The following is a 57,671-nucleotide window of genomic DNA, read 5'->3' on the forward strand; positions in this document are numbered from 1 at the left end:
CGGTCCTAGTGGCCGGGAGCAAACTCTTTGATGAATTTATGATATGATTTTACTAATATGTTAACTTTTACAGTTGAAATATACTGCAACGATTTAAGGTGATTATCGCAATGGGGCTCACCTCTTACCATTCCGAACAGAGAAGTTAAGCCCATTAGCGCCGATGGTACTGCCACAGGTGGGAGAGTAGGTCGTTGCCTTTCTTTTAAACCTCAATCTTTTAGTAGATTGAGGTTTTTTTTTGCTCTATATTTTAATGAAAATTATTTTTTGTTGATGAGTGATTACTATATGACGATTTTTGAAAATGGTAATACACGTAAATTAAAGATAACTATGGAAACAAATCGAAGAAATCAACAACTAAATTTTTTTACTTAAAAATAAAACATGTATGATTTTTATCATTAATTAAACTGTATTTTACCAAGATATTTGCACACATAAAAGATCCATTAAAATGTCAGAAAAATTAAAAATTGTTACTGCTAAAGAGGCTGTAGCAATTGTAAAATCAAATAATAAAGTTTTTTTTCAAGGAGCAGCAATGACTCCTAATTTATTAATTGATAGCTTGTGCAATAGATATGAAGAGTTAGATAATGTAGAAATTATTCAAATCCACACACATGGTAAGGCAAAGTATTTAGAAGAACCATATTGTAAATCCTTTAAACTAGTTAGCTGTTTTGTAGGTGACAATGTAAGAAAAGGAGTAAATACTAATAATGGAGATTATATTCCTATTTTTTTAAGTGAAATTCATTGGTTATTTCGTCGAAATATTTATTCATTGGATGTAGCTTTTATTCAAGTTTCTCCGCCAGATAAACATGGCTATTGTTCATTGGGCACATCAGTTGATATTACATTACCTGCTATTCAAACAGCAAAAACAGTAATAGCTCAAATTAACCATAATGTACCTAGAACTCATGGAGATGGAATTATCCATATGAGTAATATAGATTATGCTGTAGAGGTCGATGTTCCAATTCATACCTCAATAACAGGAACACCTTCAGAAATAGAAACTAAAATAGGAAAAAATGTAGCAGGATTAATTGAAGATGGAGCAACACTACAAATGGGAATAGGGAATATTCCTAATGCTGTATTACATAACTTAACAAATCATCAACGATTAGGAATTCATACAGAAATGTTTTCTGATGGGGTACTACCATTGATAGAAGGAGGTGTAATTACTGGTGAAGAAAAAGAGATTAAAACAGGAAAGATAGTTACTTGTTTTGCTGTAGGTTCACAAAAGTTATACGATTTTATAGATGATAACCCTCTAGTACATTTTAAAGAGGCTGGTTATACAAATGATACTTCTATCATTAAGAAAAATCCTAAAGTAACTGCTATAAACAGCGCTATTGAAATAGATTTAACAGGACAAGTTTGCGCTGATACAATTGGTCAATACCAATATTCTGGAGTTGGTGGTCAAATGGATTTTATTAGAGGAGCTTCTTTATCAAAAGGAGGAAAAGCTATTATAGCAATGCCTTCTATTACTACTAAAGGAATTTCTAAGATTACACCATTTTTAAAAGAAGGAGCAAGTGTAACTACAACCAGAGCTCATGTACATTATGTTGCTACAGAATATGGAGTAGTTAATTTATTTGGAAAAAGTTTGAAAGAAAGAGCAAAAGCATTAATTTCTATAGCTCACCCTAATTTTAGAGAAGAGTTAGAAAAAGAAGCTTTTAATCGATTTAAAAAGCTATAAAAAAAGGGAGTGCTTGAGCACTCCCTTTTTTTTATAATAATTTGGTTCTTTTTTCTAATTCTAGTGCTTTTCTATGTAGTATATTGTGTTCTAAATGTATATGATGATATAAATCTTGTTCAAACTCTTCAAGTTTAATGTAAAGATCTTTATACGTATTAGAGATACTTTCTGGAATAGAGTAGTTATCTGTTAGTTTCGCTATTTCTCTGAAAAGATTATTAATTTCTTCATGTTCATGTTCTAACATTTTTATAGGAGTATGTATCGTAACGAATGAAGGAACACTTATTTTTTTATACTCTTTATCAGCAGCTATTAGTTGTTTTATATAAGGAAAAAGTATTTGTTCTTCTTTTTGAAGGTGAGATATAATTTCAGAAGAAGCTTTTCTAAACAGTTTATTAATTTTTAATAATTCAGGGTGTATATTACCATAATTTTTTATTGTTTCATTCATATACTGAGAAATTATTGGCAAACTTTCTTTTACATAAGAGTGATGTACATTTTCAATATAAAGAATTAAAAAATTTAAACTCCACGTATTATAATTCTGAAGTACATCACTAATACTTTCAACATTTTCTAATTCATTTTTTAATGTACTTAAATCTATTTTATTCTTTTTGCAGGCCTTATTTATTGTTATATTGCCTTTACAGCAAAAATTAATTCCATATTTCTTAAAAATAGGAGCTGTTTTTATATTCTCAATTACATAATCAGCGACTGTTCTATTTTCTAAGATGTTCATTGTTTTTTTATTTTAGTAAATACTGAAATAAGCTAATAATTTGTGGTTATTTTAACTCAAATTATGCTATAAGTAAGGGGAATTATGGTTTTTTTTACAAATTAATAGATAAGATGTGATTTAAAATATGATATAAATCATTCTTGAAAAAATAGTTAAAATTTTCTTTTAAATCTAATCTATATGAAAGCTTTAGAGAGAATCGTAGCTTTGTAAGTAACAAAGAAAAGAAACTACTAATAAGTTAAATAAAACGAAAGAGCAGGATGAACGACAAAATTTTAACTTGGAAAGACGTAATTAATTTTGCAGTTAATGGTAATCCAACACCTGATAAAAGAGTGGAAAAAACAGCAGCAGAATGGCAAGAACTTTTAACCCCAGAACAGTTTAGAGTTACTAGGCAAAAGGGAACAGAAAGACCAAATTCAGGAGCATTGTGTAGTGTGTATGATGCTGGTAAATATAAGTGTGTATGTTGTGGCACACCTTTGTTCGATTCAACTATTAAATTTAGTTCAGGTACTGGTTGGCCTAGTTTTACACAACCTATAAAAGAAAATGCTATTCAATATGAAAAAGACACTACTTTCGGTATGGTACGCGTGGAAGTACTATGCAATGCTTGTGATGCTCATTTAGGACATGTTTTTCCTGACGGACCAAAACCTAGTGGACTACGTTATTGCATTAACTCGGCTTCAATGATTTTAGATACAGAATAAAGAAAGGAGAGAAATGACAAATAATAAATTAGAAGTAATAACCGTTGGTGGCGGTTGCTTTTGGTGTGTAGAAGCTGTTTTAAATCAAATAAAAGGAGTAGAAGAAGTAGTATCTGGTTACATGGGCGGTACTGTACCAGGAACACCAACCTATAGAGAAATTTGTTCAGGTTTAACAGGACATGCAGAAGTAGTACAAGCAATGTTTAATCCTCAAATTATAAGCTATGAAGAGTTATTGGTAATGTTTATGACAAGTCACGACCCAACAACGTTAAACAGGCAAGGAGCAGATGTAGGAACCCAATACCGTTCTGTAATTTTTTATCATACTCAAGAACAACAACAAATTGCTGAAAAAGTAGTAGAAAAGTTGGCTCCCTATTATGAAGATGAAATTGTAACAGAAATTAGTTCTGCATCAACATTTCATGCAGCAGAAGGGTACCATCAGAATTATTATGAAAATAACAAGGAACAAATGTATTGTGCGGCTGTAATATCGCCTAAATTGGCAAAATTAAAAAAACTGTACGCAAGCAAACTAAAAGAACAATAGAACGTGTTGAAATTCAATATACAAAATGCCTTTACTCAAGAATTACCTGCTGACCCAATTCAAGAAAATATTCGAAGGCAGGTTACAGAAGCTTGCTTTTCGTATGTAACACCTAAAAAAACGTCCAATCCAAAAATAATTCATGTTTCAGATGAAATGGTACAAACGTTGGGGCTTTCAGAAACAGCAGTAACTTCAGAAGAATTCAAGAACATTTTTACAGGGAATGATGTATATAAAAATACACAACCGTATGCGATGTGCTATGGTGGACATCAATTTGGGCATTGGGCAGGACAATTAGGAGACGGTAGAGCGATTAACTTGTTTGAAGCAGTTCATGGTAACAAAAAATGGGCATTGCAGTTAAAAGGAGCGGGGGAAACTCCATATTCGCGCACCGCAGACGGATTAGCGGTATTGCGTTCTTCCATTCGTGAGTATTTATGTAGCGAAGCTATGTATCATTTAGGAGTACCTACAACAAGAGCACTATCTTTGGCACTATCAGGAGATCAAGTTCTAAGAGATGTAATGTATGACGGAAACGCTGAGTATGAAAAAGGAGCAATCGTATGTAGAACAGCCGAGTCTTTTTTACGTTTTGGTAGTTATCAAATATTTCCTGCCAGAGGAGATGTAAAAACATTAAAAACACTAGTTGATTATACAATTAAACATCATTATCCTCATTTAGGTGAAGCTTCAAAAGAAACGTATGTTTCCTTTTTTAAAGAGGTGGCAGAGCGTAGTTTAGAAATGATAATTCATTGGCAACGTGTTGGTTTTGTACATGGAGTAATGAATACCGATAATATGTCGATTTTAGGGTTAACCATTGATTATGGACCTTACGGGTGGTTAGAGGGTTACGATCACGGATGGACACCAAATACAACTGATAATACCCACAAGCGTTACCGATATGGTTTGCAACCAGAGGTAGTTTTATGGAATTTATATCAGTTGGCAAATGCTCTATATCCTTTAATTGAAGAAGCTGAACCTTTAGAAGCTGTTTTAGAAAATTATCAAGAAAAATTTCCTGAAAAGTACATGCATATGATGCGAGAAAAATTAGGTCTTTTTTCTTCAAAAGAATCAGACGGAACATTGGTTTCAAATCTTGAAGAAGTACTTCAAAAAACAGAAACAGACATGACTATTTTTTTCCGATTGTTGTCAAGCATTTCAAAAGATGATACCATAGAGGAGGCAATCAAAAAAATAGAAAAAGCATTTTATAGGCATTCAGAAGTTGTAAACGAAATAAAAAAATCTTGGGAAAACTGGTTTCAAAATTATATAGGTAGATTACAAAATGAAACTATTTCAGATGAAGAAAGAAAAGCAAAAATGAATGCTGTAAATCCTAAATATGTACTCAGAAATTATATGGCGCAATTAGCCATTGATGATGCAAATAAAAATGATTTTGCATTGTTAAAAGAGTTATATTTACTGCTCAAAAATCCTTACGATGAGCAACCAAAATATGAAAAATGGTTTGCAAAACGACCAGAATGGGCTCGAAATAAAGTAGGATGTTCTATGTTATCTTGTAGTTCTTAAGATAAAAACAAGTATTATATTTTAGTTTAAGTAAATTATCGTAAAACACTGGTTATAAGTTATTTGTTTGTTTGTTTTAAAAATAATTCAAAACACTTTTTTAAATAATAATCAAAATAAATTTGGAAAATCCATTTTTATAATTGAATATTTGTGCTCGTAAAAGTTCAAACACTTATTGACGATGTTATCAAGAAAGGTGGAGGGATTAGACCCTATGAAACCTTAGCAACCCTTTGTGCAAACAAAGAAGGTGCTAAATTCTACCAGAGTGAAAACTCGAGGATAGATAACCCAAAAGAAGTTTCAATAATAACTACTGAAACTTCTTGTATTTTCTTAATAACATTTTTCTAGTAAGCAACATCTAAAAAAGATGTGTTTTGGCTTTTGGTTTAATTTTTTATTAACTCAAAAAACAAGAAAAATGAGTACACAAAAATTCGCAACAAACGCATTGCACGCAGGTCATGATGTAACACAAACAAGTGGAACAAGAGCAGTCCCTATTTACCAAACCACATCGTATGTTTTTAACGATTCAGAGCATGCAGCAAATTTGTTTTCGTTAAAAGAATTAGGATTTATTTACACCCGATTAAACAATCCAACCAATCAAATTTTACAAGATCGTTTAGCAGCTTTAGAAGGCGGTATTGGGGCTGTAGTTTTTGCTTCAGGTACGGCAGCTATTTCAACAGGATTGTTAACCTTGCTAAAAGCAGGAGATCATATTGTAGCTTCGAGTAGTTTGTATGGAGGAACTTACAATTTGCTGAATGTTACCTTACCGAGATTAGGCATTACAACTACGTTTGTAGATGCATCTAACCCAGATAGTTTTGCAGAAGCTGTACAAGAAAATACAAGAGCTTTCTTTATAGAGTCTCTAGGGAATCCGAAGTTAGATGTTTTAGACTTACAAGCGATATCAGCACATGCAAAAAAGGCTGAAGTTCCTTTTATTGTGGATAATACAGTAGCTACGCCAGCTTTATTAAACCCAATAGAACACGGAGCAAATATTGTAATTCACTCGTTAACAAAATATATTGGAGGACAAGGAAACTCGTTAGGAGGAGCTATTATTGATGCTGGAACTTTTAACTGGGCAAATGGTAAGTTCCCAGAGTTTACAGAACCTTCAGCAGGGTATCACGGATTGGTATATCACGAAGCTTTAGGAGCTGCATCGTATACGTTTAAATTAATTTTAGAAGGATTACGTGATTTTGGAGGAGCCTTGAGTCCTACCAATGCTTTTAATATCATTCAAGGATTAGAAACCTTAGAAGTAAGAATTCAAAAACACAGTGAAAATGCCTTGACATTAGCAAAGTGGTTACAAGAGCAAGAAGAAGTAGCTTGGGTAAATTATCCTGGGTTGGAAGGAAACAAGTATAAGGCTTTAGCTGATACTTACTTACCAAAAGGGCAAAGCGGATTGGTAACTTTTGGAGTAAAAGGAGGTTACGAAGCAGCAAAAACTATTGCAGATAATACAAAACTCTTTTCATTACTAGCAAATATTGGAGATACTAAATCTTTAATCATACATCCTGCAAGTACAACACATCAACAATTGAGTGATGAATCACAAGAAAGTACAGGAGTTACCAAAGATTTAATCCGTTTGTCAGTTGGTTTGGAAAATATAGAAGATTTAAAAACCGATTTACAAGAAGCATTTGCTAAAATTTCTAAAGAAGCATTGGTATAAACCAATAACATTTGGAGAATATCTCAAAAATAAGTCGGTAATGAAAAGTGATTTACAACACATCAATATTCTTAGTTATACCACAATAAGCGGTACGCAATTCGATACAATTCCGTTAAGTTATCAAGTTTTCGGAAAAGCATTGGGTACTGCTCCTGTGGTGTTAATTAACCATGCTCTTACAGGAAATAGTAATGTTGCAGGAAATGATGGCTGGTGGCAAGATTTAGTAGGAGAAAACAAGGTTATTGATACCAAGGAATATACTATTTTATGCTTTAACATTCCAGGAAATGGCTATGATAATTTCTTAATAGATGATTACAAAAGTTTCGTAGCACGTGATATTGCAAACATTTTTATACAAGGGCTAGAACAACTCAAAATAACACAATTATTTGCGTTGATAGGAGGATCGTTAGGAGGTGGAATCGCTTGGGAAATGGCAGTGTTGAATCCAAAAATAACAAAACATTTAATCCCTATAGCAACCGATTGGAAATCGACTGATTGGTTAATAGCCAACTGTCAAATACAAGAACAGTTTTTAACCAATTCTAGCAATCCGGTACACGATGCGCGTATGCATGCTATGTTGTGTTATAGAACACCCGAATCGTTTAAAAAACGTTTTCAACGCTCAAAAAATGAAGAATTACAGATTTTTAATGTAGAAAGCTGGTTGTTACATCACGGAAAAAAATTACAAGAGCGCTATCAGTTAGCGTCGTATAAATTGATGAACCAGTTATTAAAAACCATCGATGTTACCAAAGGAAGGGAAGGGTTAGATGTGTTAGAAACCATTGAAGCAGATATTCATATCGTTGGTGTTGATTCCGATTTGTTTTTTACTGCGGAAGAAAACAGGGAAACACACAAACAACTGGCATCTGCCCATGCAAATGTAACCTACAATGAAATTAATTCAGATCATGGGCATGATGCTTTCTTAATAGAATACAAACAATTAGAAAAAATTATTGAACCAATATTCAATCAAAAATCAACCAATAAAAGAATGAAAATTTTAAAGTTTGGCGGAAAATCATTGTCGAATGAAGGCATACCAAATGTAGTATCAATCATAGAACAAAAAATAAATGAAGGAGAGAATATAGCTGTAGTAGTCTCAGCAAGAGGAAATGCTACAGATGAGTTGGAAGAATTATTAGAAAGAGCAGCTAAAAGTGAAGCTTTTAAAGAGCAACTAGAAGCTTTTAAATACGAACAAACAAAATTAACGCCTTTAGTAGATTTTTCTACTGAATTCAATAGGCTAGAAAAACTATTTGAAGGAGTTAGTTTGTTAGGAGACTATAGTCAAAAAATAAAAGACGAAGTGTTGGCACAAGGCGAGTTATTGTCTATAAAAACCGTAACCGATTTGTTACAGCAAAAAGGTATCAATGCCAATGCTACCGATGCTAGAAACTTGTTAAAAACAGATGAAAGCTTAGGAAATGGACAATCGATAGTTGAGATTTCGAAAGAAAATGTAAAAAATCATTTCAAACAACATAACGGAACAACAGTAAACATTGTTACTGGGTTTATAGCATCGAATTTAAACAATGAAACGACGACTTTAGGAAGAAACGGAAGTAATTACACTGCTTCATTATTAGCCAATTATTTAGATGCGGAAGAGTTACAAAACTACACACATGTAGATGGTATTTTTACCGCAAATCCTGATTTGGTAGCAGATGCCAAAAAGATAGAAGAGTTATCTTTCTCTGAAGCTAATGAGTTAGCCAATTTCGGAGCTACTATTTTGCATGCAAAAACCATTATTCCCTTATTAGAGAAGAATATTAACCTTCGCATATTAAATACGTTTAACCCAAATGATAAAGGAACGTTGATTACGGCAAAGTCAACTTCAAAAGGAATCAAATCCTTATCAGTATTAGACAAGGTTGCTTTAATAAACTTCGAAGGAAGGGGCTTGTTGGGAAAAGTAGGAGTGGATGCACGTATTTTTAAAGCTCTGAGTAATCACGGAATTAGCGTGAGCATTATTTCGCAAGGATCTTCAGAACGAGGGATTGGTTTAGTGGTAGATAAAAGTAATGCAGTAGCAGCGGTAAAAGCTTTGGAACAAGAGTTTGAAAATGATTTACAAACAAAAGATGTCAATCAAATTTTCATTCAAGAAGAAGTAGCGGTAATCTCAATCATAGGACAAGATTTAAGTGAATTCCACCATCCATACAATGCTTTAATTAAGAATCAAATAGTTCCTTTATTATTCAACAATACAATTACAGGTAAAAATGTGAGTTTGGTGGTGAAAAAGGAACAATTACATAAGGCGTTGAATGTAATTCATGGTCAAGTATTTGGAGTTGCTAAAAAGATAAACATTGCTGTTTTTGGTAAAGGTTTAGTAGGAGGAACACTGATAGAACAGATACTAGAAAGTTCGAAATCAATCTTAGAGAGACGTAAAATTCAATTAAATATTTTTGCCATTGCTAATTCTAAAAAAGTGTTGTTAACCAAAAATGGAGTAGCAACTAATTGGTCGGATGAACTTGAGAATACAGTAGATAACCAGCATACAGTTGATACAGTAATCGATTACGCTAAAGAACATCATTTAGAAAACCTAGTTGCGGTAGACAATACAGCAAGTGTAGACTTTATAGAAAATTACATTCCGTTAGTCAATGCAGGGTTCGATTTGGTTTCATCTAACAAAATAGCCAATACAGTTTCGTACGATTTTTATAAAAAACTACGTAAAACCTTAGAAGAAAACAATAAGAGTTACTTGTACGAAACCAATGTAGGTGCAGGGTTACCGTTGATTGATACGATTAAACTATTACACGATTCAGGCGAAAATATCACGAGAATTCGTGGTGTATTTTCAGGTTCGTTAAGTTACTTGTTCAATAAATTTTCTGCGGAAGAAGTGCCGTTTTCAAACGTATTACAAGAAGCAATTGACAGCGGATTTACAGAACCAGACCCTCGTGAGGATTTGTGTGGAAATGATGTAGCTAGAAAACTATTGATTTTAGCTCGTGAGCTAGATTTAGAAAATGAATTTGAAGATATTCAGATAGAGAACTTAATACCAGAAGCGTTTAGAGAAGTATCTTCAGAAGAATTTTTATCTAACCTAGATCAATTAAATCCAACGTTTCAACAGCAGAAAGAAGCTCAAAAAGAGAAACACGTGCTTCGATATATTGGAGATTTACATGGAGATTTACAGCAAACAAAAGGAGAGTTGGATGTAAAGCTAGTCTCTGTACCAGAGAGTTCTCCTTTAGGAAGTTTAAAAGGTTCCGATGCTATTTTTGAAATTTATACAGAATCTTACGGAGAACAACCTATTGTAATCCAAGGAGCAGGAGCAGGGTCTAAAGTAACTGCTAGAGGCGTATTTGGAGACATCTTACGATTAGCAAAGAATAATAATTAGTAGAAAGAAACAAGAACCAAGAAAATAGAGCAGAGAAAAAAGATACAAGAACTGAGACCCAAAAATCTAGATTCTTTTATCTGACAACGAAGCGGTCAAATATCTAAAAAACAACATGAGCAAAAATTTTGAAACACAAGCTATACGAACGCAAACAGAACGTTCACAATTTTCAGAACACTCTACACCTTTATACTTAACTTCAAGTTTTGTATTTGATGATGCTGAAGATATGAGAGCGTCGTTTGCTGAAGAAAAGCAACGAAACCTATATAGTCGATTTTCAAACCCGAATACCACAGAATTTGTCGATAAAATAGTGGCTATGGAAGGAGCTGAAGCAGGATATGCATTTGCAACAGGTATGGCAGCCGTGTTTTCAACTTTTGGAGCTCTGTTAAATGCAGGAGATCATATAGTATCGTGCCGCTCTGTTTTTGGTTCAACACATAGTTTGTTTACTAAATATTTACCGAAGTGGAATATAGAAACAAGTTATTTTAAAATTACTGAAACAGATAAAATCGAGAGCTTAATTCAACCGAACACCAAAATTTTATATGCTGAGACACCTACCAATCCGGCAGTAGATATTTTAGATTTGGAATTGTTAGGAAGTATTGCCAAAAAGCACAATTTATTATTAGTGATAGACAATTGCTTCGCAACCCCGTATTTACAAAACCCCATAAAGTTCGGAGCCGATTTGGTGATTCACTCAGCTACAAAACTCATAGATGGTCAAGGTCGTGTTTTAGGAGGCGTAACCGTAGGAAAAGAGGACTTAGTTAGAGAAATCTATTTATTTTCAAGAAATACAGGTCCAGCAATGTCTCCATTCAATGCTTGGGTATTGTCTAAGAGTTTAGAAACGTTGTCGATTAGAGTAGAGAAACATTGTGAAAACGCTTTGAAAGTAGCGCAGTTTTTAGAAGAACATCCAAAGGTGAAATTGGTGAAGTATCCATTTTTAAAATCGCATCCACAATATGAAATAGCTAAAAAACAAATGCGACTAGGAGGAAATATTGTTGCTTTTGAAATCCAAGGAGGTATAGAAGCAGGACGTAAATTCTTGAATAGTATTCAACTATGCTCATTATCAGCAAATTTAGGAGACACAAGAACCATTGTAACACATCCAGCATCTACAACACATAGTAAGTTAAGTGAAGAAGATCGGTTAGAGGTAGGAATTACTGACGGTTTAGTACGATGTTCGGTGGGATTAGAAAACGTAGAGGATGTAATTTATGATTTAAATCAAGCATTAAATAATTAAGAAGTAAAGCATATATTTGTAATATGCTTTCTAAGAAAACAAAATACGGAATTAAAGCGCTTACTTTTATTGCTAGGCAAGAAAAGGGCACTATGGTACAAATAGCTACCATTTCAGAAAAGGAAAATATTTCGCACAAGTTTTTAGAAAGCATATTACTTACCTTACGAAAATCAGGAATTTTAGGAGCTAAAAAAGGAAAAGGTGGAGGCTATTATTTGTTAAAGCCAGCTAGCGAAATTAGAATGACTGATGTTATAAGAACACTAGAAGGACCTATTGCTATGGTACCATGTGTTAGTTTGAATTATTATGAAAAATGTGATGACTGTCCAGATGAAGAAGCTTGCTCAGTACACAAACTTATGATTCAAGTAAGAGATAATACGCTACAAGTACTTCGTAATAACACACTAGCAGATTTAGTGTAGTATTAACAAATTGTAAAATTCAAATATTTTTTTGATTTCTCCTTGGAGAATTAAAAAGCATCTGTATATTTGTCGACTTAAAACCTAGTATTCCGATAGGGTAATGGTATTTTAAAAATGATTGTAGAACAAGTAGTAGAAAATAAAGCAAATTATAAAGAAGATAAGCTTTCTGAAAAACCAATAAGAAGCATTATAAAATCAATAAGTTGGAGAGTTGTTGGTACCATAGATACAATATTAATATCATGGGTAATTACAGGACAAGTAAAAACAGCTTTTTCAATTGGAGCTGTAGAGTTAGTAACAAAAATGCTATTGTATTTTTTTCACGAAAGAGTTTGGAACAGTATTAAATGGGGCAAAAAATGAGTATAGAAACAATGAATTTAGAAGCAGTAAACGCAGAGTTAAAAAACAAATCTCCAAAAGAGATTATTGTTTGGGCATTACTACAAGCAAATAAAGCCGTAGTAACTACAAACTTTCGTCCCTATGAAGGAGCTATTTTACACGCAGTAGCATCAGTAAAAAACAGTATAGATGTTATTTGGTGTGATACAGGATATAATACTCCACAAACTTATAAACATGCCGAAGAGTTAATTGAAAAACTACAGTTAAACATTCAGTTGTATGTACCTAAACAAACAGTAGGACACAGAAACATCACTTTAGGTTTGCCAACAATAGATGATCCAAAACATGCTGTTTTTACTGAACAAGTAAAATTAGAACCTTTTAAAAGAGCAATGAATGAACACAAACCAGATGTTTGGTTTACGAATTTAAGAAAAGGACAAACTGCTTTTAGAGATAGTATTGATATTGTTTCAAGAAGTAAAGACGGAGTATTAAAAGTAAGTCCATTTTACCATTGGTCAGATGAGGAGTTAGATACTTATTTAGAAGAAAACCAGTTGCCAAACGAGTTTAAGTACTTCGATCCCACAAAAGTAGAAAGTAACAGAGAATGTGGTTTACATATTTAAAGAACATGATTATGAATACAGAAACTATACAAGTAGGAGCTTTAGAAAGCGAAGCCATATACATATTAAGAGAAGTAGTCGCGCAATTTGAAAAACCGGTGTTATTGTTTTCGGGGGGCAAAGATAGCATAACACTGGTGCGACTTGCTCAAAAAGCATTTTACCCAGCAAAGATTCCGTTCCCTTTATTGCATATTGATACAGGGCATAATTTTCCTGAAACGATTGAATTTAGAGACCGTTTGGTAAAAGAATTAGGAGTTGAGTTAATAGTACGTCAAGTACAAGACAATATTGATGCAGGTAAAGTAAAAGAAGAAACAGGAAAATACGCTAGCCGAAACATGTTACAAACCGAAACGTTATTAGATGCCATAGAAGAATTTGGTTTCGACGCATGTATCGGTGGAGCGCGTAGAGATGAAGAGAAGGCAAGAGCTAAAGAGCGAATTTTCTCAGTACGAGATGATTTTGGGCAATGGGATGAAAAAAATCAGCGTCCAGAGTTGTTTGATATGTTGAATGGAAGAATCGATCTAGGTCAAAATGTACGTGTTTTCCCAATTTCTAACTGGACAGAATTAGATGTATGGTCGTATATACAACAAGAACAAATTGAAATTCCATCCATTTATTTTGCACATAAAAGAGCCACTTTTATTAGAGATGGACTCATTTGGTCTGCAAATGATGAGGTGGTGTATAGAGAAGAAGAAGAAGAAGTACGTGAACGTATGGTACGATTTAGAACCGTAGGAGACATGAGTTGTACGGCAGCGGTTTTATCAGATGCAATAGATATAGATACTGTAGTAGATGAAATTAGAGAATCAACCATTTCAGAAAGAGGAGCAAGGATTGATGATAAACGATCTGAAGCAGCTATGGAGAAACGTAAACAACAAGGATATTTTTAAAAAAAAGATGTTAGCTATTAGTCTTTGGCTGTTAGCATTATAAAACTTAATAATATAAACTAAGCAAAAGTAGCTAAGAGCTAAAAACCAAAAGCTAATAGCCTATTGCCAACAACATAAAAAATGAACGTAGTAAAAATAGCAACAGCAGGAAGTGTAGATGACGGAAAGAGCACACTAATAGGGCGAATTTTATACGATACAAAATCATTAACCCAAGATAAATTAGAAGCAATAGAAGAAAAAAGTAAGCAACGCGGGTTTGATTACTTAGACTTTTCTTTAGCTACAGATGGGTTGGTAGCAGAACGCGAACAAGGAATTACTATTGATGTAGCTCACATATATTTTTCAACACAAAAAACCAGTTTTATTATAGCTGATACTCCAGGTCATATAGAGTACACTAGAAATATGGTTACAGGAGCTTCAAACTCTCAAGCTTCTATCATTTTAGTAGATGCAAGAAACGGAGTAGTAGAGCAAACCTATCGTCATTTCTTTATCAATAATTTATTGAGAGTAAAAGATGTAATAGTAGCAGTAAATAAAATGGATTTGGTTGACTTTTCAGAAGAAAAATTCAATCAGATTAAAGGTGAGATAGAATATTTAGCTAAGAAGAGCGACTATCAAAATCAAAACATCACATTCATACCTCTTTCAGCTTTGAAAGGAGATAATGTTGTGAAGTCTTCAGAAAACACCCCTTGGTATAAAGGAGAAACTTTATTGAATCACCTTGAAAACTTGGGGGCTGAAGATACACAAGAAGCATCAAAAGCACGTTTTCCAGTACAAACAGTTATTCGCCCAAAAACAGACGAATATCACGATTTTAGAGGATATGCAGGAAAACTGTACGGAGGCGATTTAGTGGTAGGAGATAGCGTAACGGTATTACCATCAGCAACAAAATCTACCATAAAAAGTATTCAGTTTTTTGATAAAGAATATGCAAGAGCAAAAAGAGGGAGTTCTGTAAACATCACTTTAGAAGACGATGTAAATGTAAGTAGAGGAGATATGTTGGTGAAAACAGGAGAAGAACCTTCTGTGGTAAAACAGTTAGAAGCTACCATTTGTTGGATGGATAAAGCACCATTACAAGCTTCTCAGAAATATTACATCAAACATGGAGTAAACGATGTACAAGCAAAAATAACAGAATTAACATCTTTAATTCGTACCGATTTTTCTGGAAAAGAAGAAACACCATCTCAATTATCACTAAACGAAATAGGAGAGGTGAGTTTAAAAGTTAGCAAGCCATTGTTTGTTGACTCATATGAGGAAAACAAAGCAAACGGAGCGTTTATAATCATCAATCCAAAAACCAATACTACATCAGGAGTTGGTTTTATCAAGTAAATAATAAAAAGTTATGGCAATAATCATTACAGATGAGTGCATTAACTGTGGAGCTTGCGAACCTGAATGCCCAAATACAGCCATTTATGAAGGAGCAAGTGACTGGAAGTATAACGAAGGAACCTCACTACAAGGAAATGTAACCTTATTGGATGGAACTTCGGTAAATGCAGACGAGGATAATGAACCAGTATCAGACAAATACTACTTTATAGTACCCGATAAATGTACTGAGTGTAAAGGATTTCATGAAGAACCACAATGTGCTGCAGTATGTCCGGTAGATTGTTGTGTGCCAGATGATGCACATGTAGAAACCGAAGAACAATTGTTAGCAAAACAAGAGTTCTTACATAACTAATATCAACGCTTTTATAAGCAAACAACTAGTAAAACAGATGCAAAGTTTTAGATCAGAAATAGAAAACCCTTTAGTAGAAAAAGATATCCTAGAGTTAGAGCGTAAAATACGTTTGTTTAACGAAGGAAAAATAGATGAAGAACGTTTTAGAAGCTTACGTTTAGCCAGAGGAATTTACGGTCAACGCCAATTTGGTGTACAAATGATTCGTATTAAGTTACCGTATGGTAAAGTTACGAGTGAACAATTACACAGAATTGCAGATGTTTCTGATGAATATTCAAGAGGACGCTTACATATTACCACACGTCAAGATATTCAAATTCACCATGTAAGTTTAGACAGAACGCCTGAGTTATGGGCACAGTTAGAGAAAGACGATATTACGTTGCGTGAAGCTTGTGGTAATGCTGTACGAAATGTTACGGCTTCAGAAACAGCGGGAATCGATCCGAAAGAACCGTTTGATGTAACACCATACGCACATGCTACTTTTCAATTTTTCTTGCGTAATCCAATCTGTCAAGAAATGGGGAGGAAGTTCAAAATGTCTTTTTCTGCTACAGAAGAAGATACCGCATTGAGTTTTATTCATGATTTAGGATTTATCGCTAAAACAAAAATAGTAGAAGGTAAAGAAGTAAAAGGATTTAAGGTATTATTAGCAGGAGGATTAGGTTCACAACCACGTCATGCAGATGTAATTTATGAATTTTTAGAAGCAGACTTATTGATACCAACTATCGAAGGTGTTTTACGTGTGTTCGATCGTTATGGAGAGCGTGCTAAAAGAGCCAAAGCTCGTTTAAAATTCTTGGTAAAAGATTTAGGAGTAGAAGCCTTTTTAGAATTAGTAGCAACAGAAAGAGCAGCATTGGCGTATAAAACGTATCCAATTAATACTACCGACTTTGAGCAAGACCCTGTTTTTGAAACGAGCGAAGTCCCATCTGTAGTTATAGAAGATGAAGAAGCGTATCAAAGTTGGAAATCAACCAATATTTTTAAGCAAAAACAAGAGGGATTGTATGCGATAGGTATTAAAGTACATTTAGGAGATTTTTATACCGATAAAGCACGGTTGTTAGCTGATTTAATAAAGAAGTATGGAGCAAATGAGTTACGCTTTACGCTACGTCAAAATATTTTGATTCGTCACGTAAGAGAAGAGTTTTTACCATTTTTCTATACAGAACTACAAAAATTAGGTTTTGCAGATGCAGGATATAACAGTTTGAATGATATTACTGCATGTCCGGGAACCGATACGTGTAATTTAGGTATTGCTAGCAGTACAGGAATTGCAGCGGAGTTAGAGCGTGTGTTAAAAGCAGAATACCCGCAGTATGTGAATAACAAAGACATTACCATCAAAATTAGTGGATGTATGAATGCTTGTGGGCAACACAATATGGCTCATATTGGTTTTCAAGGAATGTCTATAAAAGTAGGAAAGTTGTTAGCACCAGCCTTACAAGTATTAGTTGGAGGAGGAGTTTTAGGACAAGGAAATGGACGTTTTGCAGATAAGTTGATTAAAATACCAAGTAAAAGAGGACCAGAATCTTTACGAATCTTATTAAACGACTTCGAAAGCCATAAACAAGCAGATGAAGATTTCTTAAACTATTATGATAGACAAGGAAAAACATATTTCTATGAGCTATTAAAAGAATTATCAGACACCACCAATTTAACAGAAGACGATTTTATTGATTGGGGACACGATAAAAATTATGTAAAAGCGATAGGAGTAGGTGAATGTGCTGGAGTGGTAATCGACTTAGTAGCAACTTTACTTTTTGAAAGCGAAGAAAAGTTAGAAAATGCAACACATGCATTAAACAGTCAACAATGGTCAGATAGTATTTACCACGCTTATGCAGCTATGGTTAACACTGCCAAAGCCTTGTTAACAGCAGAAGGAGCAAAAACGAATACACAAGCAGGAATCATTACCAATTTTGATGAACTGTTTGTAGCAACAAATAAAATAGAATTATCAAGTTCATTTGCAGAATTGATTTATCAAATCAATAAAAATGAACCTACGGAAGCTTTTGCAAAAAAGTATTTAGAAGAGGCATCATCATTTTACAAAACAATTGATGCCTACCGAAAAGTAGCCGTAGAAAGTTAAAAAAGGAGAGTCCAATGAAAAATCAACCGAAATTAACCGTAGTAGGAGCAGGACCAGGAGATATTGATTTAATCACCTTAAAAGCCATCAAAGCATTAGAGCAAGCTGATGTGGTGTTATATGATGCGTTGGTAAATAACGAACTGTTAGGATATGTAAATCCGAAAGCAGAATTAATTTTTGTAGGAAAACGAAGAGGATGCTACCGTTATCAACAAGAACAAATCAATGAGTTAATTGTCGCAAGAGGATTTTCACACGGACATGTGGTACGTTTAAAAGGAGGTGACCCTTTCATTTTTGGTAGAGGAGCAGAAGAAATGGAATACGCAGCCAAACACGGATTAGAAGTAGCTGTAGTTCCAGGAATTTCATCATCCTTAGCAGTGCCAGCGTATCAGAACATTCCTTTAACAAAAAGAGGAAGTTCAGAAAGTTTTTGGGTAATTACAGGAACTACCAAACAGCATCAATTATCTAATGATGTTGCCTTGGCTGCAAAATCAAGTGCAACGGTTGTTATTTTAATGGGAATGGGTAAGCTTTCTGAGATCATTCAGCTTTTTAAGCAAGAAGGAAAGAATGAATTACCTGTTGCTATTATTCAAAATGGAACAACTCCTGAAGAAAAAATAGGAATCGGTACTGTAGATACCATCGAAGAAGTCGTAGCTAAAAATAACTTGAGTAATCCAGCTATTATTGTGTTAGGAGACGTAGTAAATCACAGGCAACAATTACATCAAGTACAACAAGAAGCAGTTTTAAAAGAAGTAGTATAATGGAAGAAAGAAATAATCTATATCCTATCTTTTTAAAAACAGCAACCTTGAAAGTCCTTATAGTTGGAGGAGGTTTTGTTGCAGAAGAAAAGCTACGATTTTTATTAAAATCGAGTCCAGATGCTGAGGTAACCATGGTAGCTCCTTTTTTTAGAGAAGAAACCATTGCTATGGCTCAAAAAGGTAAGGTAAATATGGTAACAGACAGCTATAACGATACCTATTTACAAGGAAAACATTTGGTAATTGCGACTACCGATGTTCCAGAGGTAAATATACAAGTATATAAAGACTGTAGAAGTCAGAATATCTTGGTGAATGTGGCAGACAATCCACCATATTGTGATTTTTATATGGGCGGAATTGTAACCAAAGGGAACGTAAAAGTAGCTATTTCAACCAATGGAAAGTCACCAACAACCGCTAAAAGATTGCGTCAGTTTTTTGAAGAAGTAATTCCAGAAGACATCAATCAATTAGTACAAAACCTAAATAGTTATAGAAAAACCATCAAAGGAAACTTTGAACATAAAGTAGAAACATTAAATAAACTGACAGAGAGTTTAGTGAAATAGAGTAGAAATGATACAAACAGATATATTAATTATTGGAGCAGGTCCTACAGGGCTATTCACCGTTTTTGAAGCAGGATTGTTAAAATTACGTTGTCATTTAATTGATGCCTTACCACAACCAGGTGGGCAATGTTCAGAAATTTATCCGAAGAAACCTATTTACGATATTCCAGCATATCCAGAAATTTTAGCAGGAGATTTAACAAAGAACTTGATGGAACAAATCAAGCAGTTTGAACCTGGATTTACTTTAGGGGAACGTGCTGACACCATCGAAAAGCAAGACGACGGAACGTTTATCGTAACCACCAATAAAGGAACCAAACATCAAGCACCTGTAGTAGCTATTGCAGGAGGACTAGGAAGTTTTGAACCGCGAAAACCACCGATTCCAAATATTGCTGATTTTGAAGACAAAGGAGTTGAGTATATGATTAAAGAACCAGAACTGTATCGCGATAAAGATGTGGTAATTGCTGGAGGAGGAGACTCTGCCTTAGATTGGTCTATTTTCTTAACAGATGTGGCAAAATCGGTTACGTTAATTCATAGAAGAAATGAATTTAGAGGAGCGTTAGATTCTGTTGAAAAAGTACAAGAGTTAAAGAATTTAGGAAAAATCAATTTAATAACTCCTGCTGAGGTAAAAGCTGTTTTAGGTAAAGAGCATGTAACGGGTGTTGTTGTAGAAGAAAAGGACAAGGAACCTTATATTATAGATGCAGATCATTTTATTCCGTTGTTTGGATTAGCGCCAAAGCTAGGACCGATAGCCAACTGGGGATTAGAAATTGAGAAGAATGCCATTAAAGTAAACAACGCGTTAGATTATCAAACGAATGTAGAAGGTATCTATGCGATTGGAGATGTGAATACGTATCCAGGAAAACTAAAATTGATTTTATGTGGATTCCATGAAGCAACACTAATGTGTCAAAGTGCTTATCAACGTATCCATCCAGATAAAAAATATGTAATGAAATATACCACGGTAGGTGGTGTAGATGGTTTTGATGGAACAAGAAAAGAAGCACCAAAAGCAGTAGTGAAAGCAATTCAATAGACGAGATTTAGAAATGAAGTAGATAGGAGTTGTGGTACAGGCTTGTTGTCAAATACAGATTTTAATTTGATTATTCCTTCAAACATGAGCTCAACATCCAACTTCTAACTACTGATTTCTTTAAGAAATTGTTACAAATGGATAATCAAGACATCAAAATAAAAATAACAGACCGTGAAGGTGTAATACATGAGGTAGTTGCTCCGACAGACATGGCAATGAACTTAATGGAGGTGGTTCGATCGTACGAATTAGCTCCTGAAGGAACTATTGGAATCTGTGGAGGAATGGCAATGTGTGCCTCTTGTCAATGTTATGTGAAATCGAATCATGAGTTACCAGAAATGAGTGATGATGAAGACGCAATGTTAGCAGAAGCTTTTCATGTGCAAGAAAATAGTCGATTAGGTTGTCAAATTCAGATAACTTCAGAATTAGAAGGATTAGAAATTGAGTTAGCTCCCGAAAGTTAATTATTTTTGTAAAAATTTATCACATGGGATTCAAGCAGTATGATTTATCATTAAAAGATGATGTAGAAATTTTTACAAAACAATTATTTTATGCGTTGTTTGATGATGTATGCCAAGAAAAAGCAAATCATTTAAAAGAAAAGTTTGAAAAAATTTTAAATGGCTTAGCTATTGAAAATGCTTCGGAAGTATGGGTAGTATATCAACAAACGTTTTGTGAAATACGAGAAAAGTTAGATTTAGATGCCAAAGCATTCGAAAAGACCGATCCCGCCTGTAAAAGCTTAGGGGAAGTATATTTAGCCTATCCAGGGTTTCATGCCATTGCCGTATATCGTTTGAGTCATGAATTGTACAAAATGGAAGTTCCGATTTTACCAAGAATGATGAGTGAATATGCACATGGACTCACAGGAACGGACATCCATCCAGGAGCAGCAATTGGCGATTCGTTTTTTATAGATCATGCAACAGGAATTGTTATTGGAGAAACCACCATTATTAAAGAAAACGTAAAAATATACCAAGGAGTTACCTTAGGAGGAATTCAAGTTAAAAAAGAATTGGCTTCCACAAAAAGGCATCCAACGATTGAAAATAATGTAACCATTTATGCCAACGCAACTATCTTAGGAGGCGATGTAGTAATAGGAAGAGATAGCGTAATAGGCGCAAATGTTTGCGTAACCACCTCTGTACCTGAAGGATCTATTGTAACCTATGAGTCAGAAAATAAAATAACCACTAGAAAATCCTATGTTAAATGATGTAGGTACCAAATTAACCATGAAAACTAAAACAATTATAGATAGTATAGGGAATACGCCACTAATAGAAGTTTCAAACATTCTTCAAAAAGAAGGCGTAAAGCTATTATTAAAATTAGAAGGAAATAACCCTGGCGGAAGTGTAAAAGATAGAGCAGCCTTTAATATGATTGCTGAAGCTATTAAAAGGAAAAATATTCGTCAAGGAGATTATTTAGTAGAAGCAACTAGTGGAAACACAGGAATTGCGTTAGCACTCATGGCAAAAGTTTTAGGAGTAAATATGGTATTGGTAATGCCAGAAAATTCTACCGAAGAGCGTGTTAAAACTATGCGTGCTTACGGAGCTGAGGTTATTTTAACGGATGCAGAAAAAGGTATTGAAGGTTCTAGAGATGTCGCCTTAGAATTACGCTATAAAAAAGGCTATTTTATGCTAAATCAGTTTGAAAATACTGATAACTGGAAAGCACACTATAAAACTACAGGTCCAGAAATTTGGAACGATACAGAAGGAGAAGTAACTCATTTTGTTTCAGCAATGGGAACTACAGGAACCATTATGGGAGTGTCTACCTATTTAAAAGAACAAAACCCTGAGGTACAAATTGTAGGGGCACAACCTAAAGATGGAGCTAGAATACCTGGAATTCGTAAATGGACTCCCGAATACCAACCAAAATTCTTTAACAAAAGTAAGGTGGATCAAGTAGTAGAGTTAGATGAAAACGATGCTAAAAACATGACCAGAAAGCTAGCACAAGAAGAAGGTGTTTTTGCAGGAATGAGTAGTGGAGGAGCGGTACATGCAGCGTTAGAAATAGCCAAAACGATTGACAAAGGGGTGATTGTTGCGGTAGTTTGCGATAGAGGTGATCGTTATTTATCTTCTGATTTGTTTCAATAGACAGTTTTTGCTTATCTGAATAAATGATTTTATGTATAGCGTACGGATGTTATTCGTACGCTATTTTTCAGAAATCTCTTTAAGTTTATTCAAAGCTTTATCCCAAGTTGAGTTAAAATAATCAAGGTAGTCGTCTGCTACATCGCATTCTATTGTTACAGTAGTAATACCGTTACGTTCATGAAATGAATAATTTTCTAAAGAACCAGCCCATTTTTCAATTTCAGGACCTTTAGTAATTTCATTCTCACCATCTAAGATTCCGTTATGACGAATGGAAACAAACTCAAAAGGAATATTATCTACAATTTCTGAGACCATCCCACCTTTTTTACCATCTTTATCTGTTCCCACAAAATAGATTTTACTTCCCTTTTCCCAGTTCCCTTCATAGGTTGAGGTTGGGTTAAACTCAGCTGTCCATTGCTGGTAGGTATCAATAGTATTAATACCAAGCATTGTGTTATACACTTTTTCAGCGGAAGCATTAATGTCTTTCTTAAATTGTAGTTTTTTCATGATTCTATATACTTGGATAAAGGTTTAGTTTTTTGACGTAGGTGAGATATAGCCTGTGTAAGAAAAAGTATTTATTTGTCAATAACTTTAAAATAACTCCCACTCTTTATCAATACTCCTTTTTGACTAATGAGCGGGTGTTTTGTTCCCCACCAATTGAACTGAAAATAGTAAGCATCTCGGCTGGTAGGTAAACTAATTTCAAACTTTAATTCTTTTCCATTTTCTGACCAACTTAGGTTATTTTCTGTATTATTTAAGTCTATAAATTGTCTTAAATTTTTTCCATCTTGAAAAATCGTTGTTACTGTATCGTTTTTTTTCATTGGCTCTGAAAACAAAATAGTGATTTTAGTTTTACCGGAAAATTTGATGTAGGTTGAATCTTTTGGTGAAATTATTTTTGGTTTTGTCAAGTCTTTTTGGATTTTGGAAGTCCATTCAAGTATTTTAGGATATAAATCTTTTAAAGTCAAGCCATCTTCTTTTTGAATATAAAGGGTCAAAAGTTTTTGTGTAAATAGTTGTGAGTATTCAAAACCTCTGTTATCGTTTTGAAAACTCCAATTTAAACCTACTTCATCCGCAATTTTAGAAAAGTGCTTTTTTAAAAAAATATCATAAACTGCCCAAGTCATATATTCGTTAAATACAGCGTTACCTGAATTGTCATCGTCATCATTATATCCACTTTTATTCTCCCATAAATTAGCATTAAAATTTTTGTTGACCAGTTCTTTATATTGATTTGTAGTTGGATTTACATATCCGTGATCCATTTCTGTAAATAGACTATGGATTGAAGTGGCTATATCTTTCTCTTTTGTTGAGATAGTGTCCGACAAGATGTAATCAGGAATAGTTATGAAATCCGCTACAGTTGTCGAGTCTATGTTTCTATGACAGTTCATCCTATAGACAAAAGGAGAAAGTACAATATTGTATTTATCTTCGTTTGAATATTGCTCACCAAATTCTTTTATCAAGAAGTTACGCATTTCGTTTAAGTACTGTGTTTTCTTGTACTTATCTGAAACAGAATCATAATAGGTTTTATTTTGTTCAAAGAACTCTCTAAAGTTTGATTCTTTAATAAAGTCGTTTATTAAATCCAAATGGTCATCAAAAGGTTGAAAACCCTTATTAGTATAGAAATCCATTTTTCTTTTTAGAGTATTGTTTTTGTCAAATTCGAAAGCGTAAGAATCCGTTCTAAAACTCAAGAACTCTTGCCATCTTTCTCTAGAATAGTTTACAGAATCAAGTAAAGGATGTTCACTTACAGGATTAAAATATTCTTGAACTTTGTTATAATAATCAAAATTCTGTCGAACCTCCCATTTGTCTGTTTTCCCATATTTCGTAAGTGCTAAAATAATATTAGCTAATTCATAGGTTTCAGGATATTCTACTCGTATTTTCTCTTTCGATTTTATTTTTTTTGAATTTGTTCCTACGCAAGAAAAAGCGAAAATTATCAAAAAGAAAAAGGAGATATGTTGTATAAGTTTCATGTTTGGTTTTAATTGTTGTCAACGTGTTATAAAAGAACAAAAACTTCTTTTATCCGTGTATTAAAATGTGATAAGTAAAGTTTTTAGCAATTTTATTTTTCTTGTTTCAAACACTCAATATAAAACAAAATAAAAAACCGTACAAATATGTATGGTTATACTAGTAAATCTTAGTTATAGTAGCTAACTACCTAACAACTTAATAGACAGCAACTTTGTGTTCTAACACCACTTTTAATAGTTGTTAAAAGAATGGTAAATGATTTAAGAATGAATACAAAAGTCTTAGTTAGATGAACCTTTGGCATACATGTTGAAAAGCTCTAGGAAAATTATTTTATTATGAGAACAATTTCAGGGCAAATCACCAAATTATTTTTAATAACATTCTTAATTATTACTTCTATGGCTGTAGGGCAATCCTCTTTAAAAAAAGTAGATACATCAATATATCCTAAACCAGAAAAAGGTTTTAAACAAATGGTTATAGAAGTTCCTCATTCAGCTAATGATGGTAACAAAAAAATAGAATTTATTATTGGAAAATGGATGGAAGTAGATACTTGTAATAAGCACGGTCTTGTAGGAAGTATAGAGAAAAAAGATCTTAAAGGATGGGGGTATTCGTATTATGATTTCAAAACTGATGGCGGAGTTATGTCTACTCGAATGGCTTGTTTTGAAAGTAGCACAGTAAGAAAATTCATTTCTAGCCAGCCACAAACAGTAAGGTATAATGGAAAATTACCAATTGTTATTTATGTTCCAGAAGGTTACGAAGTTCAATTTAAAATATTCAAAGCAGAGGATGATGTGTATCATGCTAGTGAGGTGAAACAAAAATAAACTTAAAAGCGCTGTGATTTATTACAGCTTTATATAAGAAAAGCAGCAAATACTATTTGCTGCTTTTCTTATTTGTTATAACAAGTATTACTTTTCTTTTTTAATAGGTACCGCATCAAAAGGGTCAACCATTGCGATAAATAAAACACAGGGACCATTATTTAAGCATTTAGCCCTGTGCGGTTTTTTTGCAGGACCATAAGCATATGAACCCGCTTTTAATACGGTAGCTTTTTCACCTTGGTATTGTACTTCTAAGTCTCCTGAAATTAAAATCATTCGTTCAGGTGATTTATGTGTGTGACTTATAACTTCTGTATTAGGTTCTATTCTAAAGAAAAAATCTAAATTAGGTTTAGATATATCGCCATGAAGTATTGTAAAAGAACAATTAGGAAAGAAATCAGGAGCAGGAAGCCATTTCAAACTCTCATTATTAACAGTTGTAGCAATAGAAGTTTCAGTGTTTGAAACACCATTGCTTTGAGCATTTAATCCGATAGCTAAAAAAGCTAGGATAAGGGTTAACAGGTTTAGTTTGTTTGTTTTCATCTTGTTGATTTTTAAGCACTTAATATAGTTAAAATAAACAGGGTTTCAAATTATATTAACCTGTTTATTATAGGTATAATCACTTGAAATTTATTTACAGAAGTATTTTTACTTCTTTTAGGAAGTAGTTAAAGAAATAAAAATAGAAACAAACAAAAATGTAGAAGTATAATCATTAGCTAGTTTCGCTAAGAATTAAGTTGTTAGTTACTCTTTTGGCATTGGAATTTTATTTCTGAAATCAAAAGCTACTTCTGAAGCACCGTTTTTTTGTAGATACTCTAATTTATCAACAGCTTCTTGTATAGTAGGGTATTCACCTTCAGGTACCCACCACATTGCGGTATACACCTTTCCGTAGGAATGAAACCATTCTTTTCTTCTTTTCAAGAAATCTGTATGAAAAGTCTTGTACACAAAATCACCCAAAGTCTCAATAGACTCCCAAACAGAAACATTAATAATTACCTGTTCGTCATTATAAGGATTAAAACTTGTAGCATCATTATTCTCGTCTTTTAGTCTCCAAACAAAACCGTCACTGTTTTCAGCTAAATCGTTTACACGGTCTAAATTATCTACAAACTCATTCATAATAGGATCTTCAATATTTACTCCTTTCATTCGAGCTACATTGATTTCTGCTATATGGTACTTTTTCATAGGTGTGTTTTTTTATGCAGTTAACGGTTTCGTATAACCGTTAGTTACGGGTTAATATGCGTTAATTTTCGGTTTGACACAGACGTTAGCAATTCCGAGTGGATTCGGACGTAGTCGAATCCGCCGTAATTGCGGTTATACATTGTTGTACGCAGTTTTTTATTCATTTTTTATTAAATCCTGCGCGTTTTTAATTCCGCAACCAATTACAAAAATTCGAGTTCTCCAGTCATTCATTCCGCCATAAGGAATTTTGTCAGTCCAGTATTCAATTCCACGTTTTTTGAGTTCAGACAATATTTGTTCGACATCTTGTTCAGATTTATACATTCCGATATAATTCCGATTTGCGTGTTCGTCCGATTTAATTTTTTTCAGAGCGTATTCAACAGCATCTTTTTCGGTCGCAAAGTGTTCCAAAGTTTGTTTATCTCCACGTTCGGTATAAAACCATTGGAAAAGTCCTCCGTTATTCTCCAATCCAAAACCCTCATAAATAGCATTTCCATTTATGCTATAACTATTCATTGGATAGCAATTTTCCTTTAGCCATTTTTCCAATTCAACTACGGTTTTTATTTCAGTTTCGGTCATTTCTTAAATTGCGTACAACTTGTTATAAGACAGCAAAAACTACTTTTATCCGGAGTGTTGAAGGTGATAAACGGAAGTTTTAGCAATTTTATTCGTCTTGTTTCAAGCACCTAATATATGACAAAATAAAAAACGTACAAAGAAGTACGGTTATAATAGTAGGGTGTCAAAGGTTTGGCTACTAGAATACTGTTATAGAAATTATTCCATTTTAAAGACTACTATTTTATCATAGTTTAATTATTTATATCCTAACAATTTTTCCGTCATCCAATTCAATAATACGATCTGTTTTTTCAGCAAAATCTAAATCATGTGTCACCATTAAGAGTGTTTTGTTATAGGTCTCTGTCAGTTCTTTAAATATATTAAAAACAATGTCTGCGTTTTTACTGTCTAAATTCCCTGTAGGTTCATCACACATAATAATAAGAGGATCATTTATCATAGCTCGAGCAATAGCAACTCGTTGTTTTTCACCCCCAGATAATTTATAAGCCATTGTGTTTGCTAACTTTTCAATACCCAAATCTTTTAAAAAAGCATAAGCGTTGTGTTCTAACTCTTCTTGGCTCACTTTATTTAATTTGAACCCAGGAAGCATTACATTCTTTAAAGCACTAAACTCGTTTAGTAAATAATGAAATTGAAATACAAAACCAATTTTTTCGTTTCGTATAGCAGCTAGTTCTTTTTCCGTTTTAGTATGTACAGATGAACCATCAACTATAAGCTCACCTGTAAAGTCTGTATCCATGGTAGATAGAATATAGAGTAAAGTGGATTTTCCGCTACCTGACCTACCAACAATAGAAGTAAACTCACCACGATTTAAGCTAAAAGATACATCTTTTAAAATATCAACTCTAACTGGGTTATAGAATGATTTAAATATGGAATGTGCTTCTAGTACAATATTCTTTTCCATTTATTTTCCTCTTATAATAATTACTGGGTCTACTTTACTAGCCTTTTTAGCAGGCATCCAGCCCGCCAAGAAAGTTGTTGCCATTGCAAATACTACTGCTATGGTATAGTACTGTATTCCATAATCAATTGGGTAGGTATTTACTTTGGGTAATGAAGGGGTATTGAAAGGAATTGAATCGATGCCCAAGGATAAAAGAAAACCAAATGATAACCCTCCTAAAGCTCCAGCAATGCCTATGCTTAAGGAAATAGTAATAAATATATTCTTTACATCGCTACCTGCAAACCCCGTAGCTTTAAGAATGGCAATGGTATCCATTTTTTCATAGATTAACATATTAAGGATGTTATAGATTCCAAACCCTGAAACAATCAATAATGTAATACCAACAGCATATGAAATAATAGAACGTACGCTACTACCTGTTTCAAATTGAGCATTGGCTGTTTGAATGTCTTCTGCATTAACATTAAAAAATGTTTCATACTCATTAGCCAAAGCAGGAGCCTCGTTTAGGTTCTTGAGTTTTATTTGAATATCACTGATGTAATTGCTGTTTACACCGAGCAGTTTTCTTGTTGTTTGTAAGCTGGTAAAGCTTTGTACTTTATCAATTTCAACCAAGCCTGACTGAAAAAAACCGACTACTTTTAAATAAAACTGTTCTCCTTCAGTTGAAGTAACCGTTATAAGATCTCCTATTTTTGCATTGATAATTTCCGCTGCGCTATATCCAAGAATTATGCTATTGGGAACTTTCTCGAGATCTTGGTAATTTCCTTCCATTACATAATCACTAAATGCAAAAAGTGCTGACTCCTGATTAACTTCTATACCATTGATAATTCCATTAAGGTCAATATTTCCGAAATTGTAAAAGACTTGTGTTGTTATTTTTGCAGCAACACCTTCAACACGATCATCCTTCTTAAGTTTATTTATAATTTGTTGAGCATTATATATTTCTATACGAGTATTCGCTGGTTTTATTGAGCTAATATAATTGTGATAATTTTTATATTTTTCACTTAAATCTATGGGTTGTTGTTGAGAAGGCTTGATATCATTATACAAACGAATGTGTGGTGTACGATTTAAAACTATTCCATCTAATAAATTGTTAAGTCCCTCCATAAACCCTAAGAGCGCCACAAAAAGAGCAATACTAAAAGTAACGCCAATAGCTGCAACAAGGGTTTGTTTCCAACGAGCAAGCATAAGTGCACCCGCAATTTCTATAAGGTATTTATATTTCATTATGGTAATTGAATCTTTGTAGATTTATCTATTCCACTGATAATTTCAACTAACTCATAATCCATTAAACCAGTTTCTACTTTTTGAAGCTGCCCGCCCTCTAACATAACATAAGTATCATTTATTATATACTTTCTTGGTATTGTTAAAGCATTTTGTTTTGTTTGGATAATGATGTTTGCTTCTAAAGAGAGGTTAGGGAAAAGTTTAGTAGGCTTATTGGTGAAAATAGCTTCAGCTTGGAATGAACGTGTTCTAATATTCATCATCGGTTCAATAGAAATAATTTTAGCCTCAAAAACTTGTGATTTATAACTGTCCATTCGTATAATAATTTGTTGTCCTTTTTTTATCTTAACAATGTCTTTCTCGTCAATACTTAATTCTATAATGAAATCTTCAGTACCAATAATTGCAACAGGTTTTTCACCACTATTTATTTCTCCTTCTTCTTTGTTGATTTGATAAACTAAACCATTTATCTCACTTTTCACTACAAAATCGTCTTCTTTTAATTGAGCAATTTCTAAATTGTTTTTGCTTTGACCAGAAGCTAATTTTAATTGACGTTTGAGGTCGTTATAATTAGTTTTTGCTTTTATATATTCTGCTTTAGACCTTTGATAGTTTAACTCTTTTTGTTCGTACTGCAACTTACTTCCTATATTCTTACTCCAAAGATTTTTTTGTCTTTGAAACTGCAATGAATCATAAGTGAGATTTTTCTTTGCGAGATCAATAGTTTTTTCTGCATCAAGCAATTTGTCTTTATTCCTCGTATAATCGGTAGCAAAGGATACTAGTTTAGCATTTTCGGTTGCGATTTTCAAATTCTTATTATCTATTTGAAAAAGAGGAGTTCCTTTTTTTACATGAGCACCTTCCTGCACAAATATTTTTTCTATAACACCAGTTGTTTGGCCAAAAACCTCGTATTGGTTTTTAGCTTTTATAAAACCTGTTGCGTAAACACTTTCAGTAATATTTTTAGTTTCAGGCGTTGTTGACTCCTTTTTGTTTGTACAAGAATAGAGTGTTAAGGAAAATATTAAGGAGAGAAATAATTTTTGTTCAAATTTCATTATCAATATGGTAAGAGCTATGTTTTTTATATAAAGTACAAAAACTAGTGTATAGATAGTTATGCGACTTGCTAACAATTATTTTCTGTAGAGAAGTTAGTCGTAAGCGAGTAAAAAACATTTTGAATAAGTGTTTTCCTCATACTTATTACACACTATTGGTATTTATTTTTCAATTTAGCTTAAAGTTAGCAAAAAATGCTTTAGAAAAGTAAAACAAATAACAATTGAGTAATTTTTTCTAAAATGTTTACTTTTGAATAACAGAAAGTTATAAGGTTGTTAAAGGGCAATTTGAATTATCTTGAAAACAATAAATCAAGCGGTTTTTATTCAAACAACCATATGTTCTTTTTCTCTTATCAATTTAATTCTAAAATAAAAATTGGGTAAATAAAAAATAATACTATAACTTTGCCCCGTTCATTAACGTATTGATGTTATCAAGAAAGGTGGAGGGAATAGACCCTTTGAAACCTTAGCAACCCTTTGTGCAAACAAAGAAGGTGCTACATTCTACTGCTTAGGCAGAGAGATAACGAAAAGAATTTTACTTCCTCTTTTCCTGATAACATTACACTAAATATCAGGAATGTCAAACATTTATCAAGAAATACAAAAACGAATTCTCGTGCTCGATGGCGCTATGGGAACCATGCTTCAGGAATATAAATTTACTGAAGAAGATTTTCGTGGAGAACGTTTTAAAGATTACCCAACTCCGTTACAAGGAAACAACGATTTGTTGTCCATCACACAACCTGAAGCTGTAAAAGAAGTTCATAGAAAATACTTTGCAGCAGGAGCTGACATTGTAGAAACCAACACTTTTTCAGGAACTACTATCGCCATGGCAGATTACCAAATGGAAAATTTGGTATATGAGTTAAATTATGAATCTGCCAAAATAGCCAAAGAAGTAGCTGAGGAGTTCACTGCCAAAGAACCCCATAAACCTCGATTTGTAGCAGGATCTATAGGTCCTACAAACCGTACCGCAAGCATGTCTCCAGATGTAAATGATCCAGGATACAGAGCCATAACCTTTGATGAGTTACGAATTGCGTATAAACAACAAGTAGAAGCTTTGATAGATGGAGGATCAGATATTTTGTTAGTAGAAACTGTGTTTGATACCTTAAATGCAAAAGCCGCTTTATTTGCTATTGAAGAGGTAAAAGCGGAACGAAACATAGAAATTCCTATTATGGTTTCAGGAACCATTACCGATGCTTCTGGAAGAACATTATCAGGACAAACAGCTGAGGCTTTTCTAATTTCTATTTCTCATATTCCGCTACTATCTGTAGGGTTTAATTGCGCTTTAGGAGCCAATTTATTACAACCTCATTTAGAGGCGATAGCCTCTAAAACGGACTTTGCTATTTCTGCTCATCCAAATGCAGGATTACCCAATGCCTTTGGAGAATATGACGAAACTCCAGAAGAAACAGCGGAGCAAATAGAAGAATATTTAAAGAAAAACTTAATAAATATTATAGGAGGGTGCTGTGGTACCACGCCTAAACATATTTCAGCGATTGCAGCGGTAGCCGCTAAGTATAAACCACGTAAAGCTGAATTTGTTTCAGTAGTACAAAATAGTTAGTAGATGAGTGAGGAAAGACGATATATGAAGTTATCTGGTTTAGAACCGTTAATTATAACACCCGAAAGTAATTTTATCAATGTAGGTGAGCGTACAAACGTAGCAGGATCGCGTAAATTTCTTCGATTAATTAAAGAAGAAAAGTTCGATGAAGCCTTGGCTATAGCACGTCATCAAGTAGATGGGGGGGCACAAATCATTGATATTAATATGGATGACGGGTTAATTGAAGGGAAAGAAGCGATGGTACGTTTCTTAAACTTAATTGCATCTGAACCTGATATTGCCAGAGTTCCTATTATGATTGATAGTTCAAAATGGGAAATAATAGAAGCTGGATTACAGGTAGTACAAGGTAAATCGGTTGTAAATTCCATTTCTTTAAAAGAAGGAGAAGAAAAGTTTATTTGGGAAGCTACGCAGATTAAACGATACGGAGCCGCAGTAATTATCATGGCTTTTGATGAAGTAGGACAAGCCGATACCTACGAAAGAAGAATTGAAATTGCAGAACGTTCGTACAACATATTAACCGACATTGTCGGTTTTCCGCCAGAAGATATCATTTTCGATTTAAACATCTTTCCTGTAGCTACGGGAATGGAGGAGCATCGAAAAAATGCATTAGACTTTATTGAAGCTACCCGATGGGTACGTGAAAATTTACCCCATGTAAGTGTAAGTGGAGGGGTGAGCAACGTATCATTTTCTTTTAGAGGAAACAATGTGGTACGTGAAGCGATGCATTCGGTATTTCTATACTATGCTATTAAAGCAGGTATGAACATGGGAATTGTGAATCCGACAATGTTAGAAGTCTACGATGATATTCCGAAGGATTTATTAGAACATATTGAAGATGTTGTTTTAGATAGAAGAGATGATGCAACTGAACGTTTATTAGAGTTTGCAGAAACGGTAAAAGGAACTAAAAAAGAAAGTAGTGAGCAGATTTTAGAATGGAGAAGTTTACCGTTACAAGACCGTATAACACACTCTTTAGTAAAAGGAATAGATGCTTTTATTGAAGAAGATGCAGAAGAAGCACGTTTAAGTGTAGCAAAACCATTACACGTAATTGAAGGGCACTTAATGACGGGGATGAATGTAGTAGGAGACTTGTTTGGTGCAGGGAAAATGTTTTTACCACAAGTAGTAAAATCTGCCCGAGTAATGAAGAAAGCAGTAGCGTATTTGAATCCGTTTATTGAAGCTGAAAAAAGCGAAGAACAGAAAGCCATTGGAAAAATATTAATGGCAACGGTAAAAGGAGATGTACATGATATTGGTAAAAACATCGTATCTGTAGTGTTAGGTTGTAACAACTATGAAATTGTAGATTTAGGTGTGATGGTTCCACCAGAAAAAATTATAGAAACTGCTAAAAAAGAGAAGGTAGATGCTATTGGTTTAAGCGGATTGATAACTCCTTCGCTGGATGAAATGGTGTACTTGGCAAAAGAAATGGAACGTCAAAATTTAGAGATTCCATTATTGATTGGTGGAGCAACAACCTCAAAAGCACATACTGCTGTAAAAATAGACACACAATATAAAAATGCAGTAGTACATGTAAATGACGCTTCAAGAGCTGTAACTGTTGTAGGAGATTTATTAAACCAAGAAACCTCCAATGAATATGTGGCTAAGTTGAAAAAAGATTACGAAGAATTTCGTGATAAGTTCTTAAAACGAGGAAAACAAAAGCATTACATATCTATTGCAGAAGCAAGAGAGCGAAAATTTAAAATAGATTGGGGTACTACCAATATTACCAAACCTAGAGAACTAGGAGTACAAAAACTAGAACAAGTAAGTTTAAAAGATTTAGTACCGTATTTTGATTGGAGTCCGTTTTTCCGTTCGTGGGATTTACACGGAAAGTTTCCTGATATTTTAGAAGATGAAGTAGTAGGGGTAGAGGCAACCAATTTGTTTGCAGATGCTCAAAAGATGTTGCAACAAATTATAGAGAAACAAGCATTAAAGCCCAAAGCTATTTTTGGTTTGTTTGAAGCGAATTCTATTAACGACGATGATATTTCAGTTCAAAAGAAAGGAAAAGAAGTTGCTATATTTAGAACCTTACGTCAGCAATTAAAAAAGCGTGAAGGTAAACCAAGTTTTGCCTTGGCTGATTTTATTGCACCTAAAGAAACAGATAGATCGGATTATATAGGGGCTTTCTGTACAGCCATTTTTGGTGCTGATGAATTAGCGCTACAATACAAAGAAAATCACGACGATTACAATGCAATTATGGCACAAGCTATTGCCGATCGTTTTGCTGAAGCTTTTGCTGAATACTTGCATCACAGAGTAAGAACAAAACACTGGGGTTATGCTTCCGAAGAAAATTTAACGAATGATGAATTAATAAAAGAAGATTATAAAGGAATTCGTCCTGCTCCTGGATATCCTGCATGTCCAGATCATTTAGAAAAAGAAACGATTTGGGAACTTTTAGAAGTTGAAGAAAACATCGGGGTTAGCTTAACAGAAAGTTTAGCCATGTGGCCAGCAGCAGCTGTTTCAGGATATTATTTTGCCAATGAAGAAGCTAAATATTTTGGGTTAGGTAAAATAACAGACGACCAAGTAAGAGATTTTGCAGAACGGAAAAACATTTCCTTAGAAAAAGCCAGAAAATGGTTACACCCAAACATATCAGACAATTAAGAATAATTTAAAAATAAACAAACAAAAGAGCGTATTTAATTAACAATAAGTTTTAAGTTAGGTAAACTAAAAACTACAAAACAGTAGTAATATTGCCATATAAAAAATCAATAAAATTAGACAAATGAAAAAGTATAATTTAGAGATTCGATTTGCAATACAGCTACTGGTAATGGCAGCAATATCATTAATTGCAGCTTCATTAGTATAGTTAAATACGCCTTTATAAGATACACTTATATGAAGGTAATAGAACATTTAGAAAAAGCTAACGGAACATCATTGTTTTCGTTTGAAATACTTCCACCGTTAAAGGGAGATACAATAGAATCAATATTCAAAAATATTGATCCGTTAATGGAGTTTAATCCTCCTTTTATAGACGTAACCTATCATCGTGAAGAATACGTGTATAAAGAGTTAGGAGATGGACTCTTAAAAAAACAGGTTGTAAAAAAACGCCCAGGTACTGTTGGTATTTGTGCGGCTATTCAAAATAAATACCAAGTAGATGCTATTCCACATATTTTATGTGGAGGGTTTACCAAAGAAGACACTGAAAACTTTTTAATAGACCTCGATTTTTTAGGAATAGATAATGTAGTTGCATTGCGTGGTGATGCAGTAAAAAGCGAAACTTATTTTAAACCAGAAAATGATGGACATGCGTATGCAAGTGAGTTAGTTACACAAATAGAAAACTTAAATAAAGGAAGGTATTTGGATGATGATTTGCAAAACTCATCAAAAACTGATTTTTGTATTGGTGTAGCAGGATATCCTGAGAAGCACATGGAAGCGCCAAGTTTAGATTCTGATATTCACTTTTTAAAGAAGAAGATAAAAAATGGAGCAAACTATGTGGTAACACAAATGTTTTTCGATAATCAAAAGTATTTTGAGTTTGTAGAAAAATGTAGAGAAGAAGGTATAACTGTTCCAATTATTCCGGGTTTAAAACCTATTTCAACCAAAAAACAGTTGAATTTAATTCCACACCGTTTTAAGGTAGATTTACCTGATGCTTTGGTAAAAGAGGTTGTGAATTGTAAGAGTAATGCAGAGGTACGACAAGTAGGAGTGGAGTGGTGTATTGCTCAAAGTAAGGAGTTACAACAAAAAGGAGTACCTATTTTACATTATTACTCAATGGGAAGATCAACCAATATTCAACAAATTGCAGAGGCAGTGTTTTAATAAAAATATGTCATTTCGAGAGAAAAGAGAAATCATAAGGTTCAGCGAAGCTAAATCTCATTAAAGTGAGTTACTCATTTTTTTAAGATTTCTCACACTTCGTTTCACTCGGTTCTAAATGACGTTAACAAGAGTTTTTTTGTTACTATATTATCTATGTCATTCCGAACGGTAGAGAGGTATCGTCTTTTATGTGACAAAATTGAAAGTAATATATTTACGTGTTAAATAATGAAAAAGATGAAATTACCATTATATCAAATAGACGCTTTTACAGATAAAGTTTTTGGAGGGAATCCTGCTTGTGTTGTTCCATTACAAAATTGGTTACCAGATGAAGTTCTTTTAAAAATAGCAAAAGAAAACGCTGTGGCAGAAACAGCATTTTTTGTTGATAAAGGAGAGAAAATACATTTAAGATGGTTTACTCCAGAAATTGAAATGGATTTATGTGGACATGCAACACTTGCCACAGCTCACTGCTTACACTCAATTTTAAACTATCCTCATAACAAAATAGTATTCGAAACGTTGAGTGGTGATTTAACTATTATGATTGAAAAGGACTTTTATTCGATGGATTTACCCTCTCGAATGCCTGTTGCTTCTGAGTTACCTGAAATTATTCAGAAGTCTTTAAACATAGCACCTAAAGAGGTTTTAAAATCTAGAGATTATGTATTAGTATATGATTCTGAAGAGGAAATAAAAAATATAAAAGTAGATAGACAGACCTTTGATCAAATAAATTTAGATCCAGGAGGGGTAGTAGTTACAGCTGTAGGAAATAATTCCGATTTTGTATCAAGATATTTTACACCACAATCCTCTATTTTAGAAGATCCTGTTACTGGTTCTTCTCATTGTTCGTTGGTACCATTTTGGAGTTCTCGATTGAATAAAGATAATCTTGATGCAATACAAGTTTCTGAAAGAGTAGGAGTATTAAAGTGCCAAAATAAAAAGGATAGGGTCATAATTAGCGGTAAAGCTAAAACGTATTCAGAAGGAAACTTATGGATAGAATAACTAGTATTTAAAGAATTGTCATTTCGAACGAGTGAAACGGAGTATGAGAAACCTTAAAGTCTTTAGTTTCTTATTAGTTTAAGATTTAGCTTTGCTGAACCTTTCTCCCTCTGGTCGAAATGGCGTATTAACACTTTTGAGCACTCACAAACTTCTCTTGAATAATTTGTGCGACAGGCTTGTTTTCAATTTTACTTTCAAGCCAAGAGAGAATATCTAAATATAAAAAAGCTCTTTTTTCATACGGATGGTTTTCATATACTTTTAATCGATCGTATATTTTTTTAAACTCCTTTTTTATTTGGTGTGGGTATACATCTCCTAAGGCTTTGATGGATGAAATAAATTCTTTTTGTACTTCTTGCAAGTTCTCCATTTTTAGTAAAAAACGATAGGTGTCTTTAAATTGACGTTCTAAATCGTAATCTAGCCCACATTCATAGTGAGCAATTAAACATAACACTCTAGCAAAGCACTGTAAATCTTGTGCCACATCAATATTTTTAGATTTGATGATTTTATTCAGGTATAAAATACACTCTTTGTTTTTACCCATACCAAAGTACAAACAAGCAATTTTATAGTAAAAAACTACAATATGATGCGTATCTAAACGGTCTTTGTACTCATCTATTTTATCATTAATAATATCTACTAGGTATTCACCTTCTGAAAAGTTACCTTCTAAGAAATGTAGGTGTAATTTATTAGCATAATAGTATAAAAAGGTTAAGATTTCTGTGTTACTATTTTGAGGAATAGTTTTCTCTTCAATTTCCTCTTCAAAAGCTGAGAGTTCTTCTTTAAACTTATCATAATGCTTTATAAAAAATAAGCTCTCTAATAAGTAGTTTTTCCCTTTTAAATAAAAAACAGGATGCAAAGAAATATTCTTAGTATCATTCTTAAATAAATCAACCCATTTATTAGCGTATTTATAACTTTGTAAAAAATCTTGAGTTAAAAAACTATGCCATAAGTGTGCTTTGTACAGCCATAACTTTTCTCTAAAACCCAATTCTTCATATGTATATTCAGGAAGTTTAGAATAAAAGTAAGTATTTACTCGTTGCAGTTCTTCATCGTTTTTTACGTAGCCATTTTTAAGCAATGTTCCATACAGTTGTAGCGACAAGTTTGATAATTTACTGGCGATAACATTTTGCATGCTAAGCTCTTTTGCCTGAATAGTTAATTCGTCAGAACGCGTATCAATACTTCGGGTTATATACTGACTTTCAATGACTTTTTCAAGCTCAACAATTTCATAAGCAACATTCTTTTCTTCATTTTCAACCGCCATATTTTTTGCTTTGTCAAGCAGTTTTAAACTTTGCTTGTACAACCCTTTTTGATATAAAACTGTAGCAAAATCTAGCTGCTCACGTATTTGAATTCTAATGTTTTTATGGGCAGGATTCATACGAAGACTAGTTAGTATTTGCTTGTATAAATGAGCTTTTAGGTTAGATAATTGTTGTTTACTCACCACACCGCTATCAATAATAGCCTTTTCGTTATAACTCTTTTGTTTTTCAAGTAATTTAAAAAGCGCAAAAAATTTAGCATCTACATTACCTCCTAAACGACCAACATATAAATTAAACTGACGTTTTTCTGACTTTGATAAAGACTTAATCAAAACAAACAAAGCGTCATTTTGTTGGTTGGAGAATGTAATTGTTTTACGCATAACTTTTTGTTTTTCAGTATTTTATTTTTGTTTTTTGTCGTTTTGATATCGTAACTAACTCATTAAAAAAGAGCTTGCTAGAAAAGCCAATATATACATTTGGTTTTTATTTTGATAATCATATTTAGATTTATGCAAAGCGATAAAATTCAAATTTTCGATACCACATTACGAGACGGAGAGCAAGTCCCAGGATGTAAATTAGATACCCAACAAAAGCTAGTTATTGCCGAAAGACTCGATTTTTTAGGAGTTGATGTAATTGAAGCAGGCTTCCCAGTATCAAGTCCAGGAGACTTTACTTCGGTACAAGAAATAGCTAAATTAGTTAAAAATGCTACTGTATGCGGATTAACAAGAGCCGTTAAAAAAGATATTGAAGTAGCAGCAGATGCTTTAAGATTAGCTAGCAAACCTAGAATTCATACAGGTATTGGTACTAGTGATTCACATATTCAGTATAAATTCAATGCTTCGAAAGAAGAAGTAATTAGGCGAGCAAAAGAAGCTGTCTCGTACGCAAAAAACTTTGTAGACGATGTAGAGTTTTATGCAGAAGATGCAGGTAGAACCGATAATGCTTTTTTAGCCAAAGTTTGTGAAGAAGTTATAAAATCAGGAGCAACAGTGTTGAATATTCCTGATACTACAGGGTATTGTTTACCTGAAGAATATGGAGCGAAAATCAAGTATTTAAAAGACAATGTAAAAGGCATTGAAAATGTAATTATTTCATGCCATTGCCATAACGATTTAGGCTTAGCCACAGCAAATTCTATTGCAGGAGTTATTAATGGTGCGCGTCAAATAGAATGTACGGTCAACGGAATAGGAGAGCGTGCAGGAAATACGGCTTTAGAAGAAGTAGTAATGATTTTAAAACAGCATCCATATTTAAATCTTCAAACAGATATTAACACCAAATTACTATACGATACAAGTATGATGGTTCGTGAACGCATGGGAATGCCTGTACAACCTAACAAAGCCATTGTAGGAGCAAATGCCTTTGCACATAGCTCAGGAATTCATCAAGATGGAGTTATCAAGAATCGTGAAACGTATGAAATTATCAATCCAGCAGATGTAGGAGTCACAGAAAGTGCTATTGTATTAACCGCAAGAAGCGGAAGAGCAGCCTTAGCATATCGAGCAAAAAAGATAGGATATGAGCTAACCAAAATTCAGTTAGATACAGCTTATAAAACGTTTTTACAGTTTGCTGACAGGCAAAAAGAAGTAATCGATGAAGATATTCATCAGATTATGAAACAAGTAAATAAAATTTCAAAAATAGCCATAGCTTAATGGGAAAGACATTATTTGATAAAGTATGGGATGCGCATGTAGTGGATACTGTAAAAGACGGTCCACAAATATTATACATAGACAAACACTTAATTCATGAAGTAACCAGTCCGCAAGCTTTTAACGAGTTAAAAGAGCGTAATATTCCAATTGCACGACCAGACAAAACAGTAGCAACAGCCGATCATAATACACCAACCGTAAATCAACATTTACCAATAAAAGATGAATTATCAAGGCAACAACTAGAGCAGTTAACACAAAACTGTAAAGAAAACGATATTACTCTATATGGTTTAGGACATCGATATAATGGAATTGTACACGTTATGGCTCCCGAATTAGGGATAACACAACCAGGAATGACTATGGTTTGTGGAGATAGTCATACATCAACGCACGGTGCTTTTGGTACTATTGCTTTTGGTATAGGAACAAGTCAAGTAGCACAAGTATTTGCAAGTCAATGTTTATTGTTAGAAAAACCTAAGAGCATGCGTGTAACTGTAAAAGGTAAACTTAAAAATGGAGTGTTACCCAAAGATGTAATCTTATATATTATAGCGCAATTAGGAACAAATTCAGGTACAGGATATTTTTGTGAATATGCAGGAAATGTATTTGAAGAAATGTCTATGGAAGGTCGTATGACCGTGTGTAATATGAGTATCGAAATGGGAGCAAGAGGAGGTATGATTGCTCCTGATAAAACCACTTTTGAATATATTAAAGAACGTGAGTTTGCACCAAAAGGAGACGAGTTTGATAACAAAGTAACCTATTGGAAAACATTAAAGACAGATAAAAGTGCAAAATTTGATAAAGAATACACTTTTAAGGCAGAAGACATAGAACCAATGCTTACTTACGGAACCAACCCAGGAATGGGTATAAAAATTTCAGAGAACATCCCCCAATTTAATGATGCTTCCTTTGAAAAGTCGTTACAGTATATGAACTTTAAAAAAGGAGCATCATTAATTAATACACCCGTTAACTATGTATTTATAGGAAGTTGTACAAACTCTAGGATAGAAGATTTTAGAGTAGCAGCAAACTATATAAAAGGAAAGCAAAAAGCAGCGAATGTAAATGCGTGGTTAGTACCAGGATCCCAACAAGTAGCAAAACAAATAAAACGAGAAGGTTTACAAGAAGTTTTTGAAGCAGCAGGATTTCAGTTACGACAACCAGGTTGCTCAGCATGTTTAGCAATGAATGACGATAAAATACCAGAAGGAGAATACTGTGTATCAACCTCAAATAGAAACTTTGAAGGACGTCAAGGACAAGGAGCAAGAACCATTTTAGCAAGTCCGTTAATGGCTGCAGCAACAGCAGTAGAAGGAAAAATCACTGACTTTACAAAACAATTAAACTAATGGAGAAATTTGTTAAACTAATAGATACGGCCATACCATTACCGACGGAGAACATAGATACCGACCAAATAATACCCGCACGATTTTTAAAATCAACTAATAAAGAAGGGTTTGGAGACAATGTGTTTAGAGATTGGCGCTACAATAAAAATGGTAGTTTAAATGAAGACTTTGTTTTAAACAATACAAATTATACAGGAAGCATTTTAATAGCAGGAGATAATTTCGGATGTGGCTCAAGTAGGGAACATGCTGCATGGGCATTAGCAGGCTACGGATTTAAAGTAGTTATCAGTAGTTTTTTTGCAGATATTTTTAAAGGAAATGCGCTTAATAACGGAATATTACCAGTACAAGTACCCAAAGAATATTTAGCAAAACTGTTAAAAAAAGTAACTGAATTACCAGACACAACTATTATAGTTGACTTAGAAAATCAAAAACTAAAAACCCCCATAGGTAATGTAGATTTTGAAATAAACCCGTACAAAAAACTATGTATGATAAATGGTTATGACGATATAGATTTTTTAATCAGTAAAAAAGATAAAATAACAGCTTTTGAAGCAAAAATGATATAAAAAGAATAAAGATGAAATATAATATAACCGTAATTCCAGGCGATGGAATAGGACCTGAAGTAACAGAGCAAGCAAAAAAAGTGCTTAGAGCTGTTGGTAATGTGTTTGATCACACATTCTTATTTAAAGAAACATTAATGGGAGCCTGCGCTATTGACCAAACAGGAAATCCGTTACCTGAAGAAACCATCGAATTATGTAAAAAAAGCGATGCTATATTGTTTGGTGCTATTGGAGATCCAAAATACGATAATGATCCTACAGCAAAAGTACGTCCAGAGCAAGGATTACTACGTTTAAGAAAAGAGTTAGGACTATTTTGTAATGTTCGTCCTGTAAAAGCGTATGACACGTTAATTCATAAGTCACCTTTAAAGAAAGATAGAATTGAAGGAACAGATATTGTTATTTATAGAGAGCTAACAGGAGGAATCTATTTTGGTATTAAAGAACTGAGTGATGATGGAAAGCATGCTTTTGATGGTTGTTCTTATACTGTAGAAGAAATAGAACGAATGGCACATTTAGCTTTTCAAGCAGCTCAAAAAAGACGTAAAAAACTAACGTTGGTAGATAAAGCCAATGTATTAGAAACCTCAAGGCTGTGGCGTAAAACTGTTGGAGATTTAGCAACTCAATACCCTGACGTTGAAGTAGACTATTTATTTGTTGATAATGCAGCGATGAAGTTAATTTTAAACCCAAAAGATTTTGATGTTATTTTAACCGAAAACCTTTTTGGAGACATTCTTTCTGACGAAGCAAGTGTTATAGGAGGTTCTATAGGTTTGTTAGCTTCCGCTTCAGTAGGAAAAGAAAATGCGCTATTTGAACCTATTCATGGATCTTTTCCACAAGCAAAAGGAAAAGACATCGCTAACCCATTAGCATCCATACTATCATCTGCATTATTGTTAAGACACTTAGAATTACATACAGAGGCAGATACAGTAGAGAGTGCTGTTCAAAAATCATTAGAACTGGGTATTACTACAGAAGACATCAATTCAGAAAATCCATTTTCTACTAGTAAAGTAGGAGATTTTATAGCGGACTATATCTATAACCAAGAAGATAGTGATATGAATTTCCAAAATATACACATGGGTCAAAGCACTATTATATAAGTTATAAATACTGTAAATTAACCGTAAACTTCCTTTAACTATTCCTGTTAAAGGAAGTTTTGTTTTTAAGTAATTGATAATGTGTTTGTTAATTGTTTAAAAAACTGCTACATTGTTTAGTATTTAATATTTTATGATTTTTTTGTTTAAATATTCTTTTTTTTAACACTTTTTACGGTTTTATTTTAAAAATATGGATCTAAAGTGTAGATTTACAGCGAATTAAAAAACCCTTCATATTATGAAAAAAACAAAGTTAGCCCTAATTATGGGCTTGTCTGTAGGTGTGTTCTTCACCTCATGTTCAAGTGAAAACGAACAAATTAAAGAGCCGGATGCTATACTACAATATAGCGATAACCCAGGACTCAAACCTGTACCTCAAGAGGTTGTTGATGCTGCAGCCAAATTGGAGCTAAATGTAAATCATATTCGTTATGACAATTTTTATTTCCCTGATGGAACTTCAGAAGCACGCTTATTCTTAGAAGAGGATGTTGTAATGACAGAAGATCAGTTGTTTGCTATGGCTAAAGCTAAAGATGAAAATCAATCTGCTCGTCAATACTCTACTAACAATTTAGTATCTCAAGGTAGAAATATTTCTATCGTAGGATACACAGGTGGTGGTGGATATGGTCTTTCTACTAAAGAGCGAACAGCATTACAATGGGCGGTAGACAATTACAACCGTTTAAGTGGTGTATCTATTAGCTTTACATTAAGTTTTGGAACTAATTACAGCAACAAAGATATGGTAGTGTACCATAACCCAACTCAATCTGGAGCAGGTGGTAGTGCAGGTTTCCCAAGCAATGGTTTACCTTACAAGTTCGTACAAATATATGGTTTAGATAACTATGATACGAATGTTGTAGAGCATGTAATTACACACGAGATTGGACACTCAGTAGGGTTTAGACATACTGATTGGTTTAGCCGTCAAAGTTGTGGACAAAATACCAATGAAGGTACTGCAGGTGTAGGAGCTAACCATGTATCTGGTACACCAACAGGATACGATTCAACTTCAGTTATGTTAGCGTGCTTTAGCTCTAACGAAGACGGAGAGTTTAATGGTAACGACATTACAGCATTACAAAATATGTACTAAGAAATAACTAACCTTAATACATAGTGTAAACCACCGATTAAAAGTCGGTGGTTTTTTTATTGTTAATATTCCTTAGTTTATCATTTATTTTCCTGAGCTTATAAAAAAAATATTTTTAAAAACGTGAGTCCAAAATACTTTTGAGGCATCTAATAATAAAAACATACCATGATGAACACAAAAAGAGAACTTATTTTTTTAAGAACATTTGCAGTAAGTATAACAGCATTAATAGGAGTTTTAACTACTGTAGCCTTTAAAAATAAAGAGAATACACAATTTGATACTATTGATGTAAAAAGAATTAATATCATAGAAAATGATGGAACAGTAAAAATGTTAATTACAAATGCAGCAAACTTTCCTAGTAAAGGCGATAAGATTAATGGAAGAGTTTATCACGAAAGAAAAAAGAGAGCAGGAATGCTTTTTTATAATGAAGAAGGTATAGAGTGTGGCGGATTTATTTATGATGGTAAAAAAACTGAAAAAGGACATAGTTCAGGATTATCATTAACATTTGATCAGTATGATGGAGACCAAGTAATGCAGCTCATAACTACAGATGCAAAGAGAGATGGAAAAAGGTACAAAGCAGGTAGGTTAGTATTTAATGATAGAGGAGATAACGAAACCCAAGAAAAGACTCAAAAAATAAGTGAAGAATTAAGAGCTATTAAAGATCCTGCTGAAAGAAGAGCTAAGTTTAAAGAGTATCAACAAAAAGGAATGATAGGTGGGGTACCAAGAGTAGCTTTAGGGCAAACACCAGGAAAACAAAACGGATTATTTTTATACGATTCTAACGGAAAAACAAGAGCTAAGTTTATTATAGATGAGGATAATAAAATAAAATTAGAAGCTTATGATGAGAAAGGAAATACAGTAAGTACTTGGCCAGAAGTTAAATAGAAATACTAGAGTTTGCGGTGAGATTCAATCAGAAGTTTCATCGCAAATTTGATATATTTGTGAGTACTGATATGAAAACAAACACATCCTTTTTTAGAGAAAATGCTACATTTTTAATCTTTCTCTTTACCTTTTGCTTAATATTTATTTTAAAAAATCAATTTGGGAATTCAGATTCTTGGAAAGATTTTATCTTTTATCCTGATGCTCCCTTTTGGTATTTTTTTAAAGCAGTTTTTATTTTTTGGTGGGTTAGTTTTATCAAAAAGAGTATTAATAAAAACTCAAAAAAACAAACTTCATTAAGTAGAAGATATGTGCATTTTTTTGGAATAGGCTTGTTAACATATTTAGTGATAGGAAATAGTTTCGGATTAATTGTTGCGTTCATTTTTGATACCTATTCCAGAAACTTTGGTTCTGTTTATCATATAATATATGTCAATATAAATTCTGTAATTGACTTTATTATTTTTGGAGGATTTTCATTAGCCTACTTGTATTATAAAGAAAATGTTGCTTATCAAAAACAGGTAGCTGCCTATGAAATAAGTAAAGCTAAAAATGAAATAACACAATTAAAAACACAATTAAACCCTCACTTTTTATTTAATAATCTAAATATTTTAGATCAACTTATTGAAGAAGATACTCAAAGAGCTTCTTTATTTTTAAATCGTTTTGCAGAATTATATAGATATAGCTTACATAGTTCAGATAAACAACTGGTTACATTAAAAGAAGAGTTGTTTTTTACAGAGGGGTATTTTAAGTTAATGGAAGAAAAGTATGAAGGTTATTATAAACTAAATATAGCATCAACTTTATACACAAAAAACATTGTAGTACCCCCATTTTGTTTACAAGTTCTTATAGAGAATGCAATCACTCACAATAAAGGAACCTCCGAATCACCCGTAGATATTACTATAACAGAGGATGAAGGAATTAAAGTAACAAATAATAAAGCACTATACGCTACAAGAAGAAAAGGTAATGGAATGGCGTTGATTAACTTATCAAAACAATTTGAGTTACTTGCTGAAAATACTATTAAAATACGTGAAACTGAAAAGGAGTTTGAAGTTGTTTTACCATTAATACCATCTCATAAATCTGTATAAAAATGATAAAAGCACTTATTGTTGAAGACGAATTACCAGCTAGAAAAAAACTAAAAAAATATATAGAAAGTTATCATGAACCTATCACTGTGGTAGATGAGTTTGAAACGGTAGAAGAGGTGCTTCAGTTTTTTGAATCAACTTCTGATATTGACTTGATTTTTTCTGATATAGAATTACGAGACGGCAATGTTTTTGATGCTTATAATAAGCTACAAATTCAAGTACCAATTATTTTTATAACAGCATACAATCAGTTTTGGATGCATGCTTTTGAAACCAGTGGTATAGAGTATTTATTAAAACCTTATTCGTTTGAACGTTTTGAAAAAGCAGTAAATAAGTATTCAAACTTAAAGAGTTCAATGAAGGATGAAAGTAACCATAATGTTTTGCAAAAATTAGATGCTTATCTAGCAAATCAAACAGCTCAAACACCTAAAAGCTATCAAGATTTTATTGCTGTTAAATCTTCTCAGTATACCTACTTCTTAAAGATGGAAGAGGTAATGTATTTTCAAGCAGATTATGGAATTGTAACAGCATACGATATAAATAATAAAAAACATGTATTAAATCAATCTTCTTTAAAAGCATTAGAAGAAATAATAAATCCTAGCGTGTTTTTTAAAATTAATAGAGGCGAACTACTCAATAGAAACTATATAGAAAAGATAAGTAGGTATAATAAAAATGTAGTAGCCATCAATCTAAAAAACAGCAAAACAGTTTTAAAAACCAGTCAAAATAAAACAGCAGAGTTTACGAAGTGGTTAGGAGTGTAAAGACTACATATACAAACAAAAATGAAAAGCAAGATGATTTCCATCTTGCTTTTATAAATGAGTTAAAATAAATTAAGCTTCTCACGTATTTTATCCAAACACAAATTATCAATACTCCCTATATGCGTATGTTTTTTAGAAGTATCAGGAGTATACGTTCCCTTGTTAACTTCACCACCAATTTTTTGGTAGGCTTCTCTAAAACTCATCCCATTTTCAACTAAAGTATTGATATTGTCTACCGTAAATAGATATTTATACTTTTCATCCTGTAGGTCAATATCCTTTACAATAATTTGCTGAATAGAATAGTCAAAAATATCCAACACATCTTTTAGTTCTTCAAAAGCGTTGATGATATTTTCTTTTAATAACTGATAATCTCTATGATATCCACTCGGTAAATTGTTAGTAATTAACAAGGTTTCGGTATACAACGCTTGAATTTTATTGCACTTACCTCTAATGAGTTCAAACACATCAGGATTCTTTTTATGCGGCATAATGCTGCTGCCTGTGGTTAATTCATCAGGAAAAGAAATAAAGTCAAAATTCTGACTCATATACAGACAAATATCCATGGCAAAACGAGCTAAGGTATTACTTACACTTCCTAATGCCATGGTAAGCGTACGCTCACTTTTTCCTCTGCTCATTTGTGCAGCAACCACATTGTACTTTAAGGTTTCAAATCCAAGTTCTTTGGTAGTAAATTCTCTATCAATAGGGAACGAACTACCATACCCAGCCGCAGAACCTAACGGATTTTGATCTACTGTTTTTAGTGCTGCATCTACCATGTACAAATCGTCAATTAGCAATTCAGCATACGCAGAAAACCATAACCCGAATGAAGAAGGCATTGCCACTTGTAAGTGGGTGTACCCAGGTAATAACTTGGTTTTATGTTCTTCTGCCAACTCTAATAACGTACTGAAAAGTGTTTTAGTTTTATTAGAAATCAGCTGTAAATTGTCTTTATAATACAACTGCAACGCCACTAAAACTTGATCGTTTCTGGAACGTGCTGTGTGTATCTTTTTACCAACTTCACCGCACATGTTGGTTAATTCAAACTCAATTTTAGAATGTACATCTTCAAACTGAGGATCAATTACAAAAGTACCGCCTGCCACTTGCTGTTGTAGTGTAGCAATTCCACTAGTTACTTGCGTTAATTCTTCCGAAGTAATAATACCGATGGAAGCCAGCATTTTTGCATGTGCTAATGATGCTTGCAAGTCATACGGTGCAATGTGTATGTCTATTTCTATATCGTTTCCAACAGTGAAATGCTCTATTTTTTTATCTATGGATAATCCTTTGTCCCAAAGTTTCATGTTTTTATGTTTTTTAATTAGTACTGAGTATTGAGAAGTTAGTATTGAGTGTTAAACACTATAACTAACAAAATTCTCATTGTTTGTTTGTCACCTCGAACGTATGTGAGAGGTCTCAAACTTATGAGTTACTCTTTTGATTGAGATTTAGCTACACTGAACCTTACGGTTTCTCTCTTCGTTCGGAATGACGATTGTTTTTTAGAGCCAAGAGAATAGACCGCTTCGCTACTAGAATAAAGACTTTCTATAATTAAGTCTTTTTTCTTTTCTCTTTTTTCTCGTTTCTTTCTTATAATACTTTCTCTAATAATTGAATATACAATTCAATTCCTTCCTCAATTTCTTGAAGGTAAATAAACTCATCAGCGGTGTGTGAGCGAGTACTATCACCAGGTCCTAATTTTAATGACGGACAACTCAACACTGCTTGGTCAGATAGGGTAGGAGAACCATAGGTTTTTCTTCCTAAAGCCAATCCTGCTTGTACCAATGGATGCTCTTTTGGTATTGACGATGAATTTAAATTCAAACTTCTTGGATGTATGTTACAAGGTGCGTTTTGCTGTAAATAATCGCTTACTTCTTGATTGGTGTATTTATCGTTTACGCGAACATCTACCACTAATTTTACTTCGGAAGGAACAGCGTTGTGTTGTTTCCCTGCATTGATTTGTGTTACTGTTAACTTAACCTCACCCAAGGTTTCCGAAGTTTTTTCAAATGATAAATCTTTAAACCATTGTAATACATCAATGGTGTTATAAATAGCATTATCGTGGTTCGGATGTGCGGCATGACTTGGGGTTCCTTTTACCTCAGCATCAAAAACTACCAAGCCTTTTTCGGCAATAGCTAATTGCATTAAGGTAGGTTCTCCCACAATCGCTACATCAATGTTAGGTAAGGTTTTTAGTAATCCATTTAAACCGTTAGGACCGCTGCTTTCTTCTTCGGCAGTTCCTGCAAATACCAAATTATACGCTAAGTTTTCTTTTTGATAGAAATAGGTATAGGTTGCTAGTAATGATACCAAACAGCCTCCCGCATCGTTACTTCCCAAACCATAGAGTTTTCCTTCTTCCACAATCGCTTTAAAAGGATCTTTGGTATAGCCGTTATTAGGTTTTACGGTATCGTGGTGAGAGTTTAGTAACAGCGTAGGTTTACTATCATCAAAATGTTTGTTTACCGACCATACATTGTTCTGTGTTCTGGTATACGGAATATCAAATTCTTGAAACCAGTTTTCCAATAGTAGGGCAGTAGCATCTTCTTCCGAAGAAAAAGAAGGAGTTTCTATCAAGTTTTTTAATAGGCTGATAGCTTTTGTAGTGAGTCTTTGTATCATGATAGTTGTAATGAGGTGTGTTTGTTTTTTGAGTTAAATACCATAGCTGTATTGCCTATGTGTACTTTTTGAACATTGTTTTTTAGGGCATGAAAGCAATTGTCTAACTTAGGAAGCATTCCTTCAAAAATGACTCCATCAGTTTTTAGTTGAGTATAGGTTTCTAACGTGATTTGTTCAATAACAGAAGTATCATCAGAAACATCATTTAATACTCCTGGTTTTTCAAAACAGTAGTACAATTCTGTATTAAAATCAGCAGATAACCCTATAGCCAATTCAGCAGCAATAGTATCGGCGTTGGTATTGAGTAATTGTCCGTTTGCATCGTGCGTAATTGCACAAAACACTGGAGTTACTTTGTTATTAATTAATGCCGTTACTACTTGCGGATTCACGGTGACAACGTCGCCAGCAAATCCATAATCTATAGGTTCAGCAGGACGTTTGGTTGATATAATTGTGTTTCCATCAGCTCCTGTAAAACCTATGGCGTTGGCGTTGTACGCTTGTAACTGCGCAACAATTTGCTTGTTGATTTTACCTGCATATACCATAGTAATCAAATCTAAAGTTTGTGAATCAGTTACACGTCTGCCATCAATCATAGTTACAGGAATATTCAATTCTTTAGCTAATTCAGAAGCTAATTTTCCACCACCGTGTATCAATACTTTAGGTCCTTTTAACTGAGCGAAATCAGCTAAGAAGCTATGTAGGGCTGTCTCATCATTAATGATGTTTCCGCCTATTTTAACAATCTTTATGGTTTTCATAATTCTCCTAAAATTTGTTGTAAAACTATTTGGGCAGCAAAGGTTCTGTTGTTGGCTTGTTCAATGACAAGAGAATTATCACCATCTAAAACAGCATCTTCTGCTACTACATTTCTTCTAATAGGCAAACAGTGCATAAACTTAGCATTGCCAATTTTTTCTTTGGTGATCATCCAGTTTTTGTCTTGGCTTAATATTTTTCCGTAATCATTAAAAGAACTCCAGTTTTTAGCATAGATAAAGTCGGCATTTTCAAAAGCTTTCTCTTGATTGTACTCTACAGGAAACTCTTTCGTAATTTCAGAATCTAACTCGTACCCTTCGGGATGCGTTATAACAAACTCTACATCCATTTTGTGCATGAGGTGAACAAAAGCATTGGCAACCGAATGTGGTAATGCTTTGGGGTGTGGAGCCCAAGACAACACAACTTTAGGTTTGTCAACTTTTTTAGTTTCTGTAATGGTAATGGCATCTGCTAAGGCTTGTAGTGGATGATCGGTTGCGCTTTCCATATTGATAACAGGTACCGTAGCATATTTTACAAAACTGTTGAGTACAATTTCAGAGGTATCTTTTTCTTTGTCTTTCAACGTTGGAAAAGCTCTTACTGCAATCATATCAGCATATTGAGAAATTACCATGGCAGCCTCTTTAATATGTTCTGAAGTACTTAAATTCATCACAGTACCGTCTTCAAATTCCATATTCCAAGCATTGGTAATGTTTAACACACTTACTTCCATACCTAAGTTTTTAGCCGCTTTTTCGGTGCTTAATCTTGTACGTAAACTAGCATTGAAAAAAAGCATGACTAAGGTTTTATGTTGTCCTAAATCAGCAAACTGATAGGGATTTTCTTTTAATTGAATTGCCTTTTGAATGGTGTTTGAAAGGTTTTCAATGTCGTTTAGGCTGGTGTATTTCTTCATGACAGTTCCTTTTTTAAAGCTTCAAAAAACACATCGATATGTTGCTTTTGAATGGTTAGTGGCGGAAGAATTCTTAATAAGTTAGGATTCTTAGCACTTCCTGTAAAAATGTGATGCTTGAATATTAGATTCTTTCTTAATTCAGCAATAGGAAAATCGAATTCTAACCCTAACATGAGACCTCTACCTTTTACAGTTGTTATCTGCGGAATTAAAGCTGCTTGTTCTATAAAATACTTAGCCATTTGCTCTGCGTTTTCCATCAATTGCTCCTTTTCAATGGTTTCAATAACTGCTAAGGAAGCAGCACAGGCTAAGTGATTTCCTCCGAATGTAGTTCCTAGTAAACCGTAAGAAGCCTCAATACTTGGATGGATTAAGATTCCCCCAACAGGGAATCCATTCCCCATTCCTTTTGCCATAGAAATGATATGCGGAGTAATGCCGTGTTTTTGAAAAGCAAAGAAATCACCCGTTCTACCAAATCCGCACTGAATTTCATCAGCAATAAGTAAGGTGTTGTATTGCTTGCATAGTTTTTCTAATCCTTGGTAAAAAGTAGTTGATGTTTCGTCCAACCCACCAATACCTTGAATGGTTTCTATGATAATAGCACAAACATCATTGTCTTGTAAAGCTTTTTCAACACCTTCCAAGTCTTCAAATTCTAAAAAGATAACTTCTTGCTGCGCATTGATAGGCGCTACAATCTTAGGATTATCGGTTGCCGCTACCGCAGCAGAAGTACGCCCGTGAAACGAATTTTTAAAAGCAATTACTTTTTGCTTACCCGTATGAAAAGAGGCTAACTTTAAAGCATTTTCATTGGCTTCGGCTCCCGAATTACACAAGAATAACTGGTAGTCTTTACAGCCAGATATGTTTTCTAATTGTGAAGCTAACTCAACTTGTAACGGATTCTGAATCGCGTTGCTATAAAAGCCTAGTTTGCTTACTTGTTCACTAATGTTTTTTACATAGGTAGGGTGTGAGTGCCCAATAGAAATTACGGCATGTCCGCCATATAAATCTAAATACTCTGTGCCTTTATCGTCGTATACATATACACTGTTGGCGGTTACTGGGGTGATATCAAATAGAGGATATACGTTAAATAAACTCATTATGGTGTTTTTTTTATGGTGTTAATTTTATTAAAAGAGGCTACCATTCCTTGTATTAATGCTGCACTTAATCCTTTGTGTTCCATTTCATTCAAACCTTCAATGGTACAGCCTTTTGGAGTGGTAACTTTATCGATTTCTTCTTCAGGATGATTTCCTGTGGCTATGAGTAGGTTGGCAGCACCTTCACTAGTATGCATAGCGAGTTCTTGTGCTTCTTTTGCATCGAAACCTAACTGAATAGCTGCTTGTGTAGTTGCCCGTATTAAGCGCATCCAAAAAGCAATTCCACTAGCACATATTACGGTGGCTGCTTGCATTTGATCTTCAGGAATAATCATAGAAGTTCCTAGTTGATTGAAAATAGCTGTAGCTATTTTTAAATCTTGCTTCTCTTGAGTATTACCACTAAGACAAGTCATCGATTTTCCAACGGCAATAGCAGTATTAGGCATGGCTCTGATAATAGTAGTATCTGAACCAATGAGAGTTTCCATTTTTTCAATGGAAAAACCAGCAACTGTAGAAATTACAATATGATTGTCTGATAACAGAGGAGCAGTTTCTTTTAAAAGAGCTTCTAAATGTGTTGGTTGTACAGCAAAAATTAATACATCAGATGCTGTGATTGCTTCCTTGTTATTAGAACTAATGAAAACGTTGGGTACCTCATTAAATTCATTAAGTTCTTCAATGTTTCTCTTGGTTAAGAAAAGTTGAGAAAATGAATTGTTTTGTATCAATCCTTTAGCGATTGATTTTCCTAAGTTACCTGTTCCTATAATTGCTATTTTCATTTGAGAAAGTTTAGATTATATATTTTGTATTATTCATTTCTTGTATTAAGACATTCATCTTGGTTTATCTAATCCCTCTGTGAGGGTTAGAAATAAGTTGCCTTTAACTGTAAACCAGTATCTTCTTTAAAACCAAACATTAGGTTCATATTCTGGACTGCCTGCCCAGAAGCTCCTTTTAATAGGTTGTCAATGATACTTGTTATCAGTAGTTTATCTTCGTGTTTGTGTAAGTGAATTAAACATTTATTTGTGTTTATCACTTGTTTTAAATGCAGTTCATTATCAGCAACATGTGTAAAAAAAGCATTCTTGTAATAGTCAGCATACAGTTGCTGTGCCTCTTTTAAATTTCCTTCAAAATGTGTGTATAACGTAGCATAGATACCTCTAGAAAAGTCCCCTCTGTTAGGAAGGAATAATACTTCTGAATCAAAACTAGATTGAAGTGTATCTAACGTCTGATTAATTTCTCCCAAATGCTGATGGGTAAAAGGTTTGTAATAGGAAAAATTATTATCTCTCCACGTAAAATGTGTGGTAGCTGATAATGAAGTTCCCGCACCCGTTGCACCAGTAACTGCATTGATGTGTACATCACCTTGTAACAAATTAGCATCTGCCAGTGGAAGCAATCCTAATTGAATTGCGGTAGCAAAACACCCTGGATTTGCTATGTATGAAGCACCTTGTATCGCTATTTTTTGAAGTTCAGGTAAACCGTATACAAACTCTTTTCCTTGAAAAGTGCTATCAGCTTTTAACCTGAAATCATTTCCTAAATCAATAATCTTTGTATGGTCTGAAAAGGTATGAGCTTCTAAAAACTTTTTAGAGTTTCCATGCCCTAAGCATAAGAATAGTACATCTATGTTCCCATTGATTGTATTTGTAAATGTTAGCTCAGTGCTACCCACTAAATCCTGATGTATATTTGCTATTTTATTTCCTGCATTTGAGGTACTATACACAAAATTGATAGTAGTTTCAGGATGCTGTAGTAAAAGTCTTATTAACTCACCAGCTGTGTATCCTGCACCACCTATAATTCCTACTTGTATCATATTGTTTGTTGTTTGTTTTGTTATCCGTTTTTTGAGATAACCATGTCGCTCATTTCGACTTCGTTATGATTTTACTTTAGAATCAAGAACAAAGATCGCTTCGCTACTAGAGCAAAGACTTTTCTATAAACCTCTGTTCTTTTGTCTTGGTTTTTGACTCTTTGTTATTATTGAGTTTAAAATTGTTGAACTAACAAAATTCTAAACTTGTATTTTTCCTAACTTCTAACTACCTACTTCTAACTACCTACTTCTAACTGTCTACTGATTAACCTGTTGATATATCTTATTCTGATTTCCTAAGAGCTTGATAAAACCTTTGGCTTCTTCAGCAGTCCATCCTTTGTTAAGCTCTCCATAGCTACCAAATTTGGCATTCATTAAATCGTGTGGAGAAGCAATTCCGTCTAATGTAAAGTGATAAGGCTTTAGTGTAACAAAAACATCACCCGTAACTTTTGATTGACTGCTTTCTAAAAAAACTTCCATGTCTCTCATCACAGGGTCTAAATATTGACCTTCATGCAAGTGCATTCCGTAAAAATTAGCCAAATACTCTTTGTGTTGCAGTTGCCACTTGGTTAAGGTGTGTTTCTCTAACAAATGATGCGCTTTGATAGTAATTAACGCAGCAGCAGCTTCAAAGCCAACTCTTCCTTTAATTCCTACAATGGTGTCACCCACATGAATATCTCTTCCAATCCCGAATTTTGAGGCTATAATATTTAGCTCCTCTATATTTTGTACAGGGGGCTTTTTGTCGTCATTAATAGCAACGAGTTCGCCTTTAACAAAAGAAAGTTTTACCTGTTCTGATGTTGTTTTAGTCACTTGTGAAGGATAGGCATGTTCAGGTAATGGTAGTTCAGAAGTTAAAGTTTCCTCACCACCAACACTAGTTCCCCACAACCCTTTATTTACAGAGTATTTGGCTTTTTCCCACGAAAGATCTATTCCATTATTCTTTAAATATTCGATTTCTTCCTGTCTCGAAAGTTGTAAATCTCTAATAGGTGTGATAATTTCTATTTCTGGAGCTATCGTTTGGAAAATCATATCAAATCTTACCTGATCGTTTCCTGCACCTGTACTACCATGCGCGATACAGTCAGCACCTATACTTTTGGCATAGTTTACAATTTCAATAGCTTGTACAATTCTTTCAGCACTTACAGAAAGGGGGTAGGTATTGTTTTTTAAAACATTTCCAAAGATTAAATACTTTACTACCTTCTTGTAAAAATCATTAACAGCATTAATGTTTTTATAGGTAGCTACTCCCATTGTATAGGCATTTTCTTCAATTTTTTTAATTTCTTCGGAAGAAAATCCACCAGTATTCACACTAACAGCATGAACTTCGTATCCTTGTTTTGATAAGCTTACCGCGCAGTATGAAGTATCTAAACCTCCACTGTATGCAATTACTAATTTTTTCATTTTTTGTCTTTTTTTAGGAAGATGCTCTCCTTAATTCTTTTAAGTCTTTGAAAGACTTTCTCCTTTACTTTTATGTTTTGAGATTTTTTGTTAGGATCGTATAACATACCAGTACACAAGCACATTTTTTGTTGTGTACGTTGTAACACATCGTAGTTTTTACAGGTTTGACAACCATTCCAAAAAGATTGATCTTCTGTAAGTTCAGAAAAGGTTACAGGCTTATAACCCAATTCGCTATTGAGCTTCATAACTGCTAAACCTGTAGTGATACTAAATATTTTAGCGTTAGGAAATTTTGCTCTGGAATGTTCAAAAACTACTTTTTTTATTTGCTTGGCTAAACCAATACCTCTGTAATCTGGATGAACAATTAATCCTGAATTAGCTACAAATTTGCCATGACTCCAAGCTTCGATATAGCAAAAGCCAGCAAACTTATCGCCATCTAAAGCGATAACTGCGTTACCATTTTCTAGTTTTGTAATAATATATTCTGGTTTTCTTTTAGCAATTCCTGTGCCTCTAACCAGAGCAGCTTCGTCAATAGTTTGACAAATAATTTCGGCATACTTACTATGCGATTGATCAGCAATAACAACTCTCATTGAAATTGATTTTAGATAAACATTTTGTTATAAATCGGAGGTTTGAAAAGAAGAACCGGACGCACCTAGGTTCCCAAAAGAAGTAGCACCCTTACGGGCGACGTCGGATAAAAATAGGTCGTACAACAACTGCGTTATTGAAAACAATAACAAGAGTTAGTAACGATATAAAAATGTAGATTATAGAAATCAAAAGGATAAAAATAAAATTATACAATACTCAGTTTTGTGCAAGGAAAGACTAGCGTCGGTTATAAGACCGCACTAGAAAACTGGGTATGTTGTTGTATATTTTATTTGTTTGCATAATGGCGCAAATCTATAAAATAAATTTTGATTAATGCTATATAAAAAATAAAAATTTTTATAAGTGCAAGTAATACAGTAGGTTAGTGAGTGTTTTTTCTAGGAGTAAAATAAAAAAGTCAAAAAAATATTAGGATAACTAAAAAATAATTTCAAATATTTGTGGCAACAGATGAAAAAACAAATTTTAAATATCATTTCTATTATTGTCATTGTGATTATTTCACAAGGATAAGGAAGCGGTATTTAATAGTTTAACATATAAATTATAAGAAGGCTTCCTAAATTTAGGAAGCCTTTTTTGTTGCAAAAAGCATGAATCAATTTTTTAACATCGTGGTAATTATTATTGTCATTATTAGCTCTCCACCGAGTTGATACAGATGGTTATTACCTATAAGAAAGCCTGTATCTAACTCTAGATACAGGCTTTTTTTATGCTTCTGAATATCATAATGAATAGTTGTTAAATAATTGGTTTTAAAGGTTTTGTGTGTTTTTGTAAGTAAGTGAGAATCATTGAAGCCTTAAAATAGAAGAAAGTAAAGTAAAAAGCGAAAAATAATTTTGAACAGTAAAAACAACTAAAAATGTACTATAACGAGGAAACAGTAATTTTTTTCAACGGAGAGTTTATCAAAGCGAAAGATGCTAGCGCTAATTTGTATAGCCAGAGTTTACACTACGGAAACGGAGTTTTCGAGGGAATTAGAGCTTACAATACAACCGAGGGAGCTAGGGTCTTTAAGTCGTATGAGCATTACAAAAGACTAAAGTTTGGCGCAGAAGTAATGAATATTCAATTAGATTATTCAGAAGAAGAACTCACACAAATTACGTATGAATTATTAGAGCGTA

The 57,671-nt window shown here is 33.5% G+C and carries 53 protein-coding genes, 1 rRNA gene and 2 riboswitches (1 of these 56 running past the window's edge); of the genes, 35 read left to right on the forward strand and 19 right to left on the reverse strand.

What is annotated here, in order from left to right; all coding sequences use genetic code 11:
• The first annotated feature begins 94 nt into the window (after positions 1-94).
• A 5S ribosomal RNA gene (gene rrf / locus N534_RS0106960) occupies positions 95-203 on the forward strand.
• A 257-nt stretch (positions 204-460) separates the two neighbouring features.
• Positions 461-1,744: an acetyl-CoA hydrolase/transferase family protein gene (locus tag N534_RS0106965; RefSeq protein WP_028891793.1), complete on the forward strand. Its 1,284-nt coding sequence runs from the start codon at positions 461-463 to the stop codon at positions 1,742-1,744.
• 31 nt (positions 1,745-1,775) lie between these two features.
• On the opposite strand, the gene N534_RS0106970 is transcribed toward N534_RS0106965, so the two are convergent.
• Positions 1,776-2,501: a DUF542 domain-containing protein gene (locus N534_RS0106970; protein ID WP_028891794.1), complete on the reverse strand. Its 726-nt coding sequence runs from the start codon at positions 2,499-2,501 to the stop codon at positions 1,776-1,778.
• A gap of 278 nt (positions 2,502-2,779) precedes the next feature.
• Between N534_RS0106970 and msrB the strand changes: the two genes are divergently transcribed.
• The 19 genes from msrB to cysM all read left to right on the forward strand — a co-directional run bounded on the left by msrB (position 2,780) and on the right by cysM (position 22,577).
• Positions 2,780-3,226, forward strand: a complete 447-nt coding sequence (msrB, locus tag N534_RS0106975; protein WP_028891795.1) for a peptide-methionine (R)-S-oxide reductase MsrB — start codon at positions 2,780-2,782, stop codon at positions 3,224-3,226.
• A 13-nt stretch (positions 3,227-3,239) separates the two neighbouring features.
• Complete coding sequence (msrA, locus tag N534_RS0106980; protein ID WP_028891796.1) at positions 3,240-3,785, forward strand: peptide-methionine (S)-S-oxide reductase MsrA; 546 nt, start codon at positions 3,240-3,242, stop codon at positions 3,783-3,785.
• Positions 3,786-3,791: 6 nt separating this feature from the next.
• Positions 3,792-5,357, forward strand: a complete 1,566-nt coding sequence (locus N534_RS0106985; RefSeq protein WP_028891797.1) for a YdiU family protein — start codon at positions 3,792-3,794, stop codon at positions 5,355-5,357.
• Between the two features lie 184 nt (positions 5,358-5,541).
• Positions 5,542-5,653: riboswitch (SAM riboswitch) on the forward strand.
• A gap of 131 nt (positions 5,654-5,784) precedes the next feature.
• The gene (locus tag N534_RS0106995) at positions 5,785-7,077 is read left to right on the forward strand and encodes an O-acetylhomoserine aminocarboxypropyltransferase/cysteine synthase family protein (protein WP_028891799.1); all 1,293 of its coding nucleotides are present in this window, start codon (positions 5,785-5,787) and stop codon (positions 7,075-7,077) included.
• A gap of 40 nt (positions 7,078-7,117) precedes the next feature.
• Positions 7,118-10,516: a bifunctional aspartate kinase/homoserine dehydrogenase I gene (gene thrA / locus N534_RS0107000; protein ID WP_028891800.1), complete on the forward strand. Its 3,399-nt coding sequence runs from the start codon at positions 7,118-7,120 to the stop codon at positions 10,514-10,516.
• Between the two features lie 115 nt (positions 10,517-10,631).
• Positions 10,632-11,798 carry an O-succinylhomoserine sulfhydrylase gene (locus N534_RS0107005; RefSeq protein ID WP_028891801.1) on the forward strand — a complete coding sequence of 389 codons (1,167 nt, stop codon included), beginning with the start codon at positions 10,632-10,634 and terminating at the stop codon, positions 11,796-11,798.
• Between the two features lie 23 nt (positions 11,799-11,821).
• Positions 11,822-12,229 (forward strand): Rrf2 family transcriptional regulator, encoded by a 408-nt coding sequence (locus tag N534_RS0107010; protein WP_028891802.1) that lies wholly within the window; start codon positions 11,822-11,824, stop codon positions 12,227-12,229.
• A 117-nt stretch (positions 12,230-12,346) separates the two neighbouring features.
• Positions 12,347-12,601, forward strand: a complete 255-nt coding sequence (locus N534_RS0107015; protein ID WP_028891803.1) for a DUF2061 domain-containing protein — start codon at positions 12,347-12,349, stop codon at positions 12,599-12,601.
• Between the two features lie 11 nt (positions 12,602-12,612).
• Entirely contained in the window at positions 12,613-13,221 is a 609-nt protein-coding gene (locus N534_RS0107020) for a phosphoadenosine phosphosulfate reductase family protein (RefSeq protein ID WP_028891804.1), read from the forward strand.
• 11 nt (positions 13,222-13,232) lie between these two features.
• Positions 13,233-14,138, forward strand: coding sequence for a sulfate adenylyltransferase subunit CysD (cysD, locus tag N534_RS0107025; protein ID WP_028891805.1), 906 nt, complete (start codon positions 13,233-13,235; stop codon positions 14,136-14,138).
• Positions 14,139-14,261: 123 nt separating this feature from the next.
• The gene (locus N534_RS0107030; protein WP_028891806.1) at positions 14,262-15,509 is read left to right on the forward strand and encodes a sulfate adenylyltransferase subunit 1; all 1,248 of its coding nucleotides are present in this window, start codon (positions 14,262-14,264) and stop codon (positions 15,507-15,509) included.
• Positions 15,510-15,522: 13 nt separating this feature from the next.
• A complete protein-coding gene (locus N534_RS0107035; RefSeq protein WP_028891807.1) occupies positions 15,523-15,870 on the forward strand; it encodes a 4Fe-4S dicluster domain-containing protein in 348 nt (115 codons plus the stop codon).
• Positions 15,871-15,907: 37 nt separating this feature from the next.
• Positions 15,908-18,010 (forward strand): HEPN domain-containing protein, encoded by a 2,103-nt coding sequence (locus tag N534_RS0107040; protein ID WP_028891808.1) that lies wholly within the window; start codon positions 15,908-15,910, stop codon positions 18,008-18,010.
• A gap of 14 nt (positions 18,011-18,024) precedes the next feature.
• Positions 18,025-18,792 (forward strand): uroporphyrinogen-III C-methyltransferase, encoded by a 768-nt coding sequence (gene cobA / locus N534_RS0107045; RefSeq protein ID WP_028891809.1) that lies wholly within the window; start codon positions 18,025-18,027, stop codon positions 18,790-18,792.
• Positions 18,792-19,367: a bifunctional precorrin-2 dehydrogenase/sirohydrochlorin ferrochelatase gene (locus tag N534_RS0107050; protein ID WP_028891810.1), complete on the forward strand. Its 576-nt coding sequence runs from the start codon at positions 18,792-18,794 to the stop codon at positions 19,365-19,367. The genes cobA and N534_RS0107050 overlap by 1 nt, the downstream gene beginning before the upstream one ends.
• A 7-nt stretch (positions 19,368-19,374) precedes the next feature.
• Positions 19,375-20,430: an NAD(P)/FAD-dependent oxidoreductase gene (locus N534_RS0107055; protein ID WP_028891811.1), complete on the forward strand. Its 1,056-nt coding sequence runs from the start codon at positions 19,375-19,377 to the stop codon at positions 20,428-20,430.
• A 137-nt stretch (positions 20,431-20,567) separates the two neighbouring features.
• Positions 20,568-20,903 carry a 2Fe-2S iron-sulfur cluster-binding protein gene (locus tag N534_RS0107060; RefSeq protein ID WP_038005730.1) on the forward strand — a complete coding sequence of 112 codons (336 nt, stop codon included), beginning with the start codon at positions 20,568-20,570 and terminating at the stop codon, positions 20,901-20,903.
• A 23-nt stretch (positions 20,904-20,926) separates the two neighbouring features.
• On the forward strand, positions 20,927-21,670 hold the full coding sequence (gene epsC / locus N534_RS0107065) for a serine O-acetyltransferase EpsC (protein WP_038005732.1): 744 nt from the start codon (positions 20,927-20,929) through the stop codon (positions 21,668-21,670).
• Between the two features lie 19 nt (positions 21,671-21,689).
• A complete protein-coding gene (gene cysM / locus N534_RS0107070; protein ID WP_028891814.1) occupies positions 21,690-22,577 on the forward strand; it encodes a cysteine synthase CysM in 888 nt (295 codons plus the stop codon).
• A gap of 60 nt (positions 22,578-22,637) precedes the next feature.
• Here cysM and N534_RS0107075 read toward each other — a convergent pair whose 3' ends face one another.
• A complete protein-coding gene (locus tag N534_RS0107075) occupies positions 22,638-23,096 on the reverse strand; it encodes an SRPBCC domain-containing protein (RefSeq protein WP_028891815.1) in 459 nt (152 codons plus the stop codon).
• A 71-nt stretch (positions 23,097-23,167) separates the two neighbouring features.
• Positions 23,168-24,610, reverse strand: a complete 1,443-nt coding sequence (locus N534_RS0107080; RefSeq protein ID WP_081728298.1) for a DUF4932 domain-containing protein — start codon at positions 24,608-24,610, stop codon at positions 23,168-23,170.
• A gap of 342 nt (positions 24,611-24,952) precedes the next feature.
• On the opposite strand from N534_RS0107080, the gene N534_RS0107085 reads away from it, so the two are divergent.
• Positions 24,953-25,456, forward strand: coding sequence for an ecotin (locus N534_RS0107085; RefSeq protein ID WP_028891817.1), 504 nt, complete (start codon positions 24,953-24,955; stop codon positions 25,454-25,456).
• A gap of 87 nt (positions 25,457-25,543) precedes the next feature.
• Here N534_RS0107085 and N534_RS0107090 read toward each other — a convergent pair whose 3' ends face one another.
• The 6 genes from N534_RS0107090 to N534_RS0107115 form a co-directional block, all read right to left on the reverse strand.
• A complete protein-coding gene (locus tag N534_RS0107090; RefSeq protein ID WP_028891818.1) occupies positions 25,544-26,008 on the reverse strand; it encodes a cupin domain-containing protein in 465 nt (154 codons plus the stop codon).
• A 207-nt stretch (positions 26,009-26,215) separates the two neighbouring features.
• Entirely contained in the window at positions 26,216-26,671 is a 456-nt protein-coding gene (locus N534_RS0107095; protein ID WP_028891819.1) for a DUF3291 domain-containing protein, read from the reverse strand.
• Between the two features lie 159 nt (positions 26,672-26,830).
• Entirely contained in the window at positions 26,831-27,265 is a 435-nt protein-coding gene (locus N534_RS0107100) for a hypothetical protein (RefSeq protein WP_038005735.1), read from the reverse strand.
• 244 nt (positions 27,266-27,509) lie between these two features.
• Complete coding sequence (locus N534_RS0107105; RefSeq protein ID WP_028891821.1) at positions 27,510-28,193, reverse strand: ABC transporter ATP-binding protein; 684 nt, start codon at positions 28,191-28,193, stop codon at positions 27,510-27,512.
• A complete protein-coding gene (locus tag N534_RS0107110; RefSeq protein ID WP_231517310.1) occupies positions 28,194-29,414 on the reverse strand; it encodes an FtsX-like permease family protein in 1,221 nt (406 codons plus the stop codon).
• A 38-nt stretch (positions 29,415-29,452) separates the two neighbouring features.
• Positions 29,453-30,535, reverse strand: a complete 1,083-nt coding sequence (locus N534_RS0107115) for an efflux RND transporter periplasmic adaptor subunit (RefSeq protein WP_028891823.1) — start codon at positions 30,533-30,535, stop codon at positions 29,453-29,455.
• Positions 30,536-30,972: 437 nt separating this feature from the next.
• Positions 30,973-31,077: riboswitch (SAM riboswitch) on the forward strand.
• Positions 31,078-31,127: 50 nt separating this feature from the next.
• Here N534_RS0107115 and N534_RS0107120 point away from each other — a divergent pair.
• From N534_RS0107120 to N534_RS0107135, 4 genes are all read left to right on the forward strand, one after another.
• Positions 31,128-32,144 (forward strand): homocysteine S-methyltransferase family protein, encoded by a 1,017-nt coding sequence (locus N534_RS0107120; RefSeq protein ID WP_028891824.1) that lies wholly within the window; start codon positions 31,128-31,130, stop codon positions 32,142-32,144.
• A gap of 3 nt (positions 32,145-32,147) precedes the next feature.
• The gene (gene metH, locus N534_RS0107125; protein WP_028891825.1) at positions 32,148-34,823 is read left to right on the forward strand and encodes a methionine synthase; all 2,676 of its coding nucleotides are present in this window, start codon (positions 32,148-32,150) and stop codon (positions 34,821-34,823) included.
• Between the two features lie 240 nt (positions 34,824-35,063).
• On the forward strand, positions 35,064-36,020 hold the full coding sequence (metF, locus tag N534_RS0107130) for a methylenetetrahydrofolate reductase [NAD(P)H] (RefSeq protein WP_028891826.1): 957 nt from the start codon (positions 35,064-35,066) through the stop codon (positions 36,018-36,020).
• Positions 36,021-36,260: 240 nt separating this feature from the next.
• Positions 36,261-37,049, forward strand: coding sequence for a PhzF family phenazine biosynthesis protein (locus tag N534_RS0107135; RefSeq protein WP_028891827.1), 789 nt, complete (start codon positions 36,261-36,263; stop codon positions 37,047-37,049).
• Between the two features lie 127 nt (positions 37,050-37,176).
• Here the strand turns inward: N534_RS0107135 and N534_RS0107140 are convergent, their stop codons facing one another.
• A complete protein-coding gene (locus tag N534_RS0107140; protein WP_028891828.1) occupies positions 37,177-38,742 on the reverse strand; it encodes a hypothetical protein in 1,566 nt (521 codons plus the stop codon).
• A gap of 132 nt (positions 38,743-38,874) precedes the next feature.
• Here N534_RS0107140 and N534_RS14550 point away from each other — a divergent pair, with 132 nt between their 5' ends.
• The 8 genes from N534_RS14550 to N534_RS0107180 all read left to right on the forward strand — a co-directional run bounded on the left by N534_RS14550 (position 38,875) and on the right by N534_RS0107180 (position 47,075).
• Complete coding sequence (locus N534_RS14550) at positions 38,875-40,050, forward strand: 2-isopropylmalate synthase (protein WP_051435869.1); 1,176 nt, start codon at positions 38,875-38,877, stop codon at positions 40,048-40,050.
• A complete protein-coding gene (gene leuC, locus N534_RS0107150; protein WP_028891829.1) occupies positions 40,050-41,432 on the forward strand; it encodes a 3-isopropylmalate dehydratase large subunit in 1,383 nt (460 codons plus the stop codon). Before N534_RS14550 ends, leuC begins: the two co-directional genes overlap by 1 nt.
• Entirely contained in the window at positions 41,432-42,013 is a 582-nt protein-coding gene (gene leuD, locus N534_RS0107155) for a 3-isopropylmalate dehydratase small subunit (protein WP_028891830.1), read from the forward strand. The genes leuC and leuD overlap by 1 nt, the downstream gene beginning before the upstream one ends.
• 11 nt (positions 42,014-42,024) lie before the next feature.
• Positions 42,025-43,140 (forward strand): 3-isopropylmalate dehydrogenase, encoded by a 1,116-nt coding sequence (leuB, locus tag N534_RS0107160; protein WP_028891831.1) that lies wholly within the window; start codon positions 42,025-42,027, stop codon positions 43,138-43,140.
• 241 nt (positions 43,141-43,381) lie between these two features.
• Positions 43,382-44,254 carry a M57 family metalloprotease gene (locus N534_RS0107165; protein ID WP_028891832.1) on the forward strand — a complete coding sequence of 291 codons (873 nt, stop codon included), beginning with the start codon at positions 43,382-43,384 and terminating at the stop codon, positions 44,252-44,254.
• 168 nt (positions 44,255-44,422) lie between these two features.
• Positions 44,423-45,166: a hypothetical protein gene (locus tag N534_RS0107170; RefSeq protein ID WP_028891833.1), complete on the forward strand. Its 744-nt coding sequence runs from the start codon at positions 44,423-44,425 to the stop codon at positions 45,164-45,166.
• A 71-nt stretch (positions 45,167-45,237) separates the two neighbouring features.
• A complete protein-coding gene (locus N534_RS0107175; protein WP_028891834.1) occupies positions 45,238-46,290 on the forward strand; it encodes a sensor histidine kinase in 1,053 nt (350 codons plus the stop codon).
• A 2-nt stretch (positions 46,291-46,292) separates the two neighbouring features.
• A complete protein-coding gene (locus tag N534_RS0107180) occupies positions 46,293-47,075 on the forward strand; it encodes a LytTR family DNA-binding domain-containing protein (protein ID WP_028891835.1) in 783 nt (260 codons plus the stop codon).
• A gap of 62 nt (positions 47,076-47,137) precedes the next feature.
• On the opposite strand, the gene argH is transcribed toward N534_RS0107180, so the two are convergent.
• The 9 genes from argH to N534_RS0107225 form a co-directional block, all read right to left on the reverse strand.
• On the reverse strand, positions 47,138-48,415 hold the full coding sequence (argH, locus tag N534_RS0107185; protein WP_028891836.1) for an argininosuccinate lyase: 1,278 nt from the start codon (positions 48,413-48,415) through the stop codon (positions 47,138-47,140).
• A gap of 292 nt (positions 48,416-48,707) precedes the next feature.
• Positions 48,708-49,766, reverse strand: coding sequence for a M20 family metallo-hydrolase (locus tag N534_RS0107190; protein ID WP_028891837.1), 1,059 nt, complete (start codon positions 49,764-49,766; stop codon positions 48,708-48,710).
• Positions 49,763-50,542, reverse strand: a complete 780-nt coding sequence (gene argB, locus N534_RS0107195) for an acetylglutamate kinase (RefSeq protein WP_028891838.1) — start codon at positions 50,540-50,542, stop codon at positions 49,763-49,765. The genes N534_RS0107190 and argB overlap by 4 nt, the downstream gene beginning before the upstream one ends.
• On the reverse strand, positions 50,539-51,474 hold the full coding sequence (locus N534_RS0107200; RefSeq protein ID WP_028891839.1) for an acetylornithine carbamoyltransferase: 936 nt from the start codon (positions 51,472-51,474) through the stop codon (positions 50,539-50,541). Before N534_RS0107200 ends, argB begins: the two co-directional genes overlap by 4 nt.
• Positions 51,471-52,598, reverse strand: a complete 1,128-nt coding sequence (locus N534_RS0107205) for an aspartate aminotransferase family protein (protein WP_028891840.1) — start codon at positions 52,596-52,598, stop codon at positions 51,471-51,473. The genes N534_RS0107200 and N534_RS0107205 overlap by 4 nt, the downstream gene beginning before the upstream one ends.
• Complete coding sequence (gene proC / locus N534_RS0107210; RefSeq protein WP_028891841.1) at positions 52,598-53,395, reverse strand: pyrroline-5-carboxylate reductase; 798 nt, start codon at positions 53,393-53,395, stop codon at positions 52,598-52,600. Before proC ends, N534_RS0107205 begins: the two co-directional genes overlap by 1 nt.
• An 86-nt stretch (positions 53,396-53,481) precedes the next feature.
• The gene (gene argC / locus N534_RS0107215) at positions 53,482-54,459 is read right to left on the reverse strand and encodes an N-acetyl-gamma-glutamyl-phosphate reductase (protein ID WP_028891842.1); all 978 of its coding nucleotides are present in this window, start codon (positions 54,457-54,459) and stop codon (positions 53,482-53,484) included.
• A gap of 261 nt (positions 54,460-54,720) precedes the next feature.
• The gene (argG, locus tag N534_RS0107220) at positions 54,721-55,899 is read right to left on the reverse strand and encodes an argininosuccinate synthase (protein WP_028891843.1); all 1,179 of its coding nucleotides are present in this window, start codon (positions 55,897-55,899) and stop codon (positions 54,721-54,723) included.
• Positions 55,896-56,507: a GNAT family N-acetyltransferase gene (locus N534_RS0107225; RefSeq protein WP_028891844.1), complete on the reverse strand. Its 612-nt coding sequence runs from the start codon at positions 56,505-56,507 to the stop codon at positions 55,896-55,898. The genes argG and N534_RS0107225 overlap by 4 nt, the downstream gene beginning before the upstream one ends.
• An 896-nt stretch (positions 56,508-57,403) precedes the next feature.
• On the opposite strand from N534_RS0107225, the gene N534_RS0107230 reads away from it, so the two are divergent.
• Positions 57,404-57,671 carry the 5' portion of a branched-chain amino acid transaminase gene (locus N534_RS0107230; protein ID WP_028891845.1) on the forward strand. The gene runs 620 nt beyond the window's last position, so only the first 268 of its 888 coding nucleotides appear in the window; it begins with the start codon at positions 57,404-57,406; the stop codon falls past the right edge of the window.

This window comes from Tenacibaculum sp. 47A_GOM-205m, from assembly GCF_000518405.1.
Taxonomy (GTDB): Bacteria; Bacteroidota; Bacteroidia; order Flavobacteriales; family Flavobacteriaceae; genus Polaribacter; species Polaribacter lutimaris.

Bases quoted from the DNA above. Each gene is read 5' to 3' on its own strand.
- N534_RS0106965 (WP_028891793.1), top strand. From the start codon at position 461: ATGTCAGAAAAATTAAAAATTGTTACTGCTAAAGAGGCTGTAGCAATT.
- N534_RS0106970 (WP_028891794.1), bottom strand. From the start codon at position 2,501: ATGAACATCTTAGAAAATAGAACAGTCGCTGATTATGTAATTGAGAAT.
- msrA (WP_028891796.1), top strand. From the start codon at position 3,240: ATGACAAATAATAAATTAGAAGTAATAACCGTTGGTGGCGGTTGCTTT.
- N534_RS0106995 (WP_028891799.1), top strand. From the start codon at position 5,785: ATGAGTACACAAAAATTCGCAACAAACGCATTGCACGCAGGTCATGAT.
- thrA (WP_028891800.1), top strand. From the start codon at position 7,118: ATGAAAAGTGATTTACAACACATCAATATTCTTAGTTATACCACAATA.
- N534_RS0107005 (WP_028891801.1), top strand. From the start codon at position 10,632: ATGAGCAAAAATTTTGAAACACAAGCTATACGAACGCAAACAGAACGT.
- N534_RS0107010 (WP_028891802.1), top strand. From the start codon at position 11,822: ATGCTTTCTAAGAAAACAAAATACGGAATTAAAGCGCTTACTTTTATT.
- N534_RS0107015 (WP_028891803.1), top strand. From the start codon at position 12,347: ATGATTGTAGAACAAGTAGTAGAAAATAAAGCAAATTATAAAGAAGAT.
- N534_RS0107020 (WP_028891804.1), top strand. From the start codon at position 12,613: ATGAATTTAGAAGCAGTAAACGCAGAGTTAAAAAACAAATCTCCAAAA.
- cysD (WP_028891805.1), top strand. From the start codon at position 13,233: ATGAATACAGAAACTATACAAGTAGGAGCTTTAGAAAGCGAAGCCATA.
- N534_RS0107030 (WP_028891806.1), top strand. From the start codon at position 14,262: ATGAACGTAGTAAAAATAGCAACAGCAGGAAGTGTAGATGACGGAAAG.
- N534_RS0107035 (WP_028891807.1), top strand. From the start codon at position 15,523: ATGGCAATAATCATTACAGATGAGTGCATTAACTGTGGAGCTTGCGAA.
- N534_RS0107040 (WP_028891808.1), top strand. From the start codon at position 15,908: ATGCAAAGTTTTAGATCAGAAATAGAAAACCCTTTAGTAGAAAAAGAT.
- cobA (WP_028891809.1), top strand. From the start codon at position 18,025: ATGAAAAATCAACCGAAATTAACCGTAGTAGGAGCAGGACCAGGAGAT.
- N534_RS0107050 (WP_028891810.1), top strand. From the start codon at position 18,792: ATGGAAGAAAGAAATAATCTATATCCTATCTTTTTAAAAACAGCAACC.
- N534_RS0107055 (WP_028891811.1), top strand. From the start codon at position 19,375: ATGATACAAACAGATATATTAATTATTGGAGCAGGTCCTACAGGGCTA.
- N534_RS0107060 (WP_038005730.1), top strand. From the start codon at position 20,568: ATGGATAATCAAGACATCAAAATAAAAATAACAGACCGTGAAGGTGTA.
- epsC (WP_038005732.1), top strand. From the start codon at position 20,927: ATGGGATTCAAGCAGTATGATTTATCATTAAAAGATGATGTAGAAATT.
- cysM (WP_028891814.1), top strand. From the start codon at position 21,690: ATGAAAACTAAAACAATTATAGATAGTATAGGGAATACGCCACTAATA.
- N534_RS0107075 (WP_028891815.1), bottom strand. From the start codon at position 23,096: ATGAAAAAACTACAATTTAAGAAAGACATTAATGCTTCCGCTGAAAAA.
- N534_RS0107080 (WP_081728298.1), bottom strand. From the start codon at position 24,610: ATGAAACTTATACAACATATCTCCTTTTTCTTTTTGATAATTTTCGCT.
- N534_RS0107085 (WP_028891817.1), top strand. From the start codon at position 24,953: ATGAGAACAATTTCAGGGCAAATCACCAAATTATTTTTAATAACATTC.
- N534_RS0107090 (WP_028891818.1), bottom strand. From the start codon at position 26,008: ATGAAAACAAACAAACTAAACCTGTTAACCCTTATCCTAGCTTTTTTA.
- N534_RS0107095 (WP_028891819.1), bottom strand. From the start codon at position 26,671: ATGAAAAAGTACCATATAGCAGAAATCAATGTAGCTCGAATGAAAGGA.
- N534_RS0107100 (WP_038005735.1), bottom strand. From the start codon at position 27,265: ATGACCGAAACTGAAATAAAAACCGTAGTTGAATTGGAAAAATGGCTA.
- N534_RS0107105 (WP_028891821.1), bottom strand. From the start codon at position 28,193: ATGGAAAAGAATATTGTACTAGAAGCACATTCCATATTTAAATCATTC.
- N534_RS0107110 (WP_231517310.1), bottom strand. From the start codon at position 29,414: ATGCTTGCTCGTTGGAAACAAACCCTTGTTGCAGCTATTGGCGTTACT.
- N534_RS0107115 (WP_028891823.1), bottom strand. From the start codon at position 30,535: ATGAAATTTGAACAAAAATTATTTCTCTCCTTAATATTTTCCTTAACA.
- N534_RS0107120 (WP_028891824.1), top strand. From the start codon at position 31,128: ATGTCAAACATTTATCAAGAAATACAAAAACGAATTCTCGTGCTCGAT.
- metH (WP_028891825.1), top strand. From the start codon at position 32,148: ATGAGTGAGGAAAGACGATATATGAAGTTATCTGGTTTAGAACCGTTA.
- metF (WP_028891826.1), top strand. From the start codon at position 35,064: ATGAAGGTAATAGAACATTTAGAAAAAGCTAACGGAACATCATTGTTT.
- N534_RS0107135 (WP_028891827.1), top strand. From the start codon at position 36,261: ATGAAATTACCATTATATCAAATAGACGCTTTTACAGATAAAGTTTTT.
- N534_RS0107140 (WP_028891828.1), bottom strand. From the start codon at position 38,742: ATGCGTAAAACAATTACATTCTCCAACCAACAAAATGACGCTTTGTTT.
- N534_RS14550 (WP_051435869.1), top strand. From the start codon at position 38,875: ATGCAAAGCGATAAAATTCAAATTTTCGATACCACATTACGAGACGGA.
- leuC (WP_028891829.1), top strand. From the start codon at position 40,050: ATGGGAAAGACATTATTTGATAAAGTATGGGATGCGCATGTAGTGGAT.
- leuD (WP_028891830.1), top strand. From the start codon at position 41,432: ATGGAGAAATTTGTTAAACTAATAGATACGGCCATACCATTACCGACG.
- leuB (WP_028891831.1), top strand. From the start codon at position 42,025: ATGAAATATAATATAACCGTAATTCCAGGCGATGGAATAGGACCTGAA.
- N534_RS0107165 (WP_028891832.1), top strand. From the start codon at position 43,382: ATGAAAAAAACAAAGTTAGCCCTAATTATGGGCTTGTCTGTAGGTGTG.
- N534_RS0107170 (WP_028891833.1), top strand. From the start codon at position 44,423: ATGATGAACACAAAAAGAGAACTTATTTTTTTAAGAACATTTGCAGTA.
- N534_RS0107175 (WP_028891834.1), top strand. From the start codon at position 45,238: ATGAAAACAAACACATCCTTTTTTAGAGAAAATGCTACATTTTTAATC.
- N534_RS0107180 (WP_028891835.1), top strand. From the start codon at position 46,293: ATGATAAAAGCACTTATTGTTGAAGACGAATTACCAGCTAGAAAAAAA.
- argH (WP_028891836.1), bottom strand. From the start codon at position 48,415: ATGAAACTTTGGGACAAAGGATTATCCATAGATAAAAAAATAGAGCAT.
- N534_RS0107190 (WP_028891837.1), bottom strand. From the start codon at position 49,766: ATGATACAAAGACTCACTACAAAAGCTATCAGCCTATTAAAAAACTTG.
- argB (WP_028891838.1), bottom strand. From the start codon at position 50,542: ATGAAAACCATAAAGATTGTTAAAATAGGCGGAAACATCATTAATGAT.
- N534_RS0107200 (WP_028891839.1), bottom strand. From the start codon at position 51,474: ATGAAGAAATACACCAGCCTAAACGACATTGAAAACCTTTCAAACACC.
- N534_RS0107205 (WP_028891840.1), bottom strand. From the start codon at position 52,598: ATGAGTTTATTTAACGTATATCCTCTATTTGATATCACCCCAGTAACC.
- proC (WP_028891841.1), bottom strand. From the start codon at position 53,395: ATGAAAATAGCAATTATAGGAACAGGTAACTTAGGAAAATCAATCGCT.
- argC (WP_028891842.1), bottom strand. From the start codon at position 54,459: ATGATACAAGTAGGAATTATAGGTGGTGCAGGATACACAGCTGGTGAG.
- argG (WP_028891843.1), bottom strand. From the start codon at position 55,899: ATGAAAAAATTAGTAATTGCATACAGTGGAGGTTTAGATACTTCATAC.
- N534_RS0107225 (WP_028891844.1), bottom strand. From the start codon at position 56,507: ATGAGAGTTGTTATTGCTGATCAATCGCATAGTAAGTATGCCGAAATT.